The organism is Mycoplasmopsis mustelae (genome assembly GCF_004365095.1).
Classification (GTDB): Bacteria; Bacillota_I; Bacilli_A; order Mycoplasmatales; family Metamycoplasmataceae; genus Mycoplasmopsis; species Mycoplasmopsis mustelae.
Window position 1 is genome coordinate 403,701 of record NZ_SOCN01000001.1, and the last position, 57,671, is coordinate 461,371.

Annotated in this window: 40 protein-coding genes, 5 tRNA genes and 1 riboswitch (2 of these 46 cut by a window edge); of the genes, 7 read left to right on the forward strand and 38 right to left on the reverse strand. The window is 25.8% G+C overall.

Annotated features, from left to right (window positions below; all coding sequences use genetic code 4):
• The 7 genes from glpK to BCF59_RS01780 all read right to left on the reverse strand — a co-directional run.
• Positions 1–849: the 5' portion of a glycerol kinase GlpK gene (gene glpK / locus BCF59_RS01750; protein WP_208317604.1), read on the reverse strand. The gene continues 672 nt to the left of window position 1, outside the view; 849 of the gene's 1,521 nt are visible here — the first part of the coding sequence; the start codon lies at positions 847–849; its stop codon lies beyond the left edge, outside the window.
• A 4-nt stretch (positions 850–853) separates the two neighbouring features.
• A complete protein-coding gene (locus BCF59_RS01755; RefSeq protein ID WP_134110638.1) occupies positions 854–1,579 on the reverse strand; it encodes a glycerophosphodiester phosphodiesterase family protein in 726 nt (241 codons plus the stop codon).
• Entirely contained in the window at positions 1,572–2,981 is a 1,410-nt protein-coding gene (locus BCF59_RS01760; protein ID WP_134110640.1) for an MFS transporter, read from the reverse strand. The genes BCF59_RS01755 and BCF59_RS01760 overlap by 8 nt, the downstream gene beginning before the upstream one ends.
• A gap of 16 nt (positions 2,982–2,997) precedes the next feature.
• Complete coding sequence (gene glpO, locus BCF59_RS01765) at positions 2,998–4,146, reverse strand: type 2 glycerol-3-phosphate oxidase (RefSeq protein ID WP_134110642.1); 1,149 nt, start codon at positions 4,144–4,146, stop codon at positions 2,998–3,000.
• A gap of 113 nt (positions 4,147–4,259) precedes the next feature.
• Complete coding sequence (locus BCF59_RS01770; RefSeq protein ID WP_134110645.1) at positions 4,260–4,469, reverse strand: RNA-binding S4 domain-containing protein; 210 nt, start codon at positions 4,467–4,469, stop codon at positions 4,260–4,262.
• Between the two features lies 1 nt (position 4,470).
• Positions 4,471–5,586, reverse strand: coding sequence for a DNA polymerase III subunit beta (locus BCF59_RS01775; RefSeq protein WP_134110647.1), 1,116 nt, complete (start codon positions 5,584–5,586; stop codon positions 4,471–4,473).
• A gap of 136 nt (positions 5,587–5,722) precedes the next feature.
• The gene (locus BCF59_RS01780) at positions 5,723–7,141 is read right to left on the reverse strand and encodes a helix-turn-helix domain-containing protein (protein ID WP_134110649.1); all 1,419 of its coding nucleotides are present in this window, start codon (positions 7,139–7,141) and stop codon (positions 5,723–5,725) included.
• 244 nt (positions 7,142–7,385) lie between these two features.
• Between BCF59_RS01780 and BCF59_RS01785 the strand changes: the two genes are divergently transcribed.
• Genes BCF59_RS01785 through ftsH form a run of 4 tightly spaced genes read left to right on the forward strand, consistent with a single transcriptional unit; the run spans position 7,386 to position 13,243 of the window.
• Positions 7,386–9,749: an AAA family ATPase gene (locus tag BCF59_RS01785; RefSeq protein WP_134110651.1), complete on the forward strand. Its 2,364-nt coding sequence runs from the start codon at positions 7,386–7,388 to the stop codon at positions 9,747–9,749.
• 1 nt (position 9,750) lies between these two features.
• Entirely contained in the window at positions 9,751–10,311 is a 561-nt protein-coding gene (pth, locus tag BCF59_RS01790; protein ID WP_134110653.1) for an aminoacyl-tRNA hydrolase, read from the forward strand.
• Complete coding sequence (gene tilS / locus BCF59_RS01795; protein ID WP_134110655.1) at positions 10,301–11,173, forward strand: tRNA lysidine(34) synthetase TilS; 873 nt, start codon at positions 10,301–10,303, stop codon at positions 11,171–11,173. Before pth ends, tilS begins: the two co-directional genes overlap by 11 nt.
• Positions 11,174–11,212: 39 nt before the next feature.
• Positions 11,213–13,243 carry an ATP-dependent zinc metalloprotease FtsH gene (gene ftsH / locus BCF59_RS01800; protein ID WP_134110657.1) on the forward strand — a complete coding sequence of 677 codons (2,031 nt, stop codon included), beginning with the start codon at positions 11,213–11,215 and terminating at the stop codon, positions 13,241–13,243.
• A 145-nt stretch (positions 13,244–13,388) separates the two neighbouring features.
• Here ftsH and BCF59_RS01805 read toward each other — a convergent pair whose 3' ends face one another.
• Genes BCF59_RS01805 through BCF59_RS01815 form a run of 3 tightly spaced genes read right to left on the reverse strand, consistent with a single transcriptional unit; the run spans position 13,389 to position 16,128 of the window.
• The gene (locus BCF59_RS01805) at positions 13,389–14,426 is read right to left on the reverse strand and encodes an energy-coupling factor transporter transmembrane component T family protein (RefSeq protein ID WP_134110659.1); all 1,038 of its coding nucleotides are present in this window, start codon (positions 14,424–14,426) and stop codon (positions 13,389–13,391) included.
• Entirely contained in the window at positions 14,426–15,337 is a 912-nt protein-coding gene (locus BCF59_RS01810) for an energy-coupling factor transporter ATPase (protein ID WP_134110661.1), read from the reverse strand. Before BCF59_RS01810 ends, BCF59_RS01805 begins: the two co-directional genes overlap by 1 nt.
• Positions 15,328–16,128, reverse strand: a complete 801-nt coding sequence (locus BCF59_RS01815; RefSeq protein ID WP_134110663.1) for an energy-coupling factor transporter ATPase — start codon at positions 16,126–16,128, stop codon at positions 15,328–15,330. Before BCF59_RS01815 ends, BCF59_RS01810 begins: the two co-directional genes overlap by 10 nt.
• A gap of 127 nt (positions 16,129–16,255) precedes the next feature.
• Here BCF59_RS01815 and BCF59_RS01820 point away from each other — a divergent pair, with 127 nt between their 5' ends.
• The gene (locus BCF59_RS01820) at positions 16,256–16,435 is read left to right on the forward strand and encodes a hypothetical protein (protein ID WP_134110665.1); all 180 of its coding nucleotides are present in this window, start codon (positions 16,256–16,258) and stop codon (positions 16,433–16,435) included.
• A gap of 345 nt (positions 16,436–16,780) precedes the next feature.
• Here the strand turns inward: BCF59_RS01820 and BCF59_RS01825 are convergent, their stop codons facing one another.
• The 7 genes from BCF59_RS01825 to BCF59_RS01855 form a co-directional block, all read right to left on the reverse strand.
• The gene (locus tag BCF59_RS01825; RefSeq protein WP_134110667.1) at positions 16,781–17,476 is read right to left on the reverse strand and encodes a DUF3800 domain-containing protein; all 696 of its coding nucleotides are present in this window, start codon (positions 17,474–17,476) and stop codon (positions 16,781–16,783) included.
• 1,276 nt (positions 17,477–18,752) lie between these two features.
• Positions 18,753–19,187 carry a DUF3899 domain-containing protein gene (locus tag BCF59_RS01830; RefSeq protein ID WP_134110669.1) on the reverse strand — a complete coding sequence of 145 codons (435 nt, stop codon included), beginning with the start codon at positions 19,185–19,187 and terminating at the stop codon, positions 18,753–18,755.
• Between the two features lie 5 nt (positions 19,188–19,192).
• Positions 19,193–21,610 (reverse strand): ATP-binding cassette domain-containing protein, encoded by a 2,418-nt coding sequence (locus BCF59_RS01835; protein WP_134110671.1) that lies wholly within the window; start codon positions 21,608–21,610, stop codon positions 19,193–19,195.
• Positions 21,603–22,649 carry an ABC transporter ATP-binding protein gene (locus tag BCF59_RS01840; protein WP_134110673.1) on the reverse strand — a complete coding sequence of 349 codons (1,047 nt, stop codon included), beginning with the start codon at positions 22,647–22,649 and terminating at the stop codon, positions 21,603–21,605. The genes BCF59_RS01835 and BCF59_RS01840 overlap by 8 nt, the downstream gene beginning before the upstream one ends.
• 7 nt (positions 22,650–22,656) lie before the next feature.
• On the reverse strand, positions 22,657–23,967 hold the full coding sequence (locus BCF59_RS01845) for an ABC transporter permease (RefSeq protein WP_134110675.1): 1,311 nt from the start codon (positions 23,965–23,967) through the stop codon (positions 22,657–22,659).
• Positions 23,968–25,128, reverse strand: a complete 1,161-nt coding sequence (locus BCF59_RS01850) for an ABC transporter permease (RefSeq protein ID WP_134110677.1) — start codon at positions 25,126–25,128, stop codon at positions 23,968–23,970.
• A gap of 55 nt (positions 25,129–25,183) precedes the next feature.
• The gene (locus tag BCF59_RS01855) at positions 25,184–28,084 is read right to left on the reverse strand and encodes an OppA family ABC transporter substrate-binding lipoprotein (RefSeq protein ID WP_134110679.1); all 2,901 of its coding nucleotides are present in this window, start codon (positions 28,082–28,084) and stop codon (positions 25,184–25,186) included.
• A 118-nt stretch (positions 28,085–28,202) separates the two neighbouring features.
• Positions 28,203–28,367, reverse strand: a riboswitch (Lysine riboswitch).
• A 319-nt stretch (positions 28,368–28,686) separates the two neighbouring features.
• On the opposite strand from BCF59_RS01855, the gene gap reads away from it, so the two are divergent.
• Positions 28,687–29,682: a type I glyceraldehyde-3-phosphate dehydrogenase gene (gap, locus tag BCF59_RS01860; RefSeq protein WP_134110681.1), complete on the forward strand. Its 996-nt coding sequence runs from the start codon at positions 28,687–28,689 to the stop codon at positions 29,680–29,682.
• A 94-nt stretch (positions 29,683–29,776) separates the two neighbouring features.
• On the opposite strand, the gene BCF59_RS01865 is transcribed toward gap, so the two are convergent.
• From BCF59_RS01865 to BCF59_RS01880, 4 genes are all read right to left on the reverse strand, one after another.
• Positions 29,777–31,819 carry a DUF4116 domain-containing protein gene (locus tag BCF59_RS01865; protein WP_134110683.1) on the reverse strand — a complete coding sequence of 681 codons (2,043 nt, stop codon included), beginning with the start codon at positions 31,817–31,819 and terminating at the stop codon, positions 29,777–29,779.
• A 198-nt stretch (positions 31,820–32,017) separates the two neighbouring features.
• Complete coding sequence (locus BCF59_RS01870; protein WP_134110685.1) at positions 32,018–33,010, reverse strand: ABC transporter ATP-binding protein; 993 nt, start codon at positions 33,008–33,010, stop codon at positions 32,018–32,020.
• The gene (locus BCF59_RS01875; protein ID WP_134110687.1) at positions 33,010–41,016 is read right to left on the reverse strand and encodes an ABC transporter permease; all 8,007 of its coding nucleotides are present in this window, start codon (positions 41,014–41,016) and stop codon (positions 33,010–33,012) included. Before BCF59_RS01875 ends, BCF59_RS01870 begins: the two co-directional genes overlap by 1 nt.
• A gap of 259 nt (positions 41,017–41,275) precedes the next feature.
• Positions 41,276–42,094 (reverse strand): GNAT family N-acetyltransferase, encoded by an 819-nt coding sequence (locus BCF59_RS01880; RefSeq protein ID WP_134110688.1) that lies wholly within the window; start codon positions 42,092–42,094, stop codon positions 41,276–41,278.
• Positions 42,095–42,260: 166 nt separating this feature from the next.
• Here BCF59_RS01880 and BCF59_RS01885 point away from each other — a divergent pair, with 166 nt between their 5' ends.
• On the forward strand, positions 42,261–43,862 hold the full coding sequence (locus tag BCF59_RS01885) for a CTP synthase (protein WP_134110690.1): 1,602 nt from the start codon (positions 42,261–42,263) through the stop codon (positions 43,860–43,862).
• Between the two features lie 49 nt (positions 43,863–43,911).
• Here the strand turns inward: BCF59_RS01885 and BCF59_RS01890 are convergent, their stop codons facing one another.
• From BCF59_RS01890 to BCF59_RS01965, 17 genes are all read right to left on the reverse strand, one after another.
• Complete coding sequence (locus BCF59_RS01890) at positions 43,912–45,519, reverse strand: ATP-binding cassette domain-containing protein (RefSeq protein ID WP_134110692.1); 1,608 nt, start codon at positions 45,517–45,519, stop codon at positions 43,912–43,914.
• Positions 45,519–47,093 (reverse strand): ATP-binding cassette domain-containing protein, encoded by a 1,575-nt coding sequence (locus BCF59_RS01895; protein ID WP_134110694.1) that lies wholly within the window; start codon positions 47,091–47,093, stop codon positions 45,519–45,521. Before BCF59_RS01895 ends, BCF59_RS01890 begins: the two co-directional genes overlap by 1 nt.
• Positions 47,094–47,104: 11 nt before the next feature.
• Positions 47,105–48,985 carry a class III lanthionine synthetase LanKC N-terminal domain-containing protein gene (locus BCF59_RS01900; protein WP_134110696.1) on the reverse strand — a complete coding sequence of 627 codons (1,881 nt, stop codon included), beginning with the start codon at positions 48,983–48,985 and terminating at the stop codon, positions 47,105–47,107.
• A 4-nt stretch (positions 48,986–48,989) separates the two neighbouring features.
• Positions 48,990–49,115 (reverse strand): hypothetical protein, encoded by a 126-nt coding sequence (locus BCF59_RS03715; RefSeq protein WP_268810731.1) that lies wholly within the window; start codon positions 49,113–49,115, stop codon positions 48,990–48,992.
• 974 nt (positions 49,116–50,089) lie between these two features.
• Positions 50,090–50,176: transfer RNA gene (locus BCF59_RS01905), tRNA-Leu, on the reverse strand.
• A gap of 61 nt (positions 50,177–50,237) precedes the next feature.
• Positions 50,238–50,313 (reverse strand) — tRNA-Thr (locus tag BCF59_RS01910).
• A gap of 1 nt (position 50,314) precedes the next feature.
• Positions 50,315–50,390, reverse strand: a tRNA-Val gene (locus BCF59_RS01915).
• A gap of 7 nt (positions 50,391–50,397) precedes the next feature.
• Positions 50,398–50,473 (reverse strand) — tRNA-Glu (locus tag BCF59_RS01920).
• Between the two features lie 5 nt (positions 50,474–50,478).
• Positions 50,479–50,553 (reverse strand) — tRNA-Asn (locus BCF59_RS01925).
• 134 nt (positions 50,554–50,687) lie between these two features.
• Entirely contained in the window at positions 50,688–51,593 is a 906-nt protein-coding gene (locus BCF59_RS01930; RefSeq protein WP_134110698.1) for a MurR/RpiR family transcriptional regulator, read from the reverse strand.
• 52 nt (positions 51,594–51,645) lie between these two features.
• On the reverse strand, positions 51,646–52,653 hold the full coding sequence (locus BCF59_RS01935) for an alpha/beta fold hydrolase (RefSeq protein WP_166666788.1): 1,008 nt from the start codon (positions 52,651–52,653) through the stop codon (positions 51,646–51,648).
• Entirely contained in the window at positions 52,625–53,668 is a 1,044-nt protein-coding gene (locus BCF59_RS01940; RefSeq protein ID WP_134110702.1) for a M24 family metallopeptidase, read from the reverse strand. Before BCF59_RS01940 ends, BCF59_RS01935 begins: the two co-directional genes overlap by 29 nt.
• A 47-nt stretch (positions 53,669–53,715) precedes the next feature.
• Positions 53,716–53,868 (reverse strand): 50S ribosomal protein L33, encoded by a 153-nt coding sequence (rpmG, locus tag BCF59_RS01945; protein ID WP_134110704.1) that lies wholly within the window; start codon positions 53,866–53,868, stop codon positions 53,716–53,718.
• Positions 53,869–53,919: 51 nt separating this feature from the next.
• Positions 53,920–54,747: a deoxyribonuclease IV gene (locus tag BCF59_RS01950; protein ID WP_134110706.1), complete on the reverse strand. Its 828-nt coding sequence runs from the start codon at positions 54,745–54,747 to the stop codon at positions 53,920–53,922.
• Entirely contained in the window at positions 54,740–55,885 is a 1,146-nt protein-coding gene (locus BCF59_RS01955; protein ID WP_134110708.1) for a potassium channel family protein, read from the reverse strand. The genes BCF59_RS01950 and BCF59_RS01955 overlap by 8 nt, the downstream gene beginning before the upstream one ends.
• Before the next feature lie 7 nt (positions 55,886–55,892).
• A complete protein-coding gene (locus BCF59_RS01960; protein WP_234851414.1) occupies positions 55,893–56,864 on the reverse strand; it encodes a LacI family DNA-binding transcriptional regulator in 972 nt (323 codons plus the stop codon).
• A gap of 156 nt (positions 56,865–57,020) precedes the next feature.
• Positions 57,021–57,671, reverse strand: partial view of a hypothetical protein gene (locus BCF59_RS01965; protein WP_134110712.1) — the final stretch only. It continues 1,101 nt past the right edge of the window; the window shows 651 of its 1,752 coding nt (coding positions 1,102–1,752); its start codon lies off the right edge, out of view — the gene reads right to left on this strand; the stop codon is at positions 57,021–57,023.

Here is a 57,671-nt window from a genome sequence, read left to right on the forward strand (position 1 = left end):
TGCTGTATTTCCAGTGTTTACTAAAGTAAAACATCCTGTACCATAGGTATTTTTAACCATTCCTACTTCAGTACATAATTGACCAAATAATGCTGATTGTTGATCTCCTGCAACTCCTGTAATTGGAACTTTTCCTTTTGCGGTATTAGATCAATTATAAGGTGCAACAAAACCAAAATGACCTGATGAAGATCTTACTTCAGGTAAAATTTCTTTTGGAATTTCTAATAAATCAAGTATTTCTTGGTCTCATTGTAAAGTATGAATGTTAAACAATAAAGTTCTAGAAGCGTTAGAAACATCGGTTGCATGTACTTTTCCATCTGTTAATTTTCAAATTAGCCATGTATCAATGGTACCAGCTAATAATTTTCCTTGCTTTAGTTTTTTTTCTGCTTCTACTACATTTTTTAGAATTCAACGAATTTTTGTTCCACTAAAATAAGGATTAACAATTAATCCTGTTTTCTTTTGAAACATATCAGCATACCCTTGTGAAATTAATTCTTCACAATATTCCGCTGTTCTACGATCTTGCCAAACTATTGCATTATAAACAGGTATTCCTGTTTCTTTGTCTCATAAAACTATTGTTTCACGCTGGTTAGTAATTCCAACTGCAGCAATATCTTCTGATTTAAGTTTTGCTTGATTTTTAGCACTTTGCATTGTAGTTAATTGAGTATTTCAAATTTCTAATGCGTCGTGTTCTACTCAACCAGATTTTGGAAAATATTGTGTAAATTCGTGTTGATTACTTGATTTAATATTACCATCGTGATCAACAACTAAACTTCTACAAGATGTTGTTCCAGAATCTAATGTAATAATATATTTATCTTTCATAATATCCTTATTTTTCAAATTTATAATTACTAATTTGTGTATGTACTAAATCATCTTTAGCATATTCATCAAACTTTTTTTTATCTTTTAAAGTTCATAACATTAAAGGAATTCCATTTTTTTTATAAAGTTTTTTATTTTTATCATATAAAACTGTTCATGGATTTAAAAATTGACAAGTTGCTTTAATTTCATCTAAAGATACTGATTTAAATTGAGTTTGAGTTCAAAATAAAAATCCTAATTTATATTTTGAACTAAGTTTTCTCATATTTCTAAGAGTTTGAAAATTAAATGAAGAAAATACAATTTTATCAAAGTATTTTTGCCCATATTTTTCTGATAAAGCATGTATTTTTTCTTCAATCCCTTTGTATTCTTTTTGATCAGTTTTAATTTCAATATTAATTATTTCAAATAAATCAAGGTAAGAATCTAAAAATTCTTCTAAGGTTAATATTTCTTGTTTTTTTGTTTTTAATTTAAAAAATTTTGAATGATCATCTTTTTTAAGATCTGCAAGATTGCTAAATTCAATTTCTTTTTTAGTTAAAGCTGTTCGATCTGTAGTTTCATCATGAATAATAACTAATTCTTTATCTTTAGTTAAATGAACATCTAATTCAACCCCGTCAAAGGAATATTGATATGCCATTTCAAATGCTAATCTTGTATTTTCGGGTGCTATTCCGGAATATCCTCTGTGTCCTAAAATTAATTGTCTTTTACTCATTTTCTAAAGTTCTCCATCTATAATTTGTTTTACCGAGTTTCTTTAATTCCTTTGTGTTTGAAATATGTACTATCAAACCTGCTAACAATCCAATTATCGCAACCGCTAAACAAACAACTAAAATTATTTGATAACCAGTAGCAGACGTATTTTTTCCACCCACTTCAGTATATTTTGAACCTATCGCTCCTGTGATTTGATATAATCACGCGTCAGTTGAAAATCCTATGAATGATAAAATTCCAACCGATGAAGCATAAGAATTCTTTTCAAGATGAATTTCACCAATTTGTGTATATCTTAAAGTAACCATTACTCAAGATAAAATACCAGCACAAATAAATAAAATACTACTTAAAACTATTACTCAAATATTATATTTATTAGGAATAAATCCAAATAAAATAATTGCTCCTAAAATAATAATACCTATAAATGTAGTAATAATTAAAAATAAAATATATGATCTAAATTTATCTGCTCATCTACCTACAAAGGTTGAAATTAAAGTTCTTAAACCATAAGATCTAACTCCACCTAAAATCGTAACCAAAATTACTGGTGCTAAATAAGCATTTTGCATTAATTGAACTAAATAATAAGCAAAAACCGATTGGAATGTATACATTCCCATAACAAAGATTGATAAAGCTCATAATTTTCAGTTTTTAGATGCATTTCATACTTGAATTATGCTTTTTTTAAATCTTTCTCATGTTAATTTTTCAGTGCTTTTTTCAATTCACTTTTCAGGAACTAAAGTCAATACCATAACTGATGTTACCATCAAAAATGATGCAATTAAAAATGCATAAACAGCAAAAGGAACATTTTTATTTAATCCTACTGCTACTTTATCATAAATTGGTACTCAGTAAGTAGTAATCAAAATACCAATAAAGAATACAAATAATAAACCAATTAGACCATTAGCAGTGCCTTGAATACCATACGCTAAGCCTTGATTTTCTTTAGTTGTTTGTTGAGAAACTAATTTTCATAAAGGAGTCCAAAAAACTAATGTAGAACTTACACCTCACAAACCAAATATAATTGAATATTGAATAAATAAATTATTTGGATTTAAACTACTAGAATATCATATAACCCCTCCAAATCAAAAGGTTATTAAACCAGTAGAAAATACAGCAATAAATAATAATACTTTTGAACTAAATTTATTTGCTAAAAATCCACCCGGTAGTTGGGTTATCAGAGTTACATAACCAATAATAGAAGTTAATGTAGCTACTTGATCTTCTCTGATATTTAAATATAAGTGTAAGTTAGGAATAATATTTTTAATATAGTAAGGAGCAGCAATAACAAAAACGTCAGCTGCTGCTAAAATAATTAAAGCAACAATTTGTTTTCAGGTTAGTCCTTTTAACTTATCTAACATAAATTCTACTTTCTAATTAAAATCTAACTTTATATTTAGGATTAAAATCTGGTTTTTTAACTAACTGTAATCCTGCTTTTTCTACTAATTTCGATATTTCTATAGCAATTGCTGGCGCAGAAGCAATAGCCGGTGATTGCATACCTGCAGCATTAATAAAACATTTATTATCTTTTGCAGCTTTAATAATAAAATCATTTGTTTCTATATCAATTGGTCTTGAACCAGCTAAAGTCATAATAGTTTTTTCTAATTTTATCGAAGGAATAATTTCTTTTCCTATTTTTCCAATAAAATCATACATTTCTTTTGTTACAACTCTGGTTTCATCTTTTGGTACACCTTCTTGCGCTGTTGGACCAACCAAAATATGACCATCCAACATAGGTGCAACAATAACACCTTTACCATGAATTGTAGGAACTTTAAAACATATTGATTTAACAATGCCACCTTCAGAACGATCCAAAATTCTATATTCACCACGTCTTGTAGTTAATTTAAAATCAGGATATCCTGCTTTAGCTGCTAAAATATCAGCATAATGTCCTGCTGCATTAATTATAACTTTAGAATATATCTTTTCTCTATTAGCTAATGTAACTTCAAATTCATTATTTTTAAATTTTATATCTTCTACTGACGCATTATTTCTAAGTTCTGTTCCATTTTGTTCGCTAGCTCCTAAAAAAGCTCATGTAGCTCTAACAGGATCAATAGCTCAAGAACTTGTACATAATAGAGCCCCTAAAACGTTAGGATTAACGTTAGGTTCACGCTTAAGAACTTCTTTACGATCAATAACTTTTAAAAATTCTTTAGGAACTTTATTTATTAAACCTCTTTCATATAACATATGAACGTGTTTCATTTCTTCTTCATTAAAAGCTAAAATTAATGAATCTACTTGAACTCTAGGAAATTCTAAATCTTTAAAAATTTTATCTCTTCATAGTTGATTGCCTAAAACATTTAATTTAGCTTCTATTTTATGTGGTTCAGGATCAAACCCACCATGAATTGCACCAGAATTTCCTTTGGTTGTTTCATCAGCAAAAACTGGATTTTTTTCTAATAATATGGTTTTTAAATCGTATTGTGATAATTCATAAGCGATACTTGAACCAATAATTCCACCACCTACAATTACAACATCATACTTCATTAAAACCTCCTTTCGTTATATATCTATTTTTATTTTAGCAAAATATGTTAAGTAATATTAAATTTTAAGATTAATTAATAAAAATTATAAAAAAATGTGGAATTATTTCCACATTATTCAGATATTACTTTAATTAATTGATCATTAATTCAAATGATATCTCCAGGTTTTATTTTAGATGATCTTCCTTTAGGAATCTTACCATTTATTTTTATTTCATTTTCTTTTATAAAATACTTTGATTGCCCACCAGTGTTTATTTCATCTATTTTTTTAAGAAACTGACTTAGTTTTATAGTATTACCTTTTATTTTAACTATCATATTAATACCTTCTTATTGGTGTTATTAATTGAATATGACTTTCATTATTATTTGCAAGAACATAAATTCTATCATTACTTTCGCTAATATTTAAATGAATATTACCATTAGGAAATACTGAAACAGCATCTTTAATAAATTGAAAATCCAAATCAATATCTAATATTTCACCATTATACATAATATTTGAAGTAGAAGCATTTGAAATACCAATCTCAGGAACTTCAAAACTTAATTTTAGTTCTTCTTTAGATATATTAAATTGTAATCTTCTTATTTTATCTGAATTATAGAAAACTACTTTATTTATTAATTTTAAAAATTCATCTCTATTTATAACCAAAGATTTAGAATAAATGGGTTTTATAAAATTATCAATATTTAAATAAGTTAGTTTTGATAGGTTACTATGTATAACTATGTCTTTATATAACACACCTATTTTTTCTTCATCGTAGAAAAATGTTACTTCTTCAGGCATATCCTTCATAAAAAGTTTTTTTAAATTTTTTGCTTCTACAGATACATCTAAATTTATTTCTTCATTTATTTTAAAAACTTCTGAAGATAATCTAAAACTATCTGTCGCTGTCATTCTAATTTCTTTATTTTTATTACTTTTTATATTTATACATTTATATAATAGTCCATTATTTCTTTCTGTGTTTTGATTTGTAGAAATAAATACATTATTTATAGTATTCTCAAATTTTCTTGAATTTACAGTAAATTTATTTTTTTGTAAATCAAAATTAATAAATGGATATCTATCTGCATCTAATGTAGTTAAAGTATATTTAGTATTTTTATCAAATATTTTTATATTTTGTCCTATACTTTGAAAAGTTATTTTATCATCAAATTTTTTAATAATATTTTTTAATAAGCTCGAATTTAATAAAAATATTCCTGGTTCTTCAACTGTTAAATTTTTTTCATCAATTCTAATTATTTTACGTGCAGCTAAATTGTTTTTGGCAGAAATTAAAGTTAAATTTTCTGAATTTATTTTAAATAAAATTCCACGAAAAGGAACATAAACGTCATTACTATCATTAAATAATGAAAGAAAATCAATACTTTGATCAATAATTTTTTTAGAAATTATAAATTTCATATTTCTCCTAAAATATAAATATTATGTTTTGTTAATTATTTATAAAAATGATAAAAAGTTTAAATTTATAATATAAATTAATGCTTTTTATAACTTTTTAAAATTATTCACAACTTAATAAAATGTATTTTTGTTGTTATTTAAAGCCTCTTATTTCCCGAGATAATAAATCAATTGTCTCTTGAATAGATTTATCATAGTTTTCATTGTTAAATTTTTTTAATGCATTTAAAATAGTTGTGTGATCTTTTTTGAATATTTTACCTATTTCTGTGGATGAAAGTGTTAGTAAACTATTTACTAAAATAATTGCAATATGTCTAGCTATAACAATTTCTTTTTTTCTAGATGAACCATAAATTTCTTTTTCTGAGATTCTATAGTATTTAGAAACAGTTTTAATAATAGTATCAGGATTAATTTCAACTTGCTCTCTTACTACATCTTCAAAAATTTTCTTTACAACATCGTATACATAATTAGCATTTAAAATTTTACTTTTAGAAAAAGATAATCTTTTAGCAGCTCCTAATAATGCTCTGATAGAAGAAAAATGATTTTTTATAATAAATTGTTTTGAATTTTCATCTAATAAACTAAAATCAAAATTTTCTTTATTTAAAACAAACTTTAATAAGTTATACATCTCGTTTTCATTTGGTTTTTTTATTTTTCCGATAAAACCATCTCGTATTCTTGTTGTAATTTTATTTTCAAATAAGTTTTCTAAATCATTTAAATCTAATTCAGAAGCAAAAACAGTTAATTTATCTGCTAACATTCTACCGTCAATAATTTGATAAATAAAAATTTTTGTTTGACTTTTTTTACCTTCACCAAATATTTGAAAATCATCAAATAAAACTAAATCTAAACTACATAAATAATTTATTATATTACTTATTTTAATTACATTATTTTCTAATATTAAATTAGAAATTTCCCTACTAAAAGAGTGTGGAGATATATATAAACCTTTTTTACCTTTATTTTTAAATGAATTACCAATAGCATTTAATAAATGTGTTTTTCCAATTCCTGAACTACCTGAAATATAAACGCGAAAAATATTGTTTTCTTTATTAATTAAAGATTCACAAAATTCAACTATATCTTTATTAAATCCATCTTTCATATAGTTTTCAAAAGTGTAATCAGGTTTATAATTATTTATTAAACGTTTTTTTTCATCTTTTGTTATATTTTTACTATTTATTTTTTTTTCTTCTTCTTTTATTTCTTTTTGATATAAGTCTTTATTTTTTATAGTAAGTTTATATATAATTTTTTCACCTAAAATTTCTTTAATTGCTTTTTCTAAAGGTTCTTTTAATTCTTGGTGTTGTAATAAAGTAAGTGTACTTTCTTGTTCTAAAGGAAAATAAATAGTTGCAATATTATCTTTAAGATCAATAATATTCATTTTTAAAAAAAATGTTCTTCAAATAATTTCATCAATGATTTCTAACCTTAAATAATCTTTTAATTGTTCGGTTAATGATGTTAATTTTACTTCTTCGTTATTGTCTTGGTTTTTTAAGTTATCATTTAACATAGTTAATATTATAAAGTAATAAAATTTATCTACTTTAAATTGTTATTAATAAAGAATAAGTAACAACTTAAAGTATTTACAATTCACAATTTTTTTATCTAAAAATAAGTTATTTTGATAGTTATTAACATATGTTTTTCTATTGTTAATAACTATTGATATAAATCTTTAAAAATTTGTGAATAACTTATATTAATAGTAATCATAATATTTTAAAAATAAAAAAGTATAATTTATATTAATTATGACTGATATTCAATTAAAAAATTCAGATCAAAAAAGCATAGGAAAATTTACAAAAATTCTTGCTGGAGGTGAAAAACAAGGTTGAGCTTTGTTTGTTTTTGAATCAAGTAATAAAAAAGAACGCAAAATAATTTATGTAAGAAAAAATATTCCAGAATTATTTAAAAAATATGAAATTACTTATCTAGAATCTATTTCTAGAGATAATAGAAGATCATTTTCTTTGACTTCTTATATTCCTGTAATTGAAATAGTAGATGTGGATATAGAAATAAAACAACATATTGCTAAAATACCTAAAATAGGAATTATTACTGTTAAAAAAATATATGATCAAATTGGTCGGAAATTCTTTACGTTATTAGATGATGTAGAAAATAATATAAATTTATTAAAATCAATTTTAACTGAAACTCAAATAAAAAGTGCGATTAATTATTATGATTTAAATAAAAAAACAATTAAAAAAATTACTGAAGCTTTTTTAAATGAATCAGAAAGTTATAAAAAAAATATAGAATTTTTTTATGGTAATGATTTAATTAATTTATATACATTTTTAAAAACTAAATTTCAAAGTGATTTAATAGATTTTATAAAAAAATATAAAGAAATAGATCCTTATCAGTTATATATAAAAGATGGATATAATTTTGATGATATCGATCGATTTGCTTTATTATTAGGTTATCATTTATTATCTATACAAAGAATTAAAGCATTTATTTATAATGCTTTAACAGATTTAGAAGATCAAAATTCAACTTTTATTTTTGAAAAAGATATTATAGATTTAGTTTTAAAAAAAATGACTTTATTGAAAGAACCTGAAAATAAAGATTTAATTAAAAAAGTATTAGAAAAATTAATTGATGAAAATTTTTTAATTAAAGATCATTTTATGTATTGTCGTCTTGAAATAAAACAAAAAGAAGAGTTTATTGTAAAAAAACTTAATGAATTAAAAATGAATTCTATTAAAGAATTGAAACCAGAAAAAGATGATGTTTTGAATTATTTATCAGACGAACAAAAAGAAGGATATTTTGCTTTTTTAAATAATAATATTTCTATAATTTCCGGTAATCCTGGAACAGGAAAAAGTAGTTTAATAAAACATTTTTATACTACCTTAAGACAAAATAAATATAAAATAGAACAAGATTTTTTTATTTTAGCACCAACAGGTCGCGCGGCTTCAAATCTGTCTACAAAGGGTCATTTTACTACACGAACTATACATAGTTTTTTAGGTATAAAAGATGATAAAGAAAAATTACAAGCAAATGAAGAAGTTGAAAACGCAAAGATATTAATTATTGATGAATTTAGTATGGTTAATATAAATTTATTTTATAAATTGTTAATTAGTTGTAAAAATTTGGAAAAATTAGTTTTATTAGGGGATAAAGATCAATTACCAGCGATTGGACCCGGTTATATTTTGAATGATTTGATTAATAGCAATCAATTTAAAATAACTATATTAAAGAAATTTTATCGTAGTGATTCAGAAGAAATTAAGGAATATTTTGATTGTATAAATTACATTGGTAATTATAAAAATGTAAAATATAAACAAGAAATTATTAATTATTTATCTAAATTAAAAATTTTTAATTTAAAAGATTTAGAAAATAATTTTAATTATAAAGATTTACTTTATTATGAAAACGATTGAAATAATTGAATTGGTCTTTCTAAAAAGCAAAAACATGTAAATTTAGTAATCTATCGTAATTTTGAAAAAGATATAATTTCATTATTTAAAATTATGTTAAAAAAATATGGTATAAATGATTCGATTATTTTATGTCCTATGTATCGTGGTTTATATGGAATAAATAAAATAAATTTATTAATACAAAGTGTTTATAATCCTAGAGGTGAAATAGTATATACTAATAATTTTGTTGAATATAAATTAAATTATCGTGTTGGTGACAAGGTTATTCAATTAGTAAATAGATATGATAATAATATTTCAAATGGAGATATTGGCTATATACAAGGAAGTAAAGTAGTTGCAGGAAAAACAATTATAGATGTCTTGTTCAAACAAGCAAATAAAGAAATTTTGGTTTCATATACTAAAGAAGACTTTGTTAACGAAATTAATTTAGCTTATGCAATTACGGTACATAAATTTCAAGGAAGTGAAACTAAAGCTGTTATTTTTGTAATAAATCATAATTATAAACACATGTTAAGTCGTAAATTAGTTTATACAGCAGTTTCAAGAGCAATTTCTGAATTATGAATTTTTTCACCTGTAAGAGATTTATATTCTAAAATTTTAATTCCACAATTTAGAGAAAAAAAAGAAATACATACAAATATGCAAAAATTATTAAAAGGATAAAATGAAGTTGATAGTTGGTTTAGGAAATCCTGGTATAGAATATAAATATACGAGACATAATGTTGGATTTTTAGTTATTGATGAAATTTGTAGAAAATTAAATATTACTTTAAATAAAAATAAATTTAAGGGAGAATTTGCAAAGATAGATGATATTATTATTGCAAAACCTTTAACTTTTATGAATTTATCAGGTCAGTTTATTTCTCAACTCTGTGCTTTTTTTAAAATTAAACCAGATGATGTGATGGTAATACATGATGAAAAAGATTATGAATTAGGTAAAGCAACCATAAAAATAGGTGGTTCTGGTGGAAGTCATAATGGAGTTAAAAATATAGTTGAATTGTTAAATAGTGAAAGTTTTAAAAGATTACGTATTGGTATAAAAGTGCCGTTTCAAGGTGAATTGAAAGATTTTGTTTTAGGAAAATTTAGTTTAATTGAAATAGAAATTTTAAGACCTATAATTAATGTTTCCGCTGATGCTGCAATTTCTTATGGTTTTAATGATATAAATACAGTGATGAATAAATTTAATAAAAAAAATAATGGAATATAAAAAATATTTAATCGCAGTTAGTGGTGGTGCTGATAGTATGTTTTTATTAAATAAATATAAAAATAAAAACATCATAGTTGCGCACGTGAATTATAATCAACGTGAAGATTCAATTAAAGATGAAAAAACGGTAACTAATTTTTGTAAAAAATATAATTTAACATTAGAAAAATTAATTTTAAAAAAAGAAGACTATAGTAAAGGAAATTTTCAAAATTGAGCGAGAGAAATAAGGTATCAATTTTTTAAAAAAATTTATGATAAGTATAATTGTAATGTTTTATTAGTGGCACATAATTTAGATGATTATTTGGAAACAGCCCAATTACAAAATTCAAATAATCGTATAAATTCACATTTAGGGATGCAAAAAAAAATATTTTTATATGGAATGAATATTTATCGACCCTTACTTTTTAGATATTTTAAAGATACCATACTAAAAAAATGTATTCGATATAAAATACCATATTATATTGATTCAAGTAATAATACTGGTAAATATGCAAGAAATATAATTAGAAAACAAAATAAAGAACTTACAAAATTAAGAAAACTATGAATTTTATATAATATATATTTAAAAAATAAGAAAATAAAAGAAATTGATAATAAAGCAAATATAGAGTATAAAATATGAAGAGAAGCAAACTTTAAACAAGAAATTTTTGAATATTTTAAATTTAAAGATCAAGTTATTTTTAAATTAATTCACTATAATTTTACTAACATTGAATTATCAAAAAATAAAATTAACGCTTTAAAACAGTTTATTTTATCTAAAAACAGAACAAGCAAATTTAAATTAGATGAAAAAAACTATTTAAGTAAGAAAAAGGGACAAATATTTATAGTTCAATAAATTAAAAAAACATTATAATATTAAAATATAAGGAGAAAAATGACTAAAAAAAGAAATATATGATTAATAGTCATAGCACTTGTGTTAGTTGGTCTTGCTTTATACTTTATTTTAAACAATTTTTTAAATAGAAGTAATGAGGTTCAAATTTCATTAACAAGATTAAGTCAATTAGCTTATGATGCAGCGAAAGATAAAACTGATGCTAATTATTTTGAAACTTTTAGAGTAGATCCTTTTTCAAATACAATTACTGCAACAGTTCATTCTACAAAATTAGATAATGGATCATATATTAGGACAAATTATATAACCTATGGAAGTTTTGAAGTATTTAAAACTATATTGAGTCAAAATCCAAAATTTAGTTCTTCTACTACTACATTAAATGATATGTTTGTCTCAAATACTAATATTGATGCAGTTAATGATACACTTAAAGGTGGAATAATAGGAATTGCTGCACCAAAACAAAATATATGATTATCAATATTTATTTCACTAATTCCTACATTGTTATTGATAGCTATCATCTACTTTATTTATAGAGCACAAATGAAGATGATGTCAGGTCAAGGTACAGGTTTTGGTGATAAGAGTCCGGCACAAATTATTAAATCAGATAAAAAATTTTCTGATATAGCAGGAAACAGGGAACCAATTGAAGAAATTTCAGAAATAGTTGATTATCTTAAAAATCCTAAAAAATATCAAGATTCTGGGGCAAGAATGCCACACGGAATTTTATTAGGTGGTCCTCCGGGAACTGGTAAAACATTATTAGCAAAGGCGACCGCAGGAGAAGCAAATGTTCCGTTTTTCTTTGTTTCAGCATCTAACTTTGTTGAGTTATTTGTTGGAATGGGTGCAAAAAGAGTAAGACAAGTTATTGCTGAAGCTAGAAAAAATTCACCAGCAATTATTTTTATAGATGAATTAGATGCAATTGGTAGAACTAGAGGTTCGGGTATCGGTGGAGGACACGACGAAAGAGAACAAACATTAAACCAATTGTTAGTTGAAATGGATGGTATTAAAGAAAATTCTGGATTATTATTTATTGCCGCAACTAATAGAACGGATGTTTTAGATCCTGCTTTAACTAGACCGGGACGTTTTGATCGCATAATTACTGTAGGTTTACCAGATGTTTCAGAAAGAGAACAAATTCTTAAATTACATGCAAAAGGTAAAAGATTTTCATCAGATATAGAATTTAAAAATATTGCAAGACGCACCCCAGGTTTTTCTGGTGCGCAACTTGAAAATGTAATAAATGAATCTGTATTATTATCAATTAGAGAAAGATCAGAATTAATTACATTACCAATTATTGATGAAGCTATAGATCGTGTAATGGCAGGACCAGCTAAGAAATCAAGAACAATTACTAAAGAAGAATTAACTGCAGTAGCATACCATGAAGCAGGACATGCTGTTGTAGGAATTAGAATCCCAGGTGGAAATAAAGTACAAAAAATTACTATAATTCCACGTGGTCAAGCGGGTGGCTATAATTTAATGATGCCTGAAAATGAAAAATATAACTATACAAAAGAAGAATTGTTAGCAACCATTGCAAGTTTTATGGGTGGTCGTGCAGCTGAAGAATTTATATATGGAAAAGATAATGTTTCAACAGGTGCTTCAGATGATATAGAAAAAGCAACAAATATTGCTAGAAGAATGGTTACAGAATTTGGGATGAGTGATTTAGGGCCGATTAAATATCACGAAGAAGGTGGTAGTCCATTTTTAGGTAAAACATTAGCTACAAATTCTACTTTATCAAATCAAGTGAGTCATGAAATAGATTTAGAAATAAGAAAAATTATTTTAGAAGCACAAAGAAGAGCTGCTGAAACAATACGAGAAAATACAAAATTGTTAGAATTAATTAAAACATTATTATTAGAAAAAGAAACAATTATTGCTGAAGAAATAGCATATATAGCAAAACATTTGGAATTACCACCAAAAAACGATGTAGAACAAAAAGAAGTATCAAAACCACAAAATTTAGATGATTTAATTAATTTAACAAATGAAGAGGAAAATAGTAACAATTAAGGTTTTTAATAAAATTTAAACTTAGAAGTGATACTATGATAACATAGAAGTGGCTTGAGTTATGCAAGAATTTTAATTGAGTAAAGATGAAATATAAATATCAATAAATTAATAAAAAAAATGAATCATTAATCTGATTCTTTTTTTATCCAACAACTCGCAATTTAACAAAAGAGATTGGTAATTTATATAAACCAATATTGTTAATAATAGGATTTGATGAAGAAAAATCCGTATTTTTTAAGATAATATAATTGAAAATTAATAAAATTGCAATAACAATATAAATTAATAAAACTATAATATCTTTCCAGGTTGGTTTAATTTGTCTATATTTAGTTCGTTTTTCATAAGGATCATAACCACGAGTTTCCATTGAGTTAGCTAAATCCTCTGCTTTTTGAAATGATGATACAAATAAAGGAATAATTAAAGTAGTAAAAGCAACTATTTTTTCTTTTAAATTGCCGTTTTTAAAATCAACACCACGTGAGGATTGTGATTTTATAATTCTTTGTGATTCATCAACTAAAGTTGGAATAAAACGCAACGCAATAGAAATAATTGTTGCAATAATATGTGTGGGAATAAATAGTAGTTTAAGTGGTCACATTAAATCTTCAAATGCTTTATTTAATAATATAGGACGCGTAGTATTGGTTAATAATGAAGTTGTTAATACCATTATGTAAATTCTTAAAAATAAAGCTAATGTACGAGTGATTGAATTTAATGAAATTCCGTAGCTTAAAACCGCGTTTTCTCCATATAATTTTTTTAAATGTTTTCAATCAAAGTTTGTACCATCATAAAATTGTTCCCATTTAATTGGGATATTATGAACATCGACTAATGGTTTTTTTGTGTAATAAAAACTTCAAAATAAATCATTGTGATAGTGGTCTTTATATACTACATCTGAATTAATGATATATAAATTAACTAATAAAATTACAAAAGAAATAAAAATAGGTAATTTAATTAGTTTAAATATTGGTCTAATTTTTTTTGTTGAAATTAAATAAATAATAATCAAGGGAATCAAAATAATAAATAAGTCAATAAAAGAACTAGCAATAAAAACTAAAACAATATTTAAAATAGTTAAAAATACCTTAATTCTAGCATCAAAATTATATAAAAATCCTTTTCCAGGAATATAACGGCCAAAAATACTTTTCATTATTTTCCTTTCTGCAAATTATTTATATAATCGGATAATTCTTGTAGTGATCTTACTTCAGGAACATTTAAACCTTTTTGACGCAATTTATAAACAAATTCTAATAATTTTGGTGGTTGTAGATTATTTTCTCATAAAAGCTCAATGTTATTTAAAACATCATAGGGTTTTCCAGATTGTACTAACTTTCCGTCTTTTAATATAATTACTCTAGAGGCATGCTCCAAAACGTGATCTAAATCGTGTGTAACATTTATAATAGTTTTTCCTGCTTTGTTTAAGTTTGAAAGAATATCTAAAATTTCTACCACACCAACAGGATCTAGACCAGCAGTAGGTTCATCAAAAACCATAAAATCTGGTTGCATTGCTAAAATACCTGCGACAGCAACGCGTCGTTTTTGACCACCCGAAAGTTCAAATGGACTTCGTTCTAAATATTCTTCGCTTAAACCTACCATTTTTAAACATTCTTTTGCTCGTTGATATGCTTCTTGTTTTGGAACGTCATAAGCGATTGGACCAAATGCAATATCGTCTTTAATGGTGTTTTTAAATAATTGATATTCAGCGAACTGAAAAACTATTCCTATTTTTTTACGAATTTCTTTTGTATTTTTTAATTTCCGTCTTTTTTCTGCATTATTAATTAGATCAAATTGAGTAGAAATATTTTGTTTAGTTTTTTTATTATATATATCTGCTGAAAAATGTCATTCAATGCTACCTGTGGTTGGTTTTAATAATCCATTTAAATGTTCAATTAGAGTTGTTTTACCAGAACCTGTAGAACCAATAATACCTAAATATTCACCTTGTTTTATTTCTAAATTTATATTAGTTAATGCAGTAAATTCTCAAGGAGTTTTTTTACTAAAAGTATGTGAAATATGATTTGTTTTTATTTGCATATTTGATTTATTAATTCCTCTTCGTTATAGGTTGGATTAATACCATTGATCATTGAACTTAATTTATATATGAAAGGTGAATCTATTTTTGCTAATTCAAGTATTTCTTTATTTCTTAAAATTTTATTTGGTGAATCAAAAGCAATTAATTCACCATCAGCAAATACTAAGCATTTATCAGCTAAAATTGCTTCATCCATATTATGTGTTATAGAAATGAGAGTTTTATTACGTTGATCACGGATTTCTTTGATAAGATTTAAAACATCATAACGTCCTTTAGGATCTAACATCGATGTTACCTCGTCAAAAATCATTACATCTGGATTTAAAGCTAATACGGAAGCGATTGCAACTCGCTGTTTTTGACCACCCGATAAACTTTCAGGTTCTCTTTCAAGATAGTTTTGCATACCGACCTTGGTAGCGCATCTTAAAATAATTTCTTTCATTTCTTTTGGATTCACTCTACGATTTTCTAAACCAAAAGCAATGTCATCCTCGATCGATGAACCAATAAATTGATTATCTGGATTTTGAAAAATAATTCCAATTTTTTTGCGTACTTGAAATAAAGTGGTACGATGATATTCAATTCCATCGATATGAACCGAACCTTCTTGTGGTTTAAGTAAACCTACTAAAATTTTAGATAGTGTACTTTTTCCGCTTCCATTATGACCTAAAATAGCAATATATTCACCTTTTTCTATCTTAAAACTTACATTCTTTAATGCAGGCTTTAAGATACCAGGTTTATAACTAAAAACTATATCTCTTACTTCTATCATAATAATAATTCTATTAGAAAAGTTATTTTATTTAAATATCTTTATTATTTTTTTAATATTATTAATTGTTTTTATAATGTTTTACTTAACTTTTTGTTTTCTTTTCTAAGAAAATGATAGGAGATTTATGAATCAAAATAATGAATATTCTGAAAAAATAACTTTTCCAATTATTTTACCATTTTCAATTTCTAAATTAGTGGTAATTATTCTAAATCTGGTTTTTTTTACTATTTTATTTTTAGAAAAATGGTATGTATCATCTAAATCAATATACAAAATATCTTTGTCTTTTTCATTTATGTAAATTAATAAACATATTTCGTATTTATCTTTTTACGAATTTTGGAGTGTACATAATACATTTGTTTTTTTCTAATGAATTTTTGTATTTTAAGTCTTTATTTTCTATTTTTTTGTCTAAGAAATTCTAACATTCTTCATTGCTATAAATTGAATTATTTTGTTCTTTAATAGCATTATTAATGTACGAGTTTAGCATAACATAATTATATAAAAAAATGCTCTCTATAAAAGAAAGCATCCACAGTGCCTCGCGAATTCAGAAAATCGCTTAATCAAGTAAAGATGAGTTCGCACCAGTGATTTAGAGCAGATAATGAAATCTGCTACATAAATATTGTATCATAGATTAAGGATGAGAAAAGAAAAATAAATTTTTTATTTTAGGTATATTATTAATATTTTTACTTTTAAAATATCTAAAATAATAATTTGCTAATATATCTGCTAATCTTATAAATTCATATTGTTTCGAATCGCAATATATTATATTTACATTTCCTTTTTTTGTAAACAAAGGTTGAATGTATCAATCATATTCTAATTTAAAAGTTCCGTAAAATAACTCGTTTGAAATACTTTCCTTTAAATCATAAATTCCATTTGTTGATTTATTTTGATTATCTATAAAAAAATGTAAATTAACCGTATCATTCTTAGATAAACGACCACTTGAAATTTCTCTTTCTAAATATTTTTTGCATGCAAATTTATATATAAAATCTAAATATCTCCTTCTTGATTTTTTATCATTTTTAATTTTTTCACTTATCTTATCTATCGATATTAGAATACATATTTTATCAATATCATCTAATAAATTAATAATTTGCTTTTTTTTATCGTTTAATATACGATAACCTTTTAACTCATCTTTATCGTTAATATTAAGTTCTTTTTTTAATTGTTTTTCAAGTTTTTTAAATTTACTTTTAATTATTTTTGACTGATTTTTTGACTTAATAACTAGTATAGAAAAAATAAAAAAAGTATTTTTTGTATCTAAAACACCTGATTCATCGCTATAAAATGTATAAGTTTTCATGTTATAATATATTATAAAACTAATTAAGTCTTTTAATAAAAAATCTCTATATATAAAATATAGAGACAATTAGGGGTTTCGTATTTATACTATGGTTAGTTCATTATGAACAACTTTCCTAAGTATTCCGCAGACTTAACTGCTACTAACTAATTAGTTGTGATATATAACAAATATTAATACTAAACCAAGGAATTAATAGTGTAACTTACAGTCTCTTTCGATAATAAAGTTCAGATTATAATTTTTATCTTTATCAAATGAACTATATGACTCTAAACTAAAACAATCATTTCCTAATATTTTTTCTTTTAATTTAAGTCTAATCATTTCTTTTCTAGAATTTCTTTTGCACCTGTTATTGGTTTATAAACAATAGTTGTTAAAAGATATTTTAAAACATAATCGTATGTTTTTCTTTTAAGTGTAGGGATGTCATCGTTGTAAATATTAAATTTAAACCCTTTTGAAGTGGTAAAAACAAGTTCTCCGTCTTTATATATATTCTTTTGATTCGATACTCAATTATATTTATATGGAAATCTTGTTTTATTTTTTTGTTAAATAACCGCAAATGATTGGCCTTAACATATACAATGCTTGTTCAAAATCATACATTTCATTTATATCACTTCAAATTCTCGCTGTATATAAATCAGGGTATTCTTTGAATTTGGTAAATTGTGCTAACGATTTATTACCATATATATTTTCATAACCATATATCCGGTAGCATTTCAATTAGGTTTATGTAAAATATTCATCTCTTTATCATCTATTGATTGAATTAATTGTAGTAATGTAAGTTTTTCATCTTCTAAATGTGTGTATTGCTCAGTGTTTAAAAAATCAATATTTTAAATCTATAAAACCACTAACTGCATCTATATAGTTGTTAAGACGAACAGGAAACTAGTAATCTTTTGTATATATTCTATTATTAGAATTTTTTATTATTTTTGTAGTTTTTTTAAAAATTCATCAGAGGTAATCTAATCATTATAAGAAAAATTAAAGTCAAACTTTATTATATTTTCAATTTTTTTACCAACTTCAACATTAATCTTATGGTATTCGGCAAAAAATTTATTAATCGCAAACTTATTTAATACGTTTTTTCTACCACCACATCCTTATATATGTCTCAAAATTTATTGAATTATTGATCTATTAATGATTTTTTTCATAAATTTTTACAGATAAATTAAGTATTTTTGTGAAAATAATTGACTAATTTTAGTATAAAAAAACATGGCCAATAATTAGGTCTGTTTTTTTATACTAAAATTAAAATTAATATAATGATACTAATTATCAAATATAAGAATAAATTAAAGAAAAAAGGAAAATGAGGTTTTTTAGTTTTAGGTTTTTTCTTTTGTTTTAATCTTTCCAAATATACCTTTTTTTCTTCATAAGTCATTTTAATCATCTTTTTTTGTTTATTATATTCGTTCGAAATCTCTTTTGTGTTTTTAAATTGAATAAAAGTTTTTTCCATAAAACCAAATCTAAAGATTAAACTCAAAACAATGATTGCTAATGTAACAAAAGCAGCAACGGAAAAAGAATTTTCTATTTTATTAATTTCTTTTAAACTAAAGAATGAAATTAATAAAATAAGCAAAAAAATCAATAAATAACTTAATGTTATTAAATAAAAACGTTTGTTTTTAAATTGGATAAAAATAGATTTATTGAATTTGTTCATATAAATTATTTAGTTCATTTTTGCAATTGTTCTTTGGTTGCATAAATAAAATGCTTATCCTCTTCAACTACTTGAATTTCTGGGATATTTGGATATTTTTGTTCCTGCATATACGAAAGTTCAAATTTTACATCTTTAAATTTTTCGTTTGCATTAGAAATCTTAGGAATAGCTTTAAATAAATTAATTGTGTATGGGTGGACTGGTTTTTGATAAATTGCTTGTGTATCGCCGGATTCAACTATTTTGCCTAAGTGCATAATTTGCACGCGGTCTGCAATATATTCAATCATTGATAAATCATGTGCGATAAAAATCATTCCAATATTTTTTTGTTTACATAAATCTTTTAATAAATTAACAATTTGTGCTTGGATAGATATGTCTAATGAAGCGATTGGTTCATCAGCCACTATAACCTTTGGTTGTGTGATTAAGGCACGTGCAATAACGATTCTTTGACGTTGTCCACCTGAAAATTCATGTGGATAACGGTAAGCAAATTGTTTTAATAAACCAACGTCTTCTAAACTTTTGTAGATGGTATTTTTAGTTAATAAACTAGAAATTTTATGTAATCTGTATCATTGACTTAAAAAGTTAAGGGGTTTTTTAAATCATTGATCTTTGATTAAAATATCATATTTAGAAGTACCTAAAAATATGTAAATAGATGATAGATCTTTGTTGAGATATTTTAGTTCTATATCAAAGGATTTAATGGTGTTCAGTTTGTCGGAAACGTTAGTTTGAAAAACTTTTAGATCTACTTTATATTGCTGTAATTTTGTTTTTAGTTTAGATATTTGGTTTTTACGAGAATCTTTAAGATTTTTTAATTCTTTTATTTTTTGTTCTGTTTTATTAATAATTTCGTTTTTAAAATATTTTAAAAACTGATTATGAGTATTTTTAAATAGAATCATCAATTGATTTTTTTGTGTTTTAAAAGTTTTATTTAGTTTTAATTGAGTTTGTATTTGTTGGTTTAAAGTGTTAATTCTAATTTTAAAATCATTGACATAAGTCTCTAAATTTTTATCAAATTCTGATTGCGCTCTTTGTAGATTTGATTTTGCATGATTTAATTTTTCTAAATCTTTTTTAGGTTTTTTAAAGAATTCTTTGAGACTAGCGTTTAAAGCTTGTATGTATTCTTTAAATTTATTTTTAATATTAGTTTTGTGCTTATCTTTGATTTCTTTAGATTTTTTACTAAACTCGCTGAAATTAATGTCAAAATCTGCATTTATAATATTTTTAATATAATTAGTAAATTTATTTAATGTTTTAAAGTTCTTTACATCAATATTTAATTTAGAAGTAAAAAATTCTTTAGATTTTTTTTGTATGTAAGTAATTAGATTTTGTAAATCATTAAATTCTAAATATAAAAGTTTTCATTTGTTTTTTTGGATAAGTTTTTTTATTTTTTTGTTTAAATAATATATTTTAACTTTATAAACAAAAAAATCAATATAAGGAGAACCGAAAGATTCGTTTCGTGATAATCTTGCTTCATTTTTTCATTCTGAAATGAAGTTATTTAGAGAATTATTTGAATCTAAAAATTCTTCTCTTCAAGTTAATGTAGCATTTTTTAGATCTTGGCCGCTACTTTTTGCTTTTTGTTTATTTTTATAGTATTGTGAAGTATGTTTATTTAATTTAAATTGATGTTTATATTCAATTTTTGCGCGCTTTAGTTCAACTTCATCTAAGTCCATAGATTCATTACGAAATTGTTGTTGTTTTTCTTCATATAAAGCAATTAGTTTTTCAGTGTTTTTGTATAAATCATTAATAATTAAAGAGTTGTTTTTGCTTAATTCTTCTAAAAAACCAAAATATGAATTAAATTTATCCTCAAGACTTCCGTTGATGTTTTCTAGTTGAACTTTTGAAAAATGATTTTCTCATTTTTTTAGAAATTGTTCATTTAAAGAGTTGTCTATTTTTAAATTTTCTAATTTAAAAATTAAAACTGATTCCATAAACGAATAATGGAAATTATTTTGTACTGCACTCCAATCTGTTTTAATATCCTTAATACGTGATTTGATAATTTTGTTTACTACTAATGGTTCTTTAAGAATGTTAAAAATATTGTTTTGTCCGTTTAATGAGGCCATTGGATCTTGAAAAATCATTTGGATATTTTTATGCATAAAACGATTAGTTTTTCTAGAAATATGTTTACCAGAAATTAATTTTCCATCTAATCTTACAAATCCATTATAATCGTCATATAAACGTAAAAGTGACCTACCAACGGTTGTTTTACCTGATCCTGATTCACCAATTAAACCAATTATCTCACCCTCTTTTAAATCAAAACTAATATCATCTACTGCTTTATTAATAATATTTTTATTAATAAAAAACTTCTTTAAGTTTTTGATTTCCAAAATATTTTTACTCATCTTTAAATGCCTTTCTAAAGTTTTCTAAGCGAGATGTTAGTTCGGGTGTTAATTCAATTTTTGGTGCATCTGGATGTAATAATCAGGTTGCAGCAGAATGTGTAGGAGAGATTTCAAATAGTGGAGGTTCTTTAATAAAATCAATTTCTAATGCATAATCATTTCTAGGAGCAAAGGCATCACCTAAAGGCAGGTTATTCATGTCTGGCGGTGTTCCTTTGATGGAATAAAGACGATCTTCTTTATTTTCAGGGATAGCGGAAATTAATGCTCAAGTGTAAGGGTGTTTAGGATTGGTAAAAATATCTTTTTTAGTTCCTTTTTCTACTATTTTACCTGCGTACATTACATAAATATAATCACAGAACTTAGCAACTACGGAGATGTTATGTGAAATCAAAATAATAGCAATATTCATTGAACTACGAATTTCATCAAAAAGCGCTAATACCGAAGCTTGTACAGTAGGATCTAAAGCGGTTGTTGGCTCATCTGCGATAATTAAACTAGGTTTTAAAGCAACCACCATTGTAATTACAACCCGTTGTTTCATTCCGCCCGATAAAGTATGTGGATACATATCAAAAACATGTTCGGAGTTTCTAATACCAAATTTATCAAGCAGTTCTATTAGATATTTACGCTTTTGTGAATAGGGTTTTGTTTTTCAATCATTATTTTTATTTAATGCATCTAAAAGCTGTTTTCCTACTTTACGGGTGGGGTTTAATGATGTCAGTGGGTCTTGGGGGATGTATCCAATTTTATGGCCACGGATACTTTGTCAAAAACTTTCTTTGTTTGATTTGGTTAAATCAATCCCTGAGATTTCCATTTTCTCAGCAGAAACTACGGAGTTATCATTAATATTTAAAAATGATTTTGAAGTTACTGATTTTCCTGATCCTGATTCACCAACAATACCTACGATTTGACCTTTAGTGATGGTTATATCCACCCCGCGCACAATACTAATAAATTTATTATGACCTAATTTAAAACTTACTTTTAAGTCTTTGACTTCTAGTAATTTTTCCATAAAACTCCTATTTAGTTTTAATTACCTTTGGATCTAAAGCATCGTGCACACCTAATGCGATAAAATGCAATGATACTGAAAGTGAAAGTAAGATTAAAGAAGGTAAAAGTAAAGTTCAGAAGTTATTTCCAGCTTCACCGACGGCAGAGTTGATAATTTCTCCTAAGTTTACATCGTTATCGTTTTTAAAGAAACCTAAGAACGCTAATGAAGAAACTGCAAGAATAATTCCGGGAATACTTGCAACAAATCTAGTTGCAATTTTACCTAAAATCATTGGTAAAGCATGTTTATAAATAAGTCTTAATTTAGAAGCTCCTACTGATTTAGAAACAGTTATGAATTCAGAATCTTTAATAGTAATAATAAATAATCTAGTTCCGTTCACTGCACCAACCCAGCCTATGAACACTAAAGCAATTCCTAAAGTAAGGTCTGTTGTGCCAAATAAAGAAACAAAAATTAATAATCAAATCAATGTAGGTGGAGCCGAAAAGATGTCTATTAAACGCATTATAACAGTATCGATTCAGGTTCCGATGTGAAAACCTAAATATGCACCAATAATTACTCCAATTAATGTTTGAAGTAATGCAACAATGATTGCTAAACGAATAGCTTTTCATGTACCGATTCATGAACGAGTTCATACATCGACTCCAGTATTAGTAGTTCCTAAAAAAGTACCTAAATGAAGTTGTGGGTTTGCATTTAAAGCTTCTTGATAGAGTTGTTGGTATTGTGTTTGTGAAAGATTGTTGGGTATATCAGAATATTGAAAAACTAAGTATATACTATGATTTAAATATCATTTGTAAGGGTCAATAAATAATTGATTATTTCTATTTAAAATTGTTTCATTTCCTTTTTGAGTAATGATTTTGTTAAAAAAACCACCATAATTTTTTATAAAATCATTATTATAATTTTGGAAAGTAGAGTTGTCCATATATTTGTTTAAGGTTTGTAAATCCGCTCATTGGTTAGGGAGTTTTTGAGATCAAATAGAGGATGAATCGGTTTGTTGGCCGATTTTATCACCAATTAAATTTAAATGTACGACTTTTGAAACACTTTGAGTTGCACTATATGAAGAAGTTAATGTTACTACAATTGATAAAATAAGTAGAATTAAAAAGATTATTAAGAATAATACTGAAGGTCAACTTTTAAAATATCTTTTTAAAATTTCTAAAACTAATTTTTTAGGTTTTCCAGCAACATTAACAAAGTTTTTTTGATTAGAAACCTTAGCAAAAGGAGTATCTATTCCATTAAAAGATAGATTATATTTTTTATTAAAATCTTTTGAAGTCATCTATACTCCTTTCTGTGATTGAAGTTTTTTAAATTCAGCATTTCTACGTAGTGTTGCTTTTAATAAAATCATTCATGTAGATGCCTTGGTAGAATATTTAATTCTTGGATCTAAGAATGTATATGAAATATCAACTAAAATAGTAGTAAATACCCCTAATAATGTAAAGAAGAAAGTATTAAACATAATTATATTAATTTCACCATTAGGAAATGATTGGGTAATGATAAATGATGTTCCAGGGACTTGTCAGTATGTTTCTATAACGATTCCACCTGTTAATAAACCAATGTATGACGGAATAATAATGGCTGCTAATGGTATAGAAATGTTTCTTAAAACGTATTTAAAGAATATTTCAGTTCTTGATAAACCTTTTGATTTCGCAATTAAAACATAATTTGAAGTAAGGACAGTAATTACTTGGTTTCTAGTGTAGTTAATATAAACGGAAAGTGATCCTAAAGTAACAATAGCTATTGGTGGAAGTCAAGAAACAATAATCTTGGTTGTGGAATATTGAACACCACCTGTGGTGTTTTTTAAAACAACTGGTGCGACTCCTGCGCTTGTTAAAATGGAAATTAAAATTGGGGCAATAATAAATGAAGGGAGAGCAATAAAAATTAAAGCAAAAATATTAACTACAGTATCAACTCAAGTGCCACGTTTATAACCTGCAAAAATACCAAATAAGATACCTAAAATTGCACTAATTATAAAAGCAGGAATTGTTACAATTACAGAATATTTTAAGTTTCTAAAAAATAAATTTGGGATACTTTTAGCACCTGTAGAACTAAATAAACCTTCTGCAAAAGGTAATCCAAAAGGATGTTCTTTATTGGTAAATAAATCACTTATTCAATAACTAAATCGAATAAAAGAATTTAATTTATAAGTTGTTCAAATATCTCTGTATTGATTATATTTTCCTTCTCATGAAGCAGGTAAAAAATGGTATTGAACAGATTTATTGAATAATTCTATTTTTTTTGATTCTAATGTAGTGGGATTTATTCCACTGTCTCCTTTTTGCGTATTTAATTCATTAACAAAAGGGTTTTCTGAATATTGTGCTGTTAGTAAATATACAATAAAAACAATGATAAAAAGTGTAATTATTGCAAAACCAATCCGTTGAAGAATATATTTTCACATATATTTCCTTACTAATAATAAGACAAGAAAAATCTTGTCTTATTACATTTATATATTATTTTTCTACGACAACTTGAACAGAAGTTCAATTAGTTGGGTTGTCTTGTGTAGATGGGATAACATAGTTTGGGTTTCTTAAAATTTTAGCAAAGGAGTCTTTTAAAGCTCCATTGATGGTAAAATTAACTCCTGTTAAATTTCTGTATTCTTTAATTAATTCAAGTAAATTTGCTTTGTTAAAGTCGTTTTCAGTTGATTCACTTGTATTTAATCATAATCAGAATTTAGAAGTAATTTCACCTAAATTTGTATAATTATTTTTTTCTTGTTCTGATAATTTAACTAAATTATTTTGATCATTTAACTTGTATGAATTCATATACACAGAAATATTACTTGTATATTTATTTCCTAAGTTTGAAAGCTTATTAAATGGAATAGAAAATTTATAATTATTGTTATCAATAAATTCTTTAAATCTTTCGGCCGCTTTAACTATAAGTGGATAACTTTTTGATAATTTTGTTTTATATTCTGTGTCAGATAAAATTAATGCGAATACGTTAAATAATTGACCATTATAAGTTGTAAATCCGTCAAAACCTGATCCAACTAAATTATAATCATACCCTCAACCTGTTCTTGTTCATGGAATTGAACTATGGCTATAATAATTTATTATTTCTTTTCTAACTGAAGTATTACTTGTAGTTACTTTAAATCTAGGGTCCAGCGAATTATAAACTTCTGTTATTCCTGCATAAATTCCTAGATTTTGTGCTGATTCATTAGTGTAAGGTGATAAAAAGTGAAGATTTACTACTTGTTTTTCTGTTGTATCAAATTCAGTATGTGCAGCAAAAAACTTATCAAGTAATTTTTTAAATCTTTCTTTTAGTGCAGGAAATGCGGCAGACTGATAAACTTCTTTTGCAGTTTTGTTTGTTGAAGAATTTTCAGAAGGTTGAAGTTCGTTTCCTAAATTTCCTCCCAAATCCACTTTTTCACCGGTGTCAGAATCAACAACAAATAATGTACTTAATTTATCATAATAAGGTCTTAAAGTGTTAAATTCTAAAGATTTATCATTGTCATTATTTCTAATTTTGATATCTTCTGCAAAACCAGAAATTCAAGGAATAGAAGGATTAGGTTTTAAATTTTCTCTGGAAACTTCGTTTCAATTAATAACAGCCGAAAGAATATTCATAAATTCAGCACCAAGCCCGGTTGTGTATGCTTTTACAACATTTGTGGCCTTACCTGCTTTAATGTTTTCTAATGAATTACCATAAACAAGTTTTGCGAAAGCATCATTAATTGTATTTGAAGATCCTGAAACATCTTGTGTTTGTGGTATAAGTGTAGGATATATAAATCCTGTTTGGTTTTTAACATTTTTACTTTGTGTGGTTCTTAAACCATATGTTGTTGCATCTTTTTCAATTATATCTTTATCACTTTGTTCTAATTCTGAAAAAGATACTGTGGAATATAAGCCTGCTTTATAATTATTAAAATAATACTTAGGTAATGCATCTTTAGATACAGGGTTATTTGTGTGTTGTTCGATGAATGTTTTAATTCTTCTTGGATTATTTAAATAATTTTTATCTCAGTAATTAGTATTAAGTTTCCATGAAGCTTGGAATGAGTTGTTATTATAACCTGCAAAATAATATTTTCCTGCATATAAAGTTAGTTCAGGTGTATTTGCATATCAATATGCACCAGTTTCTTTTGCAATACCACTCACGTTAAGTAGTTCCTCGCGAATTTTAGTTTTTTGTTCATTTGTTAAATTAGATTCGTGAGCAAAAAAATAAGGTAATTTAGAAAGATTTTGACTTTTTTCGGTGATATATTCAGTTGAAATAGGTTGCATTTCATAACTATATAAAAGTGTACTATTGAAAAATAGATCAAAATTAGCAGGCGTATTTGGAGATTTTTGTTTAATTACAAAAAATTCATCATTTCCGTTAGTTTCAACCGATTCGTTACTATCTAAAATTTTATTAAAATCTACGTTATATAAATCAAATAAATAAGTATTTACATAAGATGCATCTTGCTTAAATTTTGTAGAACCGTTTACAATGTATCCTTGTCTAGCCAATTCATCTAATGTATTAGATCCACCATGAGCTAAACGATAATTTGTATCAGTGTTTGTTAAAGTTCTTAATAAACCTAAGCGAAAATCGTTAGCCCTCACATTATATTTAGTGAGTTCACCTTTGTTATTAATATATTTAGTATTTTTTCTAATTCTAAATTTAATTTTATTTGTGTTTTTTAGGTCTTTTAAAAATTGTGTAGAATTAATAGATTTAGAATTATCACTTTGAAGATTTATCAAATTACTTGAATAACTCCCATCAGGTAAATCTGGTCCTTTCATTAAAGGTGCATCATCACTGTCGTAAACTTTATCAACCCCATTGACTGTTAAAATAATTGCGTCAGCAAGTTGTAATGAAAATTTTGAAACAGTTGGTTGTATGATTTTTCTAGTTATAACTTCGTTAAGTTGACTATCAATAATTTTCTTTTCTTCGATCTTTGAATTTCCAAAATAAACTCTTTCAACAAGTTTTGCAACTATTGCATCACTAAAAAATGATTGTATACTACCGTATGTAGAACTTTTATCTCAATCAAAAGTATTTTCTTTATAAGGACTATTTACAAATCTTGTGTAAAAACCTTGTTTTGCTTGTGTTGAAAACTGATTACCTAGTGTTTCTTGATATTTTCCTACAGGATTAATAATTTGTTGTAAATCACTTTCGGAGCGATATTGAACATTTGGATTAGTATTTGATGAACCTGATTTTTTCGGATTATTTTGATAATTTTTTATTTGATTATTTCCGCACGCAACAGCAACAGTAGCAATGGTTGCTGTAGCAGGTAATAACATTAATTTAAATTTACGATATTTTTTATTCATATTTTCCTTTATTTATTGAATATAATTTAAAGATATGAAAAAAGTCTTGTAATCTATAAATTTACAAGACTTTTGATTAAAATGTAAAAATCAGTTTACGAAATTAATATAAGAAATGCAAATCTATAGCACCAATGGAAAATCCAAAGAGTAGAAATCTTTTATGTTTTTCTACCAACCAAAATAATTGCCATTATTTCAGTTTCGGCTTTTATGCCCTTTCATCAACTTTTGCATGCCTGCTAGGTTCATTACTATTGCTAAAAGCTCCTCTATAGTTATTAATAACAGATTTCAACTTTGGAAGTCTTATCTGTTATTTTATCAACAGATTTTGACTTAAAAGAGACGGTAGGTATTAAAATTTCTACGTCTATCGGCATAAGTCATTGAAATTTGTTGTTTTACTTTTTTCATAATTGTAATTTTACCAAAAAATCTAGAAAACTAATGAAATTTATACGTTATACATAATATATTACAAATTAGTTTTATTTAATTTTATTATTAATTTATTTAAAAAGTTTATAATATAGTTACATTTTATAATAAATTAATAATAAAATGCTTAAGTACATATTATTAAAACTAGAAAGGTTAATATGAAAAAAGTAGCAATAAACGGTTTTGGAAGAATTGGTAGACTATTTTTCCGTAGATTATTGGAAACAAATTCAAATTTAGAAGTTGTAGCAGTTAATGATTTAACTGATGCTAAGACCTTGGCACACTTATTAAAATTTGATACTGCATTTGGTAAATTACCTTGCGAGGTATCAGCAAAAGACGGTGCAATTGTAGTTAATGGAAAAGAAATTAAAGTTTTCGCAGAAAAAGACCCTGAAATGTTACCATGAGGTAAATTAGGGATTGACTTAGTTGTTGAATCAACAGGATTTTTTACAAAGCGTGAAGGTGCAGAAAAACACTTAAAAGCAGGTGCTAAAAAAGTTGTAGTTTCTGCGCCATCTGACAAAGATGTTAAAACAGTTGTATTTAATGTAAATCATGACACTTTAACAAAAGAAGATAAACTAATTTCAGCTGCTTCATGTACAACTAACGCACTAGCACCTATGGTAAAAGTATTATCAGATAGCTTTGGAATTAAATCTGGATTTATGACTACAGTGCATGCATATACTGGAGATCAAAGATTACAAGATGCTCCACATAGAGATTTGCGTAGAGCACGTGCAGCAGGTTCAAATATGGTTCCTACTTCGACAGGAGCAGCAAAAGCTATTGGTTTAGTTGTTAAAGAAGCTTTAGGTAAACTAGATGGTTCAGCAATTCGTGTTCCATTAATTACTGGTTCATTAGTTGATTTAACTGTTTTATTAGAAAAACAACCAACAGTTGAAGAACTTAATGCCGCAATGAAAGCCGCTGAAAGCGAAACAATGAAATATGAAACAGAAGAAATTGTTTCATCAGATATTATTAAAGAATCACACGGTTCAGTATTTGACTCCTTATTAACATCAGTTAAAGAAACACCTGAAGGAAACTTATATAAGCTATTTGCATGATACGACAACGAAATGTCATATGTTTCACAATTAGTGAGAACAGCTGTTTTCTTTGCTAATTTATAATATTTATTAAAAAATCCATCTAAAATGATGGATTTTTTAATTCAATTTTAATAGAGAGGGGGAAAATAACATTCTAGTTACTAAGCATATATGGTTACTCTTTTATAGTTAGTTTTACTGCTTGTGGATTTTGACTTATTGCTTCTTCTAATATATCTTTGTCTTTTTTAAGTCTACTTGAAGCGAATTGTAGAGCTCTTCAATTTTGTTTAACTGCTTCCATAACAATTTCTTTATCATCTTTTAAAGTATCGGAAGCGTAATTCAAGACTGGAAAGTATAATTTTACTTGTTTTAATATAATTTCTTTATTATTTAAGATATCTAATATTTCTTTATCTTTTGCAAAAGGACTATCTTGTAAATCAAAAGCAACAGATAAGATATTTTGTTTTAATGCTTCTAAAACTAGCTCTTTATCATTTCTTAATCTTTCTGAGGCATAAATGATTGCTTCAGGATTATTGCGAATTGCCGCTAAAACAATCTTTTTTTCATCTTTAAGCTTGTCAGAAGCATATTTTAAAGCCTCTCCATCATATCTGTTAACTAAATCAAATACTAAATTATAATCATTTAAAGGTTTGAAAGTTTCACTAAATTGATCATCAGTAATAATTTTTAAATAATCAATATCTTTCTTCACGGCCTCTAAAATTATATCTTTATCATTTTTTAAAGAATCAGAAATATCATGTAATGAATTTGGGTTTCTTTTTATTGCCTCTAAGGCAATGTTTTTGTTATTTTTTATGTCATTAGAAAAACTATCTAAGTTTTTTGGTTCTTTTTTAACAACTGATAATGCAAAATCGAAATTATTAAGTAAGGATCTAGATGCTTGAGTTTCTTTTTTGTTGACAGCTTCCTTACTAAGTCTAAAATATGGAACACTAAGGATCGTTGAAATAATATCATTATCGCTAAGTAGTTGACTTCCTGATTTAAAAAGAAAGTTAATAGTATCGCTAGGGTGTTTTTTTATTGAATTTATTACATTTATTTTGTTGTTTATTGTTTCTTTTACATTTGAATCATTATACAATTGATTCTCATTTAATCATTCATAAATTGATATATTTTCCTTTAAGAGAGATAAAACAAAATCTTTTTCCTCAAGTAATTTTTTAGGTATAAATTTATATAAATTTGAAATATCTATATTTTTTTTAATTTGTTCTAATCAAAAGTTTTTATCATTTAAAATATTAACTATATCGCTATCTTCTTTAAGCGAAGAATTTATATAATCAATAATTAATACATTTTGTTTAATTGCATTTAATATAAAATCTTTATCATTTCGTATTGCTTCTGGTAACAATTTACCATAAAGTGTGATGTTTATATTATTGGATTCAATCAAATTTAATAAAAAATCCTTATTTTCTAATAATTTTTTAATATCTTGAGACTTAAAAATTTCACCGCGAGTGGCTTTATCTATTTCACTATTTAATAAAAGATGTTTAGCAAAATTTTCATTCATTATTAAATCTTCAGTGTTTGATCAAATTAAGAATTTTTCTAGTCCCTTTTCCTGTAAACCTTGATAAGTAGAGGAAACTTGTTTTATAGCTTCATTAATAATATCTTTGTCTTTTTTAAGTTTGTTTGATAAATAAACAAACGACTTCAAGTTTTGTTTGATAGCAGCTAAGGCGAGGTCTTTATCGTTTTTTAAATTGTCAGATGCATATTTAATAGCTTTTCCATTTTGATTTATTGCATCTAAAACTACTTCTTTATCATTTTTCAATTTTTCACTGGCATTTTCTAAAGCCAATCAATATTTGTTTTTATTTATAGATTCTAAAAGGGTTTGTTTTTCAGGGCTTATCTCTTCCATTTTTTGTTGTGGAGGTATTTGTTGAATTTTACCTGACATATTATTGTTTTTCTCTTCAGAATTTATTTCTTTCATCTTTTGTGGAGGTATTTGTTGAGTTTTATCAGACGGATTATTTTTATTTTCTAGGTTCATTTCCTCCATTTTCTGTGGTGGCACTTGTTGGATTTCGCCTGAAGTATTGTTTTTATCTTTTAGATTTTTTTGTGAATTGGTTGAACAGGAAATGGCAGAAACACTGATGGAAGAAATCCCTAACAAAACTAATGTTAATTTTTTAAATTTCATATATAAAACTCCTTGTTATAAATGAATTTTTACTTAATATAAATCTATACTTAAATTTTAAAATTAAGTAAATATTAAAATTAATAATATCATAAAAGCGTCTTTTTCTTTACTTTTTTATAAAAAAGTAAAGAAAAATTTAAACAAATATTAAGAAATTTAAAAAAAACCAAGTAATTTTACCTGGTTTTTTTTAAATTAGTCTTCTCATTTCAAACTATTTGGATGTACTGGGTTTTTATTATAGCGCTCTCTACGAATTTTTCCGTTTTGAATGTGAATAATACGATCTGAAATTGCTTCAATTGCTGGGTTATGAGTAACCATTACAATGGTTGTTCCGTATTTTTTATTTATATCATATAGATATGATAAAACGATACTAGTGGTTTTTTCGTCTAAAGCTGCGGTTGGTTCATCAGCAAAAATAATGTCTGAATTTTTTGCCAATGCTCTTAAGATAGAAATACGTTGTTGCTGTCCACCAGACATTTGTGATGGGTATTTTGATTTAACATCTTCCATATCAAATTCTGTAAATAATTGATCTATATCTAATTTGGCATCCGGATTTTTTTGAAGATAAGCACCAGTTTGCACATTATCATAACCTGAGAGGTTTTGTAGTAAGTTGTAATTTTGGAAGATAAAACTTACATTTTTTCTACGAAATAAAGTTAATTTTAAATCACTTAAGTAAGGTAAATTTTCATTACATACTATGACATCACCTCGAGATGGACGATCTAAACCGCTTATAAGGTTTAGTAAAGTTGATTTTCCACCACCAGACTTACCAAAGATCATAATAAATTCACCTTTTTTAATTTTTAAAGAAATGTTTTTTAAAACCCGAGTTACAGTATTGCCTGATAAATAGTATTTTGAAACATTTTTAACTTCGATGATGTTATCTTCAGTGTTTTTTAAATCTTTATGATCATCTCTGGGTCGTTTTTTATTTGCGGCTCGTTTTAAAATTCTTGCTATAGAACGATCTACTACTAAGTTACTAAAACCACCTTCAGCGTCTAAAAAATCATAAACATTTTTACGTGTAATACGAACATCAGAATTTTTTTTAAATAAAACAGTAGGTTCAGTATTTGGATTATTTTGAATTTCAATAGTTTCTGTTAAATCAAGTAAATTAGATTTTTTATCATTTGGATCTTTAAGATTTTGATTCATTATTTACCTTTCAATAAGTCTATAGCTTTAATTTTGTTAATGTTTCATCATGAAAGAATTGCTGTGATAATAAATACACCAAATACAATTAAAGAAGTGAGTAAAATGTTTAAAGGTGTAACTGCGAGTGGAACCGCGATTGATGCCCCAGTAGTTAAAATGCTACCAAATAATACCATCACACCGAATGCAATTGGAATTGAAATAATAATTGAAATTAAGATAAATGGAATATAAATACCGAAGAACATCTTAATTTTTTCTTTTCGGTTGTATCCTTGAATTGCTCATATAGCGATGTTTTTCTCGTTTTCGTTAATTAGAATAGTTGAAATAATAATTAAGATTAGGATGGAAATTAAAAAGCTTAATATAGTAACGATTGTCACAATAATTTGAACAGTTTTTGCGATAGTTTGGGTGAATAAAATTTCTATAGATTTGGCATCTAAAGTGTATGCAGCAGGGATGTAAATTTGTTCATCAAATATTTTAGCAAAACGTTCTATTGCATCATCTGGTTTTTGGCGAATTTTATCATAGTTCTTTTTAATTCTAGTTTCTTCGTTTTCGTTAGGATCATTAGGATCGATTACGGTTTTTGGATTAAAGTTTGGATCTAAGAATTTAGCAATTTGTTCATCGCTATAGCCTAATGTTGCTAATGCACCATTTACTTTGGTGTTTTCAACAGTTTTTATTGAACCAAAAATTCCATCAAATAAATTTTCTTTATCTTTATCAGTGATTGATTTGGTTGAAAGCGAACTAATTGAAGCAGAGTATCCAGGGACTGAATATAAGTTTGCAGACCATAAAATTTGTAATGGAAGTGGATTAGATGATAAAATTCCGTTAAATTTATATAAATCATTATCTTGATTTGAGAATTCCTTTGAAACCAATGTATCTAAACCAATAATCTGATCAGCCGCCGCCTTAGGAATAATAAATTCATTGTTAATAAATGTTGGATTAATTGCACGAACTATAAAGTTATATGATTTAACTTGTGGAGGATTAATCCCAATAGTTTCATTAAACTTGGTTTGATAGCGATTTGTTAAATTACTTGCAGTTAACGAAATCCGAGAACCAATCGATAAATGGAATTTATGAGCAGAAACATAATTAATAATTAATGGTATATCTTTACTTGTATCATTATTTTTGTTTGAAAATTCATCATTAATATCTTTTAATAAGTTTTCATTACTTTCAGAAGTTATTTGAATTAACTTAGAATTTGGACGGTACCCGTATAAACGAATTTTTTCTTTTTTATAATCTGAATCAACATAAGTATAGGTTTCATCATATTGTGGATTTAAATAAAGTCCATTAAAAATAATAAAGAAGTCATGGATATTATTGTTTTTTGCTAATTTTTGGTACCCTTTAACCAAAAATTCTCTATATTCGTTTCTAGTTTGACTTCCGGTTTTGATGATATTAAAATTATATTTTTGATCTGAATCACTTCATTGCATTTGGTAGAATCTACCCTCAATAATTGATGTCTTATTAGGTACATATAAAAAGAATTTCTCTATACCTAATTGGTGTGCCTTGTCATAGTCCACTTGATTAGTTAGTTTTCCATTTTTGTTAATAAATGGAACGTTTTCTTGAGTGTGTGTAAGAGCAAAACCAACCTTATCTCTAGTTTGTAGAATTCGTGCTTTTTGCACATCAGGAAGTGATTGATAAACAATGTTGAATGGGTCAATTTGAATTGATGAATTAATTTTTATATTAATAGAGAATTGAGTAATTAAGTGTCCATCTTTGTTAGTTGGTTTTCCGTTAGCATCATTAATATTAATAGCACTAGAATAGCCAGCTTTAAAATAATCAGAATTAAATGAATTTAATTCACTAATATTCCCTACAGGAACATATAAATTGTTTTTAATATCATTTGGATTGAGTGGTCTAAATACACCACCTTCATCAGTAGGTGTGATTAAATCAATTTTATAATTGTATTTACGGTTTTGATAGGTTTTTTGAATAGCTTTATCAAATACACCAAACGTTGCAAAACCGAAGGATGTTGTAATGGTTGCTAAAATAATAGAAATACCAAACGAACTTAATTTTCAAAAGCTATTAAAGATTAAGGAAGCACCAAATTTTGTCTTAATATTACGTTTTTGAAATAATTTTGCTCATTTTCTATATGTTTTTCCGGTGCTGACCTCTACAATACCTGACATTAAATCAATTGATTTGTATCTTAAAGCACGTAGTGAAATTAAGATAATTAAAATCGACATTGCAATTAATGGTACTATGATGTTAATTAACAACGAGACGGCAGAAAAATTGAGTGTTTGAATTGGTACGGTTCAATAGTTGTCTAAGATTCTTATAGCACTAGATTGCAATAGGAATCCGGTGATATAACCTAAAATATCTCCGGTTAAGATTGTAAAGAAAGCAAAAATAGTCATAGACATTGCAATTTGTAGTGGTGTATATCCTTGAGCGACTAAAATACCAATAACCTTATTTTTATTTGCGATATATCTTTTAATAATAAATATAATAGATACAGTTACCAATAAGATTAAACCAGCTAGAATAACGTTTGAAACAAAAGTTAATGAAGTAATCATAATTTCGATTGAACTTATTCTAATGCTGCGTTCAGGATTAATTGGGTCTATTTCGTTATATAAATAAGTACGTTTTAATTTGGTAGGATCATCAATATTTTCTTGAACCACCTTTTCAATTTCGTTTCGGAGTTGGAAGTTGTTTAAATGTGAACTAGTTACATTTTTAACAGTTAAATATTCTTTGACTAATGTTCCTTGATATGCTTGACGAATACGGTCAAAACCTTTGTCGTTAACATAAACAACTGCTTGAGAGTTAGTATTAACTTGGAGGTTATTTTCATCTAAAACAGGATAAAAGTAATCAAAAGTAATATCACTACCGACGATTAAATATTCTGAACCATTTACATTAATTTTATATTTATTTGGTAAATTTTTTAGTAACTTATTCATTAAAATAGGATCATCTGGAATGGTTCCATTGTAAATTTCTTTATTATTTCTTGATAAGAATGCGTAATTTACTTTTGCAATATACGAACTAACTTGATTAAAAACAAGGATATTATTAATTTTATTTAGGTTGGTTAGTGAGTGAATAAGTTTAAGTAAAGTGTCACCTAAATTAATACCAAAAAATTTATAAAATTCTGGTTTTTGAGTAACTTCTTCACCAATTTTTACAAAAAAGTCATTATCAATTGCGATTTCAAAAATAAAATCTTTTTCTAAACCGATTGTACCAATTTTTTCAGGGAAAAAGTAACGGATAAATTCATAAACTTTTTCTTTATCTTGATTTATTAAGGATTCAAAATTAATAATTTTATTAGATAAAAAGTATTCTAAATTTGAATTATTTTCTGCAGCAGCACCAATATTGTTGGTATCTGCCAACATTCAGATTAAAACCTGTGGATTTTGTTTTCTTAAAATAGGGTTTAATAAAACTTCTGAAACACCAAGACGGTCTAATTTATAATAACTTAGTTCGTAGTCTTTTAATAAAAGGTTTAATGTATTAATGTGGTTGTAAAAATCTGGTGTAACAATATTATTAATAAACAAATCAATAAATGTTGCAAATATATTTTTATATTTTATTTTGATATCTTGATAAGTTGTAATTTCTGGATCAAAACTTAAGTATTTAGCAGATGAAGCAATATATGAAATACTTTTAGTTATATCATATGAATTTATATCAAGAAAATTAGTGAACAAAGGATTATTTGTAACTAGAGATTGTAACTGTGGGTTTAAATATTTATTATTAATATCCTTTTTAAAAAATAAGTCACGCATTTTTTCAGGATTTGCAAGAGATCTTGAAATACCAAAATTTGTTTCATTTGAGCGAGCAATGTTTTGTGCTGATGGCTGGAATAAATTAAAATCATTAAAGGATGTGATGACACCTGAATTATTAGCTAATTTTAATAAATCATTAGCAAATTTGTTTCTTTCTTCGTAGGTTCCAAGACTTTGTGTACTATATATTTTTAGTCATATTCTAATCAAAGGCAATATATCGTATAAGTAATTATAACCAACTTGTTTTTGAACTATGAGTTTAGAAAGTAAAGATTGTGACAAACTAAGAATGATATTTGAATCTAAATTTGGTGAACGATTAGTTAATTCTTCACTTAATTTAGCTAAAGAATTTTCAGTCTTTATTCCATCATTATTATATGGAGTCAGTGAGTTAATAATTTTTATTCATGGCGCGATTTCTTTATCTATTTTATTCTTGTCTCAAGTTTGTTCAAAGTTTTTAATACCAAATAATAATAAACCAGTGCTTCTAACGTTGTCAGGTGCATTATTTCAATTAATTTCATTTAGAGTAGCAAAATTTCTTATAAAGTTTTCAATGTTTTCGATGCGTGAATTTTGTGAAACTCTTGTTGTCGAATTATTATTATTATTATTTGTTGATGCATCAGATTGTTTAGAAGTATTGTTTTGAGTATTTAATAAATCAAAGAAATCTAATTTATTATTATCTTTTGATGGTATAGTGATATATTGGTTATCACCTATTTCAAAACTTGTACCTTTATTAGAAAGGTTAAACATTTTTGAAATTTCATCTTTAAATTTTTTATTTGAACCCGAAACACTGAATAAACTTTTAAAAATAGAATAAATTATATCTTCATCATTTAGATAAGTCAGTGCTTGATAACCTTTAATATGAATAACATTTTTCGAAATGTCTAGTTCTTGTCGTTCAACAGGAACGATAGTTACTTTTAGATTTGATTCTAAAGTAGAAATAAAAATATTTAAATCAAAATCATTAATAATAAATTTAATACCATCTATAATGTTTTTAAAACTTAATTTATCATCGTTTTTATATGCGTTAATTTTGTCCAAAATTGCAGTAATTGGTTTGAATAAATCACCAAACAATAAAACAAAGAGATTATTTTTATCGTTGAAGTTTAATAAAACATTTGTATCTATATTGTCCAAAATTGCATTAATAACTTGTTTGAAACTATTTTGATCAATTGATTTTAATAATGCAATAATAATTTCATAAATACTTAATTTTCTCTGAACATCTTTGTTACGATCATTTGGAAATTCTGGATTTGGTGAAAGTTTATTGTATTCAGTCTTGAAAAAGTTTTCAGTTAAATCAGTGAATTTTTTAAAATCAATTGTATTAACTAAATTAATTAAAAGTTTAACAAATAATTTAGGGTCCCTTGAAATTTTTAATAATGAGGGTAAATTTGTGATATTTGAGAAATTATTACCGGTTAATAAATTTATAAAGTTTAATAATTTATTAATTTCTCCACCAATATAATCAGCAACATTAACTTGTTTTTGTTCTGCTTCATCAATTAATTGGTATATTTTTTCTAAGATTTCAGTAAGAATTTGTCTAAAATAATCTTTATTTGTATTGTGTGACAATTCGTAAAGACCATCTAAAATCATTTTAGGTAGTATATTTAAGTTTACTGCACCCGATGAAAAAACTGATGCAAAATCATTTTTATCAAAAGCAACTGAAACAGCTTGTGTTAATGCATAAATGCTATCTTTAGAAATAAAACCTAATTTAACTAAATCAGTATTTAATAAAGCTTTTTCAATTCTTTCGACACCTAAAGTTAGGGTTTTTTCAGTTAATGCTTGGTTAATAATGTCGACATTAGGGGCAGAATAACCAAAAGGTAAATATACAGAGTTAGAATAAGTCTCAGATTTTTCTACTCAAGAATTAGGATTTAACTGTGTCATTAAACTCAAACTGTTTTGAGTTAGATATTCTAAGAGTTTATCTTTTGGAATTCCCCCATTTTGAAATCCATCGATGTGGACGTTTTTTCATTTAATAATGTTGTTGTTTGTTGTATCGTAAATAGGTTTTAAAATTACAAAATAACCATTTAATCAACTACCCCCTAAACCAGAAAATTTATTATATTTCTCGGGGCTTAAATTTTCGTTTCCCTGATATCTAGTTAAGTTGTAGATTTTACCGTTTTTAATAAGGTTTGTATTACCGTTGGTTTCATTTACAAATTCAATGTTTGCAAATTCATAAACAGGTTTTACGTATTCATGATAGGGTAAAATATTAATTGATAAGCTATTTAAAATAACCGAAGAGATATAAGGGTTTATTTCTTTAGTTTTAAAATAAGCTGAAATATCGGTTGAAGCTCTATTGATTTCAGTTGGTTGTTTTTGTTCTTCAATAAGTTTGTTGATGTTATTTTGAATATCATCTACGATGTGGTTGTTATCACCTAAATTCACAAAATGATAAACTTTTTTACCATCATCACCTTCTTGGAAGGAATCAATTGTGATGCTTTGACGAATACCGACGTTTTGTTCACCTACTTTACTTTTTACAAAATTATAGATGTTTTGTTTAATCACGTTTAACGCACCATCTTTAATAATTTGAAAGCGCTCAGGCAATATATTTTTATTAATTAAATTTTTAAACGCATCTTGGTTATCTGTCTTTATGTTTTCCATTTGTGCGATAGTTTGTTTATCGCGTAATTGAAATAAATCTTTTTTGAATAATTTGGGTTGATATATATTGTCAGCTAAACTTAATTTAGTTTTTAATATTTCGTTATTTGAAACAGATGGATTTTGTTGTTTGATTAATTCTTTATTATCTCTTTGAATTTTTTTAGTATTTTCATTATATATAAAAGGAATGTTATAAATTAAAATTTCTTTTTCTCAATAACTGAAGTGTTTTAAATTTTTTGGTAAGTCGCCGTGATCGCGGATTTGATTTTCCATAAAAGTTTTATATGAACCAGTTCAGTTTTGGGCGTTTTTAGAATCAAAGGTAGTATCATAAACCTTTCTTAAAAAGAAAGTTTCGCTTCTTTGAATTTTTGCTCAACTTAAGGGAATATTATATGATTTACCCTTTTCGAAAGTAAATTTTTCATCATAATCAACTGTTTTATTGGGTTCTGAAAATAAATCAGTATATAAAACATTGTTTTTTAATTTTTTGTTAATATAGCTGGAAATATCATCGTTTTGATTTTTAATATATAAAGTTGGGATTCTATTTTTATCTAATTCGTAGATTTCGGTATTTGATGCTAATTGTTTAAGACTTAATAAATTTGCTAATTTATCATTAGAAATTTCTATGACAGCGTTATTATATTTTCAATCTCTTCCTTTAATAAAGTCGAAAGTTAGCTCTTTTGTGGTTGCATTTATATATAAGGTTGCTAATTGTGAAATATACATTTCGTCATTGTTTTGTGAAGAGATATATGAGATATCAGAAAGTGTATAGGTTTTATCAAAATGAAATTGAGAAGTTTGATTAAGATTGACACTGTTTTTAGCTACAATATAATTTTGGTTTTGATCTTTTTGATAAAGTTTTAAATTAAAATCTTTGTGAAAAAATATTTTTTTATCATCATCATTAAAATCTAAACTAATAACATTTGTATTTTGATTATCTGAATTACTAAAATTATATGTGTTATAAATAGCTGCAAAATCATTTTTTAAGATATATTTGTGTCTAAGCGGGGCTTGTTTAAAAAAAGTTGAAATATCAATGTATCTATCTTTAATACTCGCAAAATCGATAATGTTTTTTTCATTAAAGGCATCATCGGCAACATATTTGATTCCTTTATCATAACTACTTCCACCATCTACTTTTGAATAACCATTAATGTAATAGCCATCATTAAAAGTAGTTCCTGATGAAGGTAAGTTAAAATCAACTGTTAAATCATGGTTTACAGAGAGTTTTTTATATGTGTTAAATTGATTTCTCATTGCTTTTGTTGAATCATAAAGCACTGTAAAAATCCCGGCAGTTAAAAATATTAATAAACTTAAACCAATAACAATCACTTTGTTTTTAAACAACGATCGAAAAACTTCTTTGAATAAATTTCACATAAAACTCCTTAATTTCAAAGAAACGAAATTATTTATTTATAATTTATATCATTTAAAAAACAGCATATATAATTATAATTTAATTTTATTAAAATTAAATTTCGTCAAATTTGATAATTAAATTAAAAAATTATAAAGAAGTTTTTCAAAAATAGAAAAAATTATTTAGAGTTAATTTTAATCATATAAATAGTATTTAGAAAATAAGATGTTAAAATAAATAAAATCGTTTTTAGTGATTATATAGCTAAAAACGATTTTATTTATGACATAGATATAACTTTAAATAATTTTTAAAACCTAATTTATAATACATCTTACCTGCAGACGGATTGCTAAAAAATAAAATAGGAATTAAGTCTTTTTTTAGTAAATCATCACAAAGCGAGATAACACAATCTTGCGCATACCCCGATCTGCGATATTCATTTAAAGTAAAAATACCACCTAGCATTGCGACTTTGTTATTTTTTGCTGAGGTTGAAGAGTGAGAAACTACTTTTCTATCTTTTCTAACGATAAATGCTTGATAATATCCATTCTGGAATTCATTGATTAAATAATTTAAATTCAAGCTTTGCGTACTAACACCTTGAAATTCGCTAATTTGTCTACGAGACTGAATTATATCAGGCAAATCTTGTAATTGGATTTTTTGTGATATATTTTTATAATTAGTCTTAATTTCATTAAACGCTGTTATATCTAGCTTTGCGATTTGTTGTGGGGTGATTTTATAACCTAAAATATTTAAATATTTATGTTTTTTGCAGTAATCATAAAAATTTTGGTCTATAATCAAGTTCTCTATTTGGTATCTTTCTAAAAGATATTTAAATTCATCAAAATTCAATTTAAAATCATCAAATAAGATAACTAAATTAGAATAAAATTTTAAAAAAATTCCTTTTATTTTTTGTTCATCATAGACTACAAAAGTTAAAATATCACTATCTTTTTTTAATCCATATTGTTCAATATCTGAAATTAAAAATAGATATTGAATTGGGTCTTTTTGATAAATATATTTTAAAACTGTGTCTATTTTATCATTATTTCATAGTTGAAATTGTTTCATTATATGTCCTTTATAAATTCTTTAAAATTATATCAAAAGCATATAATAGCAGCGTTAATTCTTTACTTATACTTATTATAAAAATGATATAATTGCAAATTATAAAATAATTAAATTTCTTGATGAATTTAATTATTTTTCATTTATGTGGTGATTTAGGAGAAAGATGTCAAAGTTTATATTTGTAACTGGTGGAGTTATATCTGGTTTGGGTAAAGGAGTTGCGGCGGCTTCGGTTGGAAACTTATTAAAAGCAAAGGGGTATAGTGTTTTCGTTTTAAAATTAGATCCTTACTTAAATGTTGATCCCGGTGTAATGTCACCTTATGAGCATGGTGAAGTTTATGTAACTAATGATGGCGGGGAAACAGACTTAGATTTAGGTCATTATGAAAGATTTATTAATGAAAATTTTTCAAAGGATTCTAATTTTACTAGTGGAAAGATTTTTCAAAATATCTTAGAAAAAGAAAGAAAAGGTGTTTATAATGGTAAAACTGTTCAATATATTCCGCATGTAACTAATGAAATTATTTCAGTAATTCGTAATATCGAAGATAAATATCATACTGATTTTGTTATTGTTGAGGTTGGCGGGACTGTAGGAGATATTGAGTCAAATCCATTTATGAATGCATTATCACAAATGGGGTATCAAGAAGGTAAAGACACTTTTTTTATTCATGTAACATATGTTCCTTTTTTAAAAACATCAGGTGATTTTAAAACTAAACCAACTCAATTTTCGGTTTCTACCTTGCAAGGTTTAGGAATTAAACCCAATATGATTTTTTTAAGGTCAGATAGTATGTTGCCTAATGCAATTATTAAAAAAGTAGCTTATACTTCATTATTAACTGAAGAGTATGTAGTATCGGTTCCGGATATTGAAAATATTTATAATATTCCAATTTATTTAAACGACAAAAAAGTAGCAAATAATATCTTAAAATATTTTGATTTACCTGATAATGAAATTAATTTAGATGAATGGAAAGCATTTGTTAAAAAAGTAGCAGAACCCAAACAAAAAACTTTGATTATTAAGATGTTGGGTAAATATACAAGTTTTTCGGATGCCTATAAATCAATCAATGAAGCTTTAAAAATTTCGGCAGTATCGTTAAATTTAGATATTAAATTAGAATATATTGATTCAAGTGATTTAAATAATGATAATTTGGACTTAATTTTTAAAAATGCTAATGGGATTGTAATTTTACCAGGTTTTGGAGTTAGAGGTTTTGAGGGTAAAGTTTTAGCAGCAACATATGCAAAACAAGCTAATATACCAACTTTTGGAATTTGTTTAGGAATGCAAGCGATGACTGTGGCTCAAGCTCGTAAACAAGGAATTAAATATGCAACCTCTAGAGAGTTTGCTGTCGATGAAGATAGGGAAGTTTACGTTTTAGATTTCGTTAAAGGTAAGAGTTCAAGCGATAATTTGGGTGGAACTTTGCGTTTAGGTTCATATGAGACGGTATTTGCTCCAAATTCGCTAATAGCTAAGTATTATCAATCAGATAGTATTTGAGAAAGACATAGACATAGATATGAAGTTAATTCAGAGTATATAAATCGCATAGAAAGTGCTGATTTTGTTTTCAGTGGATATAATCCTAAATTAAATTTAGTGGAAGCGTGTGAAGACCCGACCAAAGATTTCTATATTGGTGTGCAATATCACCCAGAATTTACAGCACGCCCATTAAAACCACACGCATTATTTACTAATTTCTTAAAAGTAGCAGGTAAAATTAAATAACTAATTTGCCTGAAAATTTATAAAAAACAACATTTGCTGTAGTTGTTTTTTATATATCTAATCTAATAACAGAATTAAAGGATTGTAATTGTTCGTCGCTAAAATGATGTGAAACAATAATTACTGTTTTATCAGTTTTCAAGAGATTGTCTAGAATTTTTTGTGCTAAATCTTTATTTAAGTTAGATAAAGATTCATCTAATAAAAGTATATTTTTATTTTGATAAATATATCTTGCTAAACTAATTCTTTGTTTTTGTCCTAGTGATAAGCGATTAAAACAATCGAATTCAGATTCATCAAATTTTTGGATAATATCTTCGTCCATATGGACAAATTTTAGTGCATTTAATGCTTTTTGTTTATCTTTTTCCAAAAGGGAAACATTGGCTAAAACGTTTTGGTCAAAAACAAAGTTTTCAGCGTTAAGATATGAAAGGTGATGTTTAATAGAAGTATCTTTAAAGTTTTTAATATCGTTGCCGTTAATTAAGATTTGTCCTTGATAGTTGTTTATATTGTTTATTAATATATTCAATAATGTTGATTTACCACAACCGGATTTGCCTATAATTGCATATTTTTTACCTTTTTCAAAGATGAAATTAAAGTTTTTAAAAATAAGTTTATTATTATAATTGAAATTAAGATCTTTGATTTCAATGTTCTCGATTTGAGATAATATTTGTTTGGATGTATCTAGTGGTAAGTTTAAATTAAGCATTTTGTATAAGTTACGCGATGCTAAAACATCTCTTAAGCTATTGATGAATTTTTGGAAATCATCTTTTGATTCATCGATAACTTTTTTAAAGATGTAAATAGTGCCTAATGAAATTGGTGCGTATTGAAAATTACTAATGTATAAAAAACCTAAAACTATAATTCCTATAACGCTTCCGATTTGATTGATTGAATTAGATAAACCGGAATTTCAAGTTCGGATGTTATCGTTGAGGTAGACTTTTTGGTAATAATTTAAGATTTCATCTTCTACAAACTGATATAATAGGGTACCCTTATTTGAATAATATAATACTGAATATCTTTCTAATAAGTAGGATAATTTAGTAGTGAGTTGATTTAATGCTTTTTGGTTTGTTTCAATATATCAACTGATTTTTTTATAAAAAAGAAAATTAGGAATAACAGAAAAAGTAAAAATAGCAATTACTAAAACTAACGCAATTCAACTAGTTGAAGCAAAGAATGCAATAATTAATAATAAATTAATTCCGGTAGCAATTGTATCAACCAAAGGAATTATTGAACTATTTGCAAAAGCTCCGGAATTATTAATAATTTGTTCAAAAGCACTTTGCGATGTGTAATTAAGTTTTGATGTAGCGTCTGCTTTAAAAACTTGATTATAGAAAATTCTGGCGATAGATTTAGCAGTATAGATTTGAAACTTATTAGATAGCATATAAAAGAAATATGTACTGACTAACATTATTAAGTATGCTAAAGCAACTACAATGATTAAAATACTAAAACTTAGGAATGGATTGTTGTTAACAACCACAAATTTACCGACAATACTATCAATTGCATATCCTTCTAAAATAGACAACACAAATTGAAAAGTAGATGTAATAATTGAAATAATTAAAAATAAGATAAAAGGAGTTTTAATGTTATTTAATAAGTGTTTCATTAATTAATCTCCAATTCTTCGAGGTTTATTACACCGTCATAATCGGTACTGTTATCTAAATGGTGTGTTGAATTAATCAATAATAATTCATTATTGTGTAGTATTTTTTTAAATAAATTGTCAGTACTATCTTTATCCAAATTAGATGTCGCTTCATCTAAAATCAAGACATTCTTATTTCTGTAAAAATGTCGTGCAAAATTTATTTTTTGTTTTTGCCCGGTTGATAAACTACTGTCGCTTTCAATTTTATAATTTAGATCAAAGTCTTCCATATTTGCTTGCTTTAAAGCGTCTTTTACTTGTTCATCTTTATCGGTATCTCATAATGTAATATTATTGTAAATATTATCAAAGAAAAGATTTTCTTGGTTAGAAAGGTAGGTGAAACTGTTATTTCATTTAGATATAGGAATTTCTTTTAAGTTAGTTTGATTGATATTAATTTGTCCATTATAATCATTAATTTGTTTTAGAAGCAAGTTTAATAAAGTTGATTTACCAGAACCAGATTTACCCACAATTGCGTATTTTTTACCTTTTTTAAATGTGTAATTAAAGTTTTTAAAGACAGTTTTTTCACCATAACTAAAGCTAAGATCTTTTATTTCAATTTTATCTATATTTATGGGTGCATTAGGATTTACAATAATAGGTTTTTCGAGAGAAAAATCTTTTAAATATCCTTTATATGCTGCATAATTTTGATTCATATAAATCACATAACGCAATTGAATCCCTAAACTAAAGAAGTAGCCTGGAAAAGAGAAAATTAAAGCAATGTTCTCGTTTTGTTTTAGTATAAAGAAGGCTGTTAAAATTAACATTGTAATATAAGAAAAAAATTGAAATGAAGTATTGAATAATTCAAAAATAATTACCTTACCTTGCGTTTTTTCAGTCTCTTTTAATCATTTTTTAACTATTTCATCGATAAAAGTAATTATTTTTTCTTCTTTATTTAAGTATCATAAAAACTTAAAACTATTAAAAACATTTTGTAAAGATGATATATATTTTTCCATATTAGACATATATTGTTTATGCATTTTTCCTGCGATTATACTAAGAAGAATAGGAATAATAAAAGATACAATTAAAATTCCTAAACCAATCAAAGCAAGTTTTCAACTAAGTGCAAACATTACTGCTAAAGTAGTGATTTGTATTATAAAACCTACTAAAACATTAAAAAAGCTTTCAAAGATAAAGGTTTCTATCTCAGGGATTCTTTTATTTATTCAAACTAGATATTTTCCTTCTTTATTTTGTTTAACATCATTTGCTGATAAACTAGAAATTTTGCTAATTGCACCTTTACTTAATAATTGACTTATAATTAATTTTCATTTATTCTTAAGTAATAATTGTATAATAGTGCTAATTATAAAAACTACAGTAAGGGAAATAACAATAATTAAATTTAAATTAAATTTATTATCTAAAACACCCGAACTAACGCTGTTAATTAACTCAATGGTAAAATATACGGCAATTGATGAAGAAACAATAGAAATAATACTAAAGAAAAAAATAAATAACATCAGAAGTTTATTTTTGGTAAATTTTTGCATTTAACCTCCTTTTATTTTACTAAAACATGATACAAAAATTGTAAGCCTTGGTATCCATTTAAAAAACTTTCATCTATCTTATTGTTGTCATAATCATAAACATAATTATTTTTTGTTGCAAATAAAATGAATGACAATTCATTTTTTAAATTCTCACAAGATTTATCAAAAAGCTTAAAATATAGATATTTTATTATTAAAAGTCCAGCATAACCATTTGCAATCCCTATTTTTCTTGTAAAAACATTAAGTAGTGGAATTATTAGTTTAATAATATTTTCATCGTAGATGTTGATATTAAATTTAAATTTAATAAATAAGAATATATAAATTAAACCTGCAGTTCCGTTATTGATATAGGGAGAATATGAATAATCATTATTATAAGTTCCATTTACACTTACTTTTGAAAGTTCTTTGTCGATAATCGTATTTTGTATTAAGTTTTTTATTGTTTCAAAATTATGAGAATCAATCACAGTCATTAAGTAATATTTAAAAATAAAATTAGAAGATAATAAGTTTTTATTTAATGTTTCAAAGATTTCGCTTATAGTAAGGTTATTATTTGAAAAGATTACTTTTTTATTATCAAAAAGTAATTTTTGAATTAGTGGTTGATTAAAGATCTCATTAATATTAGCTGGCGAAAAACGTTTTTTAAATATTTTAAAAAGTCTTAGAACAACTTTAAACAATTGAATATCTTTATTTACATACATTATAAAAGATATATATTTACGAAAGTGAATTGTATAAAAATTACTTTTAATATCAAAAAACAAATCCAACAACATATAAAAAAGTTTTAATTGGTCGTTCTTTAGATTAAGTTGTCTAGGATTATAATATTGACTTATAATCTCTTTATTTATGAGTTTGCGTTTTTTATTTGAATATATAAATGAATGTTCTAAATCAATAAAAGTTAATTTATCGTCTATTTGATTATAAATAAAATTACTTGCTTTAATATCATTTAGAATTAAATTATTATCATTAATAAATTTTATTAATTTTGTATTATGATTTAGCAATTTATGCGCTAAATCATATTTTGATTGTTTTGTATCAAATAAAAGTGAAATTGATTCTTTAAATTTCTCTAAAGTAGTTCCGGGACAAAATTCATAAACAAAAAAATAACTTTGTTTATTATAAAAATGTTCTATCGCTTTAGGTAAGTATTCGGAATTTATTAATTTAGAGATTAAAAATTCCTTCTTTCTATTTTCTATGTTTTTATCAAAACGAAAATGTCTTTTGCTTTCTTTGATAATGTAAAAAAGATTTGCTTTCTTAGTTAATCAAATATTGCTATAGGAATCAAAATATATAATCCCTATAATTTGATAACCTTTAAATTCCTTTTTAGATTTATTTAAATTTTTAGTTTTAAATAAATCATCAATATAATCAGGTTTATATTTTTTTATAATAGTTTTATAGTCGTTTTCATTGTAAGTAGTAATACTACCTCATCTATAATGAATAATACTATTTTTATATTGCTTGTCAGAATATGTAAGTGGTCCCGAAAATCCTTTTAGTAAGGAATATAAATTTAAGATAATAAATTTTGCTTGTTTTTCATTAATCGGATAGATAGTTATAAACTTACCGGTAAGATTATTGATTTTCTTTTGAGTTAATGTATTTTGAAATTCTTTATAATCTTTGATATATTTAAAGGTCATCTTATGTTGTTTACAAAAACAAACAACTATATTCAAAATTTGTTTATAATTAACTAAAATGGCTGAAATATGAATTTTTCAACCATTTTCAGGTAATTTAGTCTTTTCATAAATAAAAGATAAGAAATCACCATTATTGGTAATTTCTCATTTTTTATTAAATAAGTATGAAAAATCTTTGATTTTTAAAGACATAATTTTAGTTGTTTACTATTCTACAAAAAATAGTAATTTGAATAACATTACTAGCTTCCAAAAACTCTTCTAGTGATATTTTTTTCATTGTTTCTGGAACAACGAAATCTGTGTTAAATAATTCTAACATAAATACTCCTTTTATATTTTGATTATATAAAAAGTATAAATTTATATTATGAAAAATATATTTATTGTATTTGTGTTTGATAAATTCGTAAAATTTTCCCATTTTTTATTCAGCTTTTTATATAACTTGTTTTATTTTATCATTTTATTATTAGTTAGTTATAAAAAAATATAAATATGTTTTGCAACTAACTCAAACTCAAATAAAATTTTTATAACATTCTGTCTTTTGTTATTAATCTTTTTGATTTAGATAGATTAAGCGTATTTAATTAGTTTCTATTCCTTATAATTTTACTGCTATGTTTGTGACATAGATCTTAGGTTGTAATTTAAAGTAATTACTTTCTTAAAATTATTTATCTACTTATAGTGAATGGAAGTTAAATAAAATAGAAAAGAATTTCTCTTTACTTTCTAAATAGTCTGCATCTCTTTTGAAATTAGCCATTGCCACTTCTAGTCAATTTTTCATATTGGTTGATAATTTAAATTGCACTTTATCAAATAAAGGTCTTACGGGTTGAAGTTATTGTTATTTTGAGATGTTTTGTTTGATCATCATCAACCACTTATTGATATGCATTTAAAATTATTTGATTCAGTTTTAATTTTTGTGTAGTATTAGTATTTATACTATTTGAAGAGCCCTAATTCGCTACGTTTATCAAAATTAATTTGTAATTTATTTGTTAAAGTAGTAACACTATTTAACACTCTGAATTTTTACTTTATATTTCAGTAGGAAGAAAACATTTTCATATTTTATATATATAAAATTATTGCGCTACTTTTTATTTAGATATAAATTAGATCAAAATAAAAAAGATGCTTTAGGGTCTCGATCCTAAAGCATTATAAAATTATTTAAATCTTACATTATGTATTTTAAAAAAAGATTTTCGGTAATTAATTTATGATAACAATAAATATAAGAAAGTTTTATATATAAACAATAAAATAAAAAGTAAAAAATGGTGCGCGAGGAGGGACTTGAACCCTCATACCGATTAAAGCACTAGAGCCTAAATCTAGCGTGTCTGCCAATTTCACCACCCGCGCAAAATAATGTTAAAACATAAATAAATTACTAATATTAATTTTAATAAAAAAGCACTCGCCTTGGTGCCGTCTATAGGACTCGAACCTACGACCTACTGATTACAAGTCAGTTGCTCTACCAACTGAGCTAAGACGGCATGGTGGAAGATAAGGGACTCGAACCCATGACATTCGCCTTGTAAGGGCGACGCTCTCCCAACTGAGCTAATCTTCCAAAAAAATGGCAGTCTGTACGGGGATCGAACCCGTGCGTGCATGGATGAAAACCATGTGTGTTAACCTCTTCACCAACAGACCATAAATGGCGCCGATTATTGGGATTGAACCAACGACCAACTGGTTAACAGCCAGCTGCTCTACCGCTGAGCTAAATCGGCATTAAGTAATTGCTAAAGTATTATAGCACTAATTAAGAATTTTAAAAAACATAATTAAATTATTTTTAGGTTTAATTTCTATCTAGAATACTAAATTATTATATCACATATAAATAAATACCAACACAATGTATTTATTTCTTTCTATACTCATTGCATAATGTTTTATTATCATCTAGATGGTTTCAACTTTTTACTAAATTGTTAATATTTTTAAAGATTTTTCTTTGATAATCAATTTTGTTAGATAAGTAAGAAAAAATAATATCACAAATCATAAAACCAGCAATCTTTGAACCCAAAGCACTAATGCGATAAGACTGTTCGATAGAGTCAATTAAGACTACATTTTGAACTTTAGCAGATTTAAATTTTAAATTCTTGGTTCAAATTGAATAAGTAATTTTACGTTCTTCAAGATATTTTAAAATTCATTTTACTTCTAAAGTTTGCATACTACGCGAAATAATAGTAATGTGAACTGTTTTATATTGTAATAAAGCACTGAAAGATAAAAAGGTATGTACATCTTGGCAAAAAATGATATTAAAACCAATTTTGCGCATATTGCTAGTAAAATAAGAACCAACCAAAGCAGATTCACCAATACCGAAAACTAAATTAATTTTAAATGCTAATAAAGTATTAATATATTCATGCAAATTTTTATATCCCAAATCTAAGAATTTTTGAGTAGTTCTTTCAACAGTGAACATATAATGTGTTTTGATGTTTTTGATAACCTCATTTAAGGTTTTTGCATTATCGTTTTGCTTTCAATCTAAATGGTCTTTTAGATATTGATTACGTTGAGAAATGTAGATTTTTAACCCGTTTACATTTTTAAAGCCAAGATTTTTAGAAATCCGTGAAAAAGTAGGTTGTGAGATGTCTAATTTTTGACTCAGTTGGCTATTAGTAAGTTTTAAAAATTCTTCAGTGTCTGTGTTAATATAATCAACGAATTTTACTAATGATCTTATGTGTTGGTTTTGTTGTATTTTCTCTTTTAAATTATCATCAAAAAGATCTCTTTTCATATATTTATTTTATAAGATTTATTGAAAAATAATTTTAACTAAAAAATTACAATTATTTTTCAGAAATTAAGTCGTTATATATTTCTTCGCTATATTCTTTTAATTTTTTAAAAATTCCATCTTCCTTAACGGAATGCGCGGCAGCATCGATAAAAGCTAATTTGCACTTTTTAAGTTTTCTCGCGAGCAGATATGCACCGACAGGTCTAGTATCTACATCTTGACGACCATGAACGATATAAGTTTTGATGTTTTTGATCTTATAAGTCTTTGCTAAAATGTAGTTATCATATTTTAAAAATGAATTATTTAAAAAATAATGTAGCTGGTTAAACATCATATCAATGCGTGCGTTTTTAGTAGCATTTGAATTATCATCAATGTTTTCGGAGGTTTTAATTGATACTAAAGCGTTTTCTCAATCTGTAAATTTTTTAGCAAGTTTAGCAAGACTAAAAAATCTTTTATTTGGATTTTGAATTTTTTGCATTTTTAATCATGCGTAATGATATTTTTCTAAAACATTTTGACCCGGATAATATCAAACTGCTTTGTTAAATTCGTGAAATTTGTCAGGGTAAAATTGCGAAGCTCCGTTTGGTTTGTATAAATAATCTACGTCTTCTTGTCTTGCCAAAAAGACACCACGTAATAATAAAGTGGAAACGTTTTGTGGATATTTTATAGCATACAATAAAGCTAAAGTAGTTTCTCAACTACCACCAAAGAGCACTACTTTGTCTAAGTTAAAATGTTTTCTAATGCGTTCAATATCTTCAACTAATTCGCTTGTATTATTGTCTTGGTTTTGGTATTTTGGATAACTTTTTCCGCAACTGCGTTGATCAAATTCATATAAAAGAAATTTTTTAGTATCAAAAACGTCTAATGAGGCTTTTGAAATGCTTGATCCAGGACCTCCATGGACTATAATTACAGGAATAGAATTATTTGGATTTCCTTTAACATAACAATGAATTCTGTGTTTTGAAGGAGTTGATATAAAAGTGTGTAAATCTAAGTTCACTTCTTTATTTTTCGTTCGGTCTTGAAAAGACATAGTGTCCATCTTCTGTTACTAAAACATCATCTTCAATTCTAGCACCACCCAAACCTTTAATATAAATTCCAGGCTCAACAGTTAAAATCATTCCAGGCTCTAAAACATAATCAGAAGATTTAGAAACTATTGGAAATTCGTGTACATCGATTCCTAAACCGTGTCCGGTTGAGTGTACAAAATAATCACCATAACCTTTGGCAGTTATATAATTACGGCAAATTTTATCAATTTCTGATGCTTTAATTCCTGGACGCACTGCTTTACGTCCTGCGGCAGCAGATTCTTTAACAATTTGTAGAATTTCTAGCTGTTTTGGATCTGCTAATTTTTCATCACCTAAAATAAATGTTCTGGTAATATCGGCTGTATATCCTTGATATTGTGCTCCGAAGTCAATTTTTAATAAGCTGTTATTTACTAGCTTCTTATCGGTCGGATGGTGGTGAGGTTCAGCAGAATTTTCAGCAGACGCTACAATTTCTTCGAATCCTTCTTTTTCTGCACCATGTATTTTTAATAAGTAATTTAATTTTGCAGCAACTTCTTTTTCGGTCATTCCTGGTTTAATTCATTGTTTTAATTCTTCTAGGGCCTGCATTGAAATATCTACGGCTTTTTGAATTAATTTAATTTCATTTTTATCTTTTTGAATTCTAAGTTGTTGACCTGAAATTCATTCAATGTGTTGAGGTTGTGTTCATGACAAAATTCGGTCTTGTACTTCTTTTACTAAATATTCTTTTTCTAAAGCAATTTTTTTGAAGTTTTTAGCTTCGAACCATTTTTTAATAGCATCACCGGTTAATAAAACAACTTCAACGTTTTTGGCATATTTTTGTGCATATTCAATATATCTACCATCAACAAATAATGTGGCACAATCTTTTTCGATTGCGATAAGACCATCGGTGGTTTGTATTCCTGTATATCAAAGTCTGGTTTGTGGAGCTTCAGAAATTAAAACTTCTACTCCGGTTTTAGTGAACATTTCATTTAATTTTGTTTTGTTCATAATTCTCCTTTATATTATAAAAAAACGCAGCAAAGTGCATTCTTCAATTATTTCTTTTCTTTGTGGGTTGTGTGTGCATTACATTTTGAGCAGTGTTTTGATAATTCAACCTTTTCTGGGTGAGTTTTTTTGTTTTTCTTTGAAATGTAATTTTCCATCTTGCAAGTTGTGCAAGCTAATGTATAACCATCTCTTGGCATTTTTGCTCCTTTATATTTTAAAAGTCAAATTGATATATGTATTTTATCAAATTATTTTTGTAATAATAATGCAATTTCTTGTTTATAAATTGGTCCTTCTGGTTTTCAAGGGGTTTCTAAAATAATGGGAATATTATCAAAATCAGGATCATGCACGAACCTTTTTAAAGTATGAGTACCTATATTTCCCTCTCCGATGTTTGCGTGGCGATCTTTATGAGAGAAAATTTCATTTTTTGAATCATTTAAATGGATAACTTTGGTGCGTTCTAATATGTTTCAACGTTTTAATTCTGCTTTAAATTCTTCATAGTTTTGTAAATCATAACCAGAATCTCAAAGGTGGCAGGTGTCTAAACAAACTTGTATACGGTCAGAATTAACCCAATCTAAAATATAGCGAATTTGTTCAAAATTAACACCTATTTCGGTTCCTTTTCCCGACATTGTTTCAATGCATATTACAACATCTTCGGTGTTTTTTAGAATGTATTTTAGTGAATCAATTAATTGATCTAACGCTTCTTGTGGTTCGAATTCAGTATGTGCTCCAGGATGTAAGACCATGTATTTAAGGCCTAAATAATTCATTCTTTTGATTTCTTGGATTAAGAAGTCATTTGAAAAAGAATGTTTACTTGGACTAGCAGGATTGATAATATATGGTGCATGAACGATAATGTCTCTTTGGGCAATTTTATCTTGATAATTTTGTAGATATTCATCTAATTTATATTTTTTTACATCTACACGTTTGGTTGTTTGTGGTGCACCTAAATAAATCATCATAACATTTGCTCCGTTATTTAATGATTCTTGAACTGCTCCAGGGAGATAATGTGGTGCTTTAAATGAAATATGAGACCCTAATTTAATCATTTTTTACCTCTTTGTTCTTAGATTCTTTTTCTTGCTTCTTTTTACTTTTTTTATCTATGTGTGCTTGCATTTGATTCAAAAATGCTCCTGCAATAACCCCTGATGGAATAGCAATAATTGCTAATGCAATAATTGCATTTATAGATACAATAATTTTAGTTAACGGCGCATGTGGTAGGAAGTCTCCATAACCTATGGTAGTTAATGTTATGGTTGAAAAGTATAAAGCATCTACAAAATTTTGAACATAACCTGATGATAAAGCGTTGTACTCGCTTAAAATAAATTTATTTTGACCGTTATTAAAAATATTAATGAGATCCTTATTTATATTGTTATTGGCGATAAATGCATCTTTATCTACTTGATTTTCTAAAGTAGAATATGTTGCAAATATTTTTCAATTTTCTGGTTGATAACCTTCAACAAATCCTTTTTTTGGATTATTTGGATCAAGGAAGAAAACCTTATTAATAAATGTTTTTTGTTCGTTTTCTAAATAAATTGTTTCATTATTTCAAATTAAAATAGCAAAAATAATAATGACTAAGAGAACTAATAATAAAACGTAAGATAACACTTTTTTTTGTTTGGAAAAAACATCAATAATAATTTTAAATGGTGCAAAAAATGTTAAAACAATAAAAAGTCTAATGAATCTAAAAATATTTAAAACTTTAAAAATATTAATGGTTCTTTGAAACTCTGAATTAGTAGCAATCTCACTTCTTAAAATTTCAATAGTGTGTAGTGATGATAAAATACAAATTAAAATGACAATTCCATTTCATGAAAAAATATATTTTAAAGTGCTTTTTCAAACGGGGGTTTTTGTGTCTTTTTCAGTATATTTACGATAAGTTAGTAAATGTGATATATAATCAAATAGGAAAAATAAGAATGTAAATAATTGTAATATACTAACAGTGGTTTCTCAAGATTGTCTAATACTGTCGCCAGGGGAAACTAAAGAAAAAACAGAAATTAATGAACAAAAAATAACTATTAAAACATAGATTACGCGCGGTAATTTAACAGCTTTGGTATTTTGAAACTCTTTATCAAATTTTCGCGTTGATCAAACGGTTGCTGTAAAAAGTGTTAATAAATTATTGTCTTGTTTTTTAGTAATTTTCATATTCTCCTTATTTTTTAGCGTCAACTATTTCTAATGGAATAATTTTATTTATAAATTCACCAGTTTCACGAAAAACCGAAATCATATCTTCTATTTTAAAACCAATATTTGGATAATCTATAAAAAGTTTGGCAGAGTAATTTTTTAAATTATCATATACTGATTGATAACCAATATCTGATAAATTATATTCACGTGAGCCTAAGTTTACCACTAATGTTACATAGACTTCATGAGTAGAACAAATAATGTTTTTTATATTATTGCGTTTTAGGTAGTTATGTAATTTTAATATTTCATCATATTCTTTTTTGGTTGATAAATGAAAATCATATATTTTTCAACCATTATCATGGCAGGCTTGTTCATATCCTTGCATACGTTCGGCAATTTGTGAATCAGAAAGTCTGTCGTCACTAACAAAAACCGCCTTACGGTCTTTAGGATTTGCATTATTTAAAACTTTGGTAGTTAGATCATAAAATCCTTTTTGAATATCAGGTTTAATTCAATTTAAACCATTGACTTGGTGTCCATACATTATCACAGCTGTATCCTCGATTTTACGGATGTGATCAAATAAATCCTTATCATATTGTGGAATAAAAATAACAATTGCGGTAGGTCTTCATGATAAAGCATATCTAATAGTTTCAATATAATCTGATGTAGAACTTCCGGAATAAGTAGTATTAACTCTACGACCAGCTTTAGAGCATGAAATTGTAATTCCGCTTGCAATTGAAGCAAATAAACTTTGTGCTCAAATTGGCATAATAATGAATACTGAGTTATCACGGCCTCGGATTAAGCGCGCACCGTGGTTTGGTAGGTATTCGTTAGCTCTCACAACTGCTAGAATTCGGTCTTTTGCTTTTTGAGAAACATAACCGTTATTGTAATAGCGAGAAATCGTGGAAATTGAAACTTTTGCCTGTTTTGCGATGTCTTTGTATGATAATGTTTTTTTACTAAACATAAAATTTATTATATCATAATTAAATTAAAAATATTGCTTAAATGAACCTAATTTTTAAGGATTTTTAGTCGGAAAAAGAAAATTTTTTATATTTTTTTAACTATATTATAGGTAAAAAAGCAAAAATATCTAAAAATAACGCATAATGCGCTACTTTTAGATATTTGCACTGTTTTTGAGTGCTTGTGATTTGTTCTTTAAGTTGTTGAATGATTGAATGACTGGTGGTTTTGTAGTTATACCAATTCCATCATCAACATTACCTAAATATTTGTCATAAATTTCTTGATAAAAGTATCCGTCACGTAAAACCCGATCAATTGAAAATAATAATTGTGAGATACCGATTTGTAAAATTCTAGAATTTTGAATGTGTTCTGTGAATGTATATACTTTTAATCCATTTACATTACTTAGTGTGTAAAACTCATCTAAAACTTGTTTTTTAAGTTCTATAAATTTATTTTGCAGTTGTTTATCGACTTCAGTTAGAGTAAAGGTACGAACTAAATTTGTTGGAGTTGAATATATAAAACCTGTTTTTCTGCCCCATGTTACAGATACTCTTTTTGCATCATTTGCAAGTTCTCGCGGAGCATTTGCTTCAACCAACGTTGTTAGGTATGGACTAGTGCGTTTTCAATCCTTTTCTTCAACAAACATAAGTGGTTTTTTGGTTCGGATTTGTTTAATTATTTTATCTTGAATAGATTTAATTTCTGCCGCAGACGAAGCAACGGATAATTGATTTGTAAAATCATAATTATTGTTAGGTTCTTGTACGTTAAGGATTTTTAAAGAAGCATT